We start from the raw sequence: 45,967 nt of genomic DNA on the forward strand, positions 1-45,967 counted from the left end.
TCCCCTCGCACGCTGGACAACGCATCCTATCCTCCCCGTCCCAAATCAAAGGAACACAGAAGAATCCAAAACGCGCCTCGTGTAAACAGTCCCGCCTACGCGGGGGTCTAGGGTTCCAAGCGCAAGCGGTTGTTCTGCTTGGCTCTGGACCCCCGCCTGCGCGGGGGTACGGCGCGTTTTTGGTGAAGCTTGCGACGTTCGCAACGGTCCCGATCACGTCCGGGGTAACGAGGACCGCCGGACGGGTGGCCCCAAAACGAAAAAGCCGGGCAGGATCTCTCCCGCCCGGCTTCGTCATTGTCCTGAGTCCCGGATCAGCCGAGCTTCGGGGCCAGCACGCCGTTCACGACATGGACGACGCCGTTCGACTGCTGCACGTCATATTGCGTGACATAGCTCTTGCCGCCGCCGACATCGGTCAGCACCAGCGCGCCGTTTTCCAGCGTCGCCTTGATCGGCTGGCCTTCGACGGTGGTCAGCGTGGCGGTGCCGCCGCCGGCCTCGATCTGCGACTTCAGGGCCGCCGCGTCGAGCTTGCCCGCCACGACGTGATAGGTCAGCACCTTGGTCAGCGATGCCTTCTGCTCGGGCTTGAGCAGCGTATCGAGCGTGCCGGGGGCGAGGCGACCAAATGCTTCGTTGGTCGGTGCGAAGACGGTGAACGGACCCGGACCCGACAGCGTCGCGACCAAGTCGGCGGCCTGCACGGCCTTGACCAGCGTCGACAGGTTGCTCGCCTTCGATGCGTTGGCGACGATCGTTGCGGTCGGCAGCATCGGCGCGCCGCCGACCATCACCGGTGCGGTGGCGTTGGTGTTCGCCTGTGCGCCGGTCTGGGCGGTGCCGACCGGGGTCGTCACTGTCGCGGTGGTGCCGGTCTGTGCGCCGGTCGTCGCGGGCGGGGCGGGTTGTGCCGGCGCGGTCTGGGCATGGGCTGCGCCGGCCAGCGACAGGGTGAGGGCGGCGGCGGAAATCGTAGCGCGAATCATCGGTTTTCTCCGGTGGTTGCGGTGAATTGATGCGCGGTGCGTCGCGCACCGACCCCGGAAATACGGTTCAACCGCAAAAACGGTTCCCCCCGGACTGATATGGATCAGCCGCGCTCGGCGGTCAGTACGTCGGCCAGCAGGCGGAAATCGCGTTCGCGCGGCGACGCGCGCCGCCAGACCAGCGCGATACGGCGCTGGGCGTTTTTCGACTCGATCGGCCGCGCGGTGACCCCGGTGTGTTCGAGGATGCCGGCGTCGATTGCCATCTGCGGCAACATGGTGGTGCCGAGGCCATTGTCGATCATCTGGACGATCGTGTGCAGCGACGTGCCCATCATCATCGCCTGCCCGCGCAATTCGGGTTGTTCGCAGGCGCGCAGGGCATGGTCCTTCAGGCAATGCCCGTCCTCGAGCAGCAGCAGCCGTTCGGGATCGATGTCGTCGGCGACCAGCGGCGCGGTGTCGCCGCTATCGTTGCCGGGCACGGCGAGCAGCAGCCGATCCTCGAACAGCGGCGCGACCTCGACCTCGCCACAACCATAGGGCAGCGCGAGCAGCACGCAGTCGGTGCGGCCATGGTGCAGCCCCTCGCACGCCGCCGCGCTCGGCTCCTCGCGCAGGAACAGCTTCAGGTCGGGATAGTCGCGGCGCAGGCGGGGGAGCAGGCGCGGCAACAGGAACGGGGCGATGGTCGGGATGACGCTCATCCGCATTTCCCCCGACAGCGGGCGGCCGGCGGCGCGGGCCATGTCGGTCAGTTCCTCCGCTTCGCGCAGCACCTTGCGCGCCTTCAGGACGATGCTCTCGCCCAGCGGCGTAAACCGAACGACCCGGCGGGTGCGCTCGACCAGCACCACGCCGATCAGCGTTTCGAGTTCGCGGATGCCGGCGGACAGGGTCGACTGGGTCACGAACGATGCCTCGGCGGCGCGGCCGAAATGGCCGGCGTCGTGCAGCGCGACCAGATACTGAAGTTGCTTGAGCGTGGGCAAGTACACCGACATGCGGCCCACTTATCGACTGCGCCGATCAATCCCAAGGGGAATTCCGATTGGAACGGTCCGTGCCGTACCCTATATCGCGATGCAGCAATTCACGGTGCGGCGACGCACCAAAAGAAAGGGCAATTCATGCTGACCGTTGGCGACACGCTTCCCGAATTCACCGTTCCCGTCCAGCAGGGCACCGCAGCGCTGCCTGCCGGCGAAACGCTGAGCCACGACGCATTCCCCGGCAAGTGGAAGGTGCTGTTCTACTGGCCGAAGGACTTCACCTTCGTCTGCCCGACCGAGATCGTCGGCTATAGCGAGCTGAAGGAAGATTTTGCCGATCGCGACGCCGTGCTGATCGGCGCGTCGACCGACACCGCGCATGTCCATCTGGCATGGCGCAAGTCGGACCCCGATCTGGCCGCCGCCGACTTCCCGTGGATCGCCGATAATGGCGCGGTGTTGGCCAGCAAGCTCGGCATCCTCGACAAGAACGAGCATGTCGCGTTCCGTGCGACCTTCATCATCGATCCGGACAACGTCATTCAGGCGGTGCAGGTCAACGGCCTGAACGTCGGTCGCAACCCGCAGGAAACGCTGCGCGTGCTCGACGCGCTGCAGACCGATGAACTTTGCCCGTGCAACTGGAACAAGGGCGACGACGTCCTCCAGGTCGCGGCCTGATCCTTTCGGGAGCGGGCGTTCGGTCCGCTCCCCCCTTTTTTCGGCACCCCAGCGCAGACCCGGCGACGCGCCCGGTCGGCTGGGGTGTCGTGTATCTGCTGTATGGAGACGCCCATGTCGCTCAAGGAATTTGCGGGCCAGCTGCCCGATTTCGCCAAGGATATCCGCCTGAACGTCGGCTCGCTGCTGAACGAGACCGTGCTCGACCCGCAGAAGAAGTTCGGGACGATGCTGGCTTGCGCGCACGCCACCGGCCACAAGCCGCTGGTCGAGGCGGCGGAGGCGGAAGTCGCCGACAAGCTTTCGCCCGAAGCGGCGAATGCGGCGCGCGCGGCGGCGGCGGTGATGGCGATGAACAATGTCTATTACCGCTTCGTCCACCTCGCCAAGAACAAGGAATATGGCAATCTGCCCGCCAAGCTGCGGATGAACGTCATCGCCGCGCCGGGGATCGACAAGGTCGATTTCGAACTGTTCAGCCTTGCCGTGTCGGCGATGAACGGCTGCGGCATGTGCATCGATGCGCATGAGGACGTGCTGAAGAAGCACGGGGTGAAGGCCGAGGTGATTCAGGGCGCGGTGCGGATCGGCGCGGTGCTGGCGGCGGTCGCTACCGTTCACGCGGCGGTGGCGTAAGAAGAAGTTGGTTCGCGCAGAGGCGCGGAGGCGCAGAGGGGTTGTGGCGCATGATCGTCCCGCGACAGCGGGACCGTCATCCCTGTCGCAGCGTACGAAGAGGCTGATCGCTACGCGATCGGTCTCCCCAAACGAGTCTCCTCTGCGCCTCCGCGCCTCTGCGCGAACCAATTTCTTCGTTTGACGTCCCTACGAAAGCGCCCGGTACACGCTGTAAAGGCTGGTGACCGTCAGCACGATGCCGACGAGGATCAGCAACGTGCGCGCCGGGATGTGCTTGGCGAACATCGCCCCGAACGGCGCGGCGACGATGCCGCCGATCAGCAGCCCGGCCACGGCAGTGGTGAATGCCTCCAGCCCGAGATGGATCAGGAACGTCGCCGAAATGCTGACCGTCAGAAAGAATTCGACGGTGTTAACGGTGCCGATCGTCGTGCGCGGCGTGGCACCCTGTACCAGCAGGTTGGAGGTCACCACCGGCCCCCATCCGCCACCGCCCGCCGCATCGAGGAACCCGCCGACCAGCCCCAGCGGGGCGATGACCTTCGGTTCCTTGGGCTTGGGCGGATGGCGCAGGCCCCGCCACAACAGATACAGGCCGATCGCCGCCAGATAGGTCATGACGAACGGCCGTGTTACCGATGCATCCAGCGTGGACAGCAGATACGCGCCGGTCACGCCGCCCGCGACGCCGGGCAGCAACAGCCGCCAGAACAGCTTCCAGTTCACATTCTTGTGCAGCACATGGCTGATCCCCGACACGCCGGTCGTGAAACATTCCACCACATGGACGCTGGCCGAGGCAGTGGCGGGCGGCACGCCCAGCACGCTGACCAGCAAGGTCGACGAAATCACCCCGAACGCCATGCCGAGCGCGCCATCGACGATCTGGGCGGCGAAACCGGCGGCAACGAACTCGGCCAGACGCGTCCAGTCGATATTCTCGAACATCCAAATTCCTTCGACATCGGCTCAAGCGGTCGTCAGTGATGACGGCAAACGACAATGCCTACAAGATACATAGGGTTTGTTACGCCTACAGCATGGCTTGGCGGCGGGCGGGCGGGTGCCTACATGCGATTGTCGTTCAAGGGGATTGCCGATGTTCGCGCGGCTGGTGCGCTATCTGGATTCGATCAAGGCGCGGGATCCCGCGCCACGGTCGCGCGCGGAAATCCTGACCTATCCGGGCGTATGGGCGGTGGCGCTGCACAAGGTCGCACACCGGCTGTTCAAGGCACGCTGGTATTTCGGCGCGCGGTGCGTGAACCATTTCGCCCGCTTCATGACCGCGATCGACATCCATCCGGGTGCTACGATCGGGCGGCATTTCTTCATCGACCACGGTTTCGTCGTGATCGGGGAGACGGCCGAGATCGGCGACGGCGTCACCATCTATCAGAACGTTACGCTGGGCGGGACCAGCCCCGATAACGGGATCGCCGGCAAGCGCCACCCGACGATCAGCGACGGCGCGATCATCGGGTCGGGGGCACAGGTGCTGGGGCCGATCATCATCGGCCGGCGCGCGCGGGTCGGTGCCAATGCGGTGGTGACCAAGGACGTACCCGAAGGGACGACCGTCGTCGGCATTCCGGCGCGCCCGACGGTGGTCGAGGGCGGGCAGGCGGGCGATCCGCGCTTTGTCCCTTATGGCACGCCGTGCCGCGACACCTTCGACCCGCAGACGCAGCGGATCGAACTGCTGCGCTGCGAACTGGAAACGCTTCGTCGGCGGCTGGACGAGGTGCTGGCCGAACAACAGGACCAGCGCGACCGCGCCTGATGGGAGTCGTCACGCCCTTTCCCGCCGCGCGCCAGCCGGGACAGATCGGGTTCGACCGCGCCGAACTGACGCGCATTCTCGACCTGTACGGCCGGATGGTCGCCGCCGGGCACTGGCGTGACTATGCGATCGATCTGGGGCGTGACGCGGCGGTATTCAGCGCCTTTCGCCGCGCGACCGAACGGCCCGAATTCCGGATCGAGAAGCGGCCGTCACTACGCAACAAACAGGGCATGTGGGCGCTGGTCGGCGAAGCGGGCGCGGTGGTGAAGCGCGGCCATGAACTGGGGCCGGTGCTGGCCCCGGTCGAACGACGGCTCATGAAGCTGGTCGAGGAATAGGACGCAAAAAAACGGCCCCGGTTGCCCGGGGCCGCTAAAGGTCGCTCACTAAGGAATGTTTCAGGCCATCGCCACGGGCGGCAGGCGTTCGCCCAGACCGCCGAGCACCCCAACTACCGTGCGGCGCATCGGTTGCCAGAATACCGACAGCGTCAGCAGCGCCGAGCCGATGACGAAGGCGGTGAACGCCGCCGACAGTTCGACCGCGCCGGCCTTTTCGAACAGGGCGTAGAGCGCGTAGAGGACATAGGCGAGGCTGGAGACCAGCAGTGCGCGGCGGTCGACGGCCAGCGCAACGACGCCGAACAGGATGTAGAGCGCGATTACGACCACCGCCATCGGCAGCGTCACGGTCGGCCCGAACACCCCCAGCAACTGGAACAGCGAGTGCGCGATCAGCGGCGCGGCGACGAGGTGGAGCCAGAAGGCGACGTCGCTGCGACGGGTGCGGCGGTCGCGGTCGCTCATGTCCCAGCGCATCGCCGCGACGAACACGCCGATACCGCCGAGCAGGGTGACCGGGTAAAAATTGTCCTTCAGCACCGGGAAGGCGGCGACCAGCAGCGCGGCGACGGTCGCGACCAGCGCCGCGGCCCCGGCGGCCACGGTGATCGGCACCATGAACCGCCGCCAGTGCAGCCATGCCGCGCCGGCGGCGACGATGCCGATCCCGGCGACGATCATCGCCGTGGTGCGGTCGGGCAGGTTCTGCGGATCGAGTTCGACCATGACCCCGACCAGCGTGGCGGCGACCCCGCCGACGAACGCGAGCAACAGCAGGATGCTGGGCAGTGCCATGCGGCGGCGCGCGGTGAAATATTCGGCAAGGAACCACGCGGCCCCCGCGACACCGAGGCCCCCCAACGGCGTCAGGATGGTGCCGCCGATCCAGGCGAGCGAGACCAGCAGCAGTGCCAGCGCGACCGAGACGAAGATGTCGTTGAACCCGGTCAGCAGCCGGAAATGTTCTTCGTCGACCACCGGCGTCGCGCGTTGCCGCGCGATATGGGCGCGAAGGGCTTCGGCGGTGTCGGGGGACAAGACCCCCGCCTTTACCGCGCCGTTCAGATCGCTCTCGCTGTACATGCTGCTACCTCCCTGTGTTGGTGGAGTATAGCAGTAGTGTATTGTTTGGGCAATACGGTTGTTCGGGGGGGTAACTTATCGTCGTCCGGACCTTGTCCCGGAATGCTACTTTTACTCGGCGGCTCGGCAGAAGAAGCGGGACCCCGGGTCAAGCCCGGGGTGACGGATGAGGAGATCGACCGACCCTTCGCTGCCACGATGCATAAAAAACGCCCCGCCGGTTGGGGCGGGGCGCTTGCTTGGCCGTCAGGCCGGTGCGCTTACTTGCCGCCGGGGTTGCGGCAGCTGTCCTTCACGGTGCGCGAACAGACCGGATAGCTCTGCGGCGCGGCCGGGGGCGGGGTCGTCTGCGCCGGGGCGAAGGTCACCTGCGGGGTGCCGGCCACCGGTGCGTTCGCCATCGGGGCGGGCGGTGCCATCGGCGGGCCGGCAGCATTCGGATCGCCTGCCATCGGTGCCGGCGGGGGCGGCGGCGCGTTGGGATCGGCCGGTGCGTTGGCATCGGGTGCCATCGGCGCGGGCGGCGGGGTCATGTTGTCGGCGGGCGGGGTCGGCGCGCCCGGCGTACCCGGCTGCATCGTCGAATCGGCGGGCGGCGTGGTCGGCGGGGTCGTCTGGGCGACGGCGGCACTACCGATCAGCAGAGCGGCCATGAAAGCTACAGTCTTCATGGGAAAATTCCTTTTCGACTTGTTTCGTTTAGGCTGCGGTCCAAACGAGCCAAGTCGAAAAGGTTTCCGCCCGAGTGTTCAGCCGGTCGCGTCCAGTGCGTAGCCGGCCGAACGCACGGTACGGATGATATCGGGACGATCGCCGATATTGATCGCCTTGCGCAGCCGCCGGATATGAACATCGACGGTGCGCGATTCGATATCGGAATCATGCCCCCACACCGCATCGAGCAACCGTTCGCGCGAAAATACCCAGCCGGGATGTTCGAGGAAGTGTTTGAGAAGGCGGAATTCGGTCGGGCCAAGCGGCACGACTTCGCCGCCGCGCCGCACGCGGTGGCCGACCGTGTCCATCTCGATATCGGCATAGGTCAGCGCCTCGCCCGCCAGCGCCGGCCGCACGCGGCGCAATACGGCGTTGACGCGCGCGACCAGTTCGCGCGGTGAGAACGGCTTGGTAACATAATCGTCGGCACCGGTTTCGAGACCGCGGACGCGATCCTCTTCCTCGCCGCGCGCGGTCAGCATGATGATCGGCACGTTCTGCGTTTCGGCCTGCCGGCGCAGCTGGCGGCAGACCTCGATCCCCGACAGTCCCTCGACCATCCAGTCGAGCAGGACGATGTCGGGCGTCGCCTCGCGCGCGAGCAGCAACGCTTCCTCGCCCTCATGCGTGCGGACGACCTCGAAATCCTCGCGCTGGAAATGAAAGGCGATCAGTTCGGCCAGCGCCGCATCGTCTTCCAGCAGCAACATCCGTGCCTTGGTCATGATTATCCTGCGAATTCCGAAGTTTCACGCTCGGCCAGGGTGCGGCCGGTCGCGGCGAAATAGACCATTTCGGCGACGTTCGTCGCATGGTCGCCGATGCGTTCGAGGTTCTTGGCAACGAACAGCAGGTGCGCGACCTGGCTGATCGTCTTGGGATTTTCGACCATATAGGTCACCAGCACCCGGAAGATGCTGTTGTAATAATCGTCGAGCGCATTGTCGCGCTTGCAGATTTCGACCGCCGCCTGCGCATCGCGCGCCGAAAAGGCGTCGAGCACGTCATGGACCATGTCGGCGGCGAGCTGCGCCATCGCCGGCAGGATGCTGAGCGGTTCGATACGCGGGTCGTGGGTCTCGCCATGGATCGACGACACGCGCTTGGCGATGTTCTTGGCATAGTCGCCGATGCGTTCGATCACCGCCGCGATCTTCAGCGCGGCGACGACCTCGCGCAGATCGTCGGCCATCGGCGCGCGCAGCGCGATGACGCGGACGACCAGCTTCTCGACCTCCGCCTCGATCGCATCGATCGCCTTGTCCTGCGCGCGGACCTGTTTGGCAAGCGCCGGATCGTTGCGGGCCAGCGCCAGCATCGCGTCGCTGATCGCCTGTTCGGCGAGGCCACCCATTTGCGAGATCAGCGCACGCAAATGCCCGATATCGCGGTCGAATGCCTTGACGGTGTGTTCGTGGCCGGTCGCCATCTCGTCTCCCTCAACCATAACGCCCCGTAATATAGTCTTTTGTGCGCTCTTGCCGGGGGTTGGTAAAGATGTCGGACGTGCGGCCATATTCGACCAGCGTGCCGAGATGGAAGAAGGCGGTGCGTTGCGACACGCGCGCTGCCTGCTGCATGTTGTGCGTCACGATGGCGATGGCGTAGCGGCCGCGCAGTTCGTGGATCAGTTCCTCGATCTTGGCCGTCGCGATCGGATCGAGCGCGCTGCACGGTTCGTCCATCAGGATGACTTCGGGATCGACGGCGATGGCGCGTGCGATGCACAGCCGCTGCTGCTGGCCCCCCGACAAGGCGGTGCCGCTGTCCGACAGCCGGTCCTTCACCTCGTTCCACAGACCGGCGCGGGTCAGCGAGCGTTCGACGATGCCGTCCATGTCGCCCTTCGACGCGGCGAGGCCGTGGATGCGCGGGCCGTAGGCGACGTTCTCGTAAATCGATTTGGGGAAGGGGTTCGGCTTCTGGAACACCATGCCGACGCGGGCGCGCAGCTGCACCACGTCCATCGCGGGGGAATAGATATCCTCGCCGTCCAGCCGGATGTCGCCGGTCACGCGCGCCGAGGCGACGGTGTCGTTCATCCGGTTCATGGTGCGCAGGAAGGTCGATTTGCCGCAGCCCGACGGGCCGATGAACGCGGTGACATGCTCCATGGCGATGTCGATCGACACGTCCTTGATCGCCTGTTTCTGGCCGTAAAAGACGTCGACGCCGCGCGCGGACAGCTTCGGCACGGCGTTGGAGAGAGTGGTGTCGGTCATTACCAGCGGGTCTCGAAGCGATTGCGGAGATAGATGGCGAGCGCGTTCATCGCGAGGAGGAACGCCAGCAGCACGAGGATCGCGGCGCTGGTCTTTTCGATGAAGCCGCGGCTGACCTGATCGGACCACAGGAAGATCTGTACCGGCAGCACGGTGGCGGGATCGGCGAATCCCTGTGGCGGCTGGCTGATGAACGCGCGCATACCGATCATCAGCAGCGGCGCGGTTTCGCCAAGGGCGCGGGCCATGCCGATGATCGTGCCGGTCAGGATGCCGGGCAGCGCCAGCGGCAGGACGTGGTGGAACACGACCTGCACTTTCGACGCGCCGATGCCGAGCGCGGCGTCACGGATCGACGGCGGCACCGCCTTGATCGCGTTGCGTCCGGCGATGACGATGACCGGCATGATCATCAGCGCCAGCGTCAGGCCACCGACGATCGGTGCCGAGCGCGGCAGGTTCAGCGTGCCGAGGAACACCGCCAAGCCAAGCAGGCCGAAGATGATCGAGGGGACCGCCGCGAGGTTGTTGATCGACACCTCGATCAGGTCGGTCCAGCGGTTCCGGGGGGCATATTCCTCAAGGTAGAGCGCCGACAGCGTGCCGACCGGGAACGCGATCAGCAGCGTCACCAGCATCGTCATCAGCGACCCCTTCAGCGCGCCCCAGATGCCGACCGCGGTCGGATCGGTCGAATCGGCCGATTTGAAGAAGTCGGCGTTGAACCCGGTCGAGATCGCGCCCGCCTTTTCCAGTCGCGCGACCAGCGCCTCCGCCTGCGCGTCGCCATCGGCCTTCGCCGCTTCCTCGACCGCCGGGGCGGCGGGGACGGGGATGGTGACCTTGCGCGACAGGATCGACGGGTCGGCCTTGATCGCGTCGCGGACGGTCAGCCACGCGCTGTCCGAGATGACGCGGTTATCCTCGCCGAACGCTGCTGCGGCCGCGCCGTTGACGGCGTTTTCGACCCCCGCGCCGGCCAGCGCCAGATCGGCACCGCGCCCCTGCAACTGCGATCGTTCGACCTCGATCCCCGCGGTCGGGAAATCGATCGGCAGCGCGACCAGCGTCCGCTGAAACCCGCCCGCGCCGCTGATGAGCATGGTGACCAGCAGGAAGGCGAGGAACCCGGCCGACAGGACGACTGCGGCCAGCCCGAAAAAGCGGAAGCGGCGTTCGGCGGCATAGCGGCGGCGGATGCGCTTCTGCATCGCCCCCGTCTTCCAGTCGGTCGGCACGCGTTCCGGGACACGGGCGGGCACGTCGCGGTCGATCGCGGGCGATCCGGCGACGTTCGCAGGATTATTCATACGCTTCCCGATACCGTTTGACGACGCGCAGCGCGACGACGTTGAGAAGGAAGGTGATCACGAACAGCGTGAGGCCGAGCGCGAAGGCGGCGAGCGTCTTGGGGCTGTCGAACTCGGCCTCGCCGGTCAGCAGGTCGACGATCTGCTTGGTGACGGTGGTCGCGCTTTCGAACGGGTTGAGCGTGATCGACGCCGCGCCCGATGCCGCCATGACGACGATCATCGTCTCGCCGATCGCGCGGCTGACGGCGAGCAGCACCCCCGCGACGACGCCGGGGAGTGCCGCGGGCAGCAGCACCTTGCCGATCGTCTCGCTGGTGGTGGCCCCCATCGCGAGGCTGCCGTCGCGCATCGACTGCGGCACCGCCGCGATCGAATCATCGGCCATCGACGAGACGAACGGGATGATCATCACCCCCATTACCAGGCCGGCGGCGAGCGCGCTTTCCGAACTGGCGAACGGCATGCCGAGCATGACCGCGAGGTCGCGGATCGCAGGACCCACGGTCAGCGCGGCGAAATAGCCATAGACCACGGTCGGCACGCCGGCGAGGATCTCAAGGATCGGCTTCATCCATTTGCGGACGGTCGGCCTGGCATATTGCGTCAGATAGACCGCGCTCATCAGCCCGAACGGGATGGCGACGATCATCGCGATCACCGCACCGATGAAGAAGGTGCCCCAGAACAGCGGCACCGCGCCCAGCGTCGCGCCCGGATCGTTCGAGCGGATGACCTGTGGGCTCCAGTTGGTGCCGAACAGGAAATCGGTGACCGGCACGATGCGGAAGAACCGCCAGCTTTCGATCAACAGCGACAGGAAGATGCCGAGCGTGGTCAGGATCGCGATCAGCGACGCGACCAGCAGCGCGAGCATCACCGCGCGTTCGACCTGCGTCCGCGCGCGATAATCGGGACGGATGCGGGTGAAGGCGAAGGCACCGCCGGCAAAGGCGAGCAGGATGGCGAGCGTGGTGCCGATCCAGTCGTAGCGGCTCTGTGCGTCGGCATAGGCCGGGGCCAGCACCTCGGCTTGGCGGTTGAACGCGCCATAGGCGTTGCCGAGCGCGAGCGAGCGCGCCTCGGCAAGGATCGCCGAGCGTTCGAAGCCAGGACCGGGCAGGCCCGTCGCGGCGGGCGTCGACAGCACCGAGTCGCGGACCAGCGCCGGCGACACCGCGCTCCAGATGCTGAGGAACAGCAGCGCCGGGGCGGCGATCCAGATCGCCATATGCCAGCCATGCTGACCCGGCAGCGAATTGGGGCGATCGGCAGCGGTCAGCGGCTTGGCGAACCGGGCGGCGCGGGCGCGGGCGACCATCCAGCCGATCCCGCCGAACCCCAGCACCAGCAGGATCAGCGTTACGCCGTGCATCAGTGCAGCTCCGCCGGGTTCATCGCGGTCTGGCTGGCGATCTCCGCCGCCGATTCGGCGCGGACCGCCGCCGGGGCGGCGATCATGCCACGCCGGGTCAGCGGGCCGCCCGGGTCCCACGACCTGGCATACATGGCGAGGAAGTCGTTCATGCCGGGCACGGGTTTGATGTGCGCCTTCTTCACATAGATGAACAGCGGGCGCGCCCCCGGATAGGTGCCGCCGGCGATGCTGTCGTAGCTGGGCGCGATGCCGTCGATCGGCACGCCGTGCAGCCGCGACTTGTTTTCCTCGAGATAGGAATAGCCGAAGATGCCGACCGCGTTGGGGTTGGTCGACAGGTTCTGGACGATCAGATTGTCATTCTCGCCCTTGTCGACATAGGCCGCGTCCTCGCGGATGCGGGTACAGATGTCCTCGTACCGGTCCTTGTCGCGCTCTTTCAGCGCCTTGACCCCCGGCACCGCGGCTTCGCAGGCAGGGACCATGATGAGTTCGACCAGCGCGTCGCGAGTGCCGCTGGTCGCGGGCGGGCCGAAGAACTGGATCGGAATGGTGGGCAGCGCGGGGTTGATCTGGTTCCACATCCGCGCGGTGTTGGGCTTGCCCAGCGGATTGGCCGACAGCGCCATATACACGTCGCGCTTGGTCAGTTGCAGCTTCGGGCCGTTGTTGGATTCGGCCAGCGCCACGCCGTCGACGCCGACCTGAATTTCCATGATGTCCTTCACGCCGTGCGCGAGGCAGGTCGCATATTCCGACTTCTTCAGCCGGCGCGACGCGTCGAGGATATCGGGATGCTGCGGACCGACGCCCGCGCAGAACAGCGACGCGCCCGCGCCGGTGCCGGTCGATTCGACCAGCGGCGCGCGCAGGTCGGGGTTCGCGTTGACCAGCATTTCGGCGACGGCGGTGGTGAAGGGATAGACGGTCGACGACCCGACGACGCGGATATGGTCGCGCGACGTCTGCGGCTCGCAAGCGACGAGCGCGAGGCCGAGGGTCAGGACGGACGCGATCCGAGCGGTCATGCGGTTCCGGATTCTAGGCGCGTCGACGGTCATTCGCGACGCTCCGGGGTGCTCTGTTACCATGGCGTTACGGCTTCATGACAGTGTGCAGGGGCAACAGGACGCTGACGGTCGTGCCGTCGCCCACCACGCTGCCGATATCGAGCCGCCCGCGATGCCGTTCCACGATGTGCTTGACGATGGCGAGGCCGAGGCCGGTGCCGCCCAGCGCCCGGCTACGTCCCGAATCGACACGATAAAATCGTTCGGTCAGGCGCGGAAGATGGTCGATCGCCACCCCCTCGCCATGATCGCGCACCACCAGTTCGGCCATGGTGTCGCGCGGGGCGAGCCTGATTTCGACCGGCGTGCCGGCGCGGCCATATTTCATCGCATTGCCGATGACGTTGTGCAGCAGTTGCGACAATTGCGCGCGGTCGCCGATCACGGTCACCGCCGGTTCGACCATCAGCGACAGGTCTCCGCCGCGCGCCGGGTTGGTCGCGCTCACTTCGTCGCGGACCGCGCGCAGCATCGCCGACAGGTCGACCGTCTGGTCGGGCGGACGGTATTTCTCCGCCTCGATCCGGCTGAGCGAGATCAGGTCGTCGATCAGCCGCTGCATCCGCCGCGCCTCGTCGTTCATGACCTTCAGGAAACGCTCGCGCACGCCGGCGTCCTCGCCCGCTTCGTCGCGCAACGTTTCGATGAACCCCAGCAGCGAGGCGAGCGGGGTGCGCAGTTCGTGGCTGGCATTGGCGACGAAATCGACGCGCATCCGTTCGGTCGCGCGGTTGCCGGTCCGGTCGGCAAGATGGACCAGCCGGCGCTCGCCGCCCAAGGCACGGACCCGCATCTCCCAACTCTGGTCGCGCGCGCCAAGGCCGACCAGCCCGACCGGTTCGGGATCGTCGCTGTTGCCGAACAGCCGTTCGGCGGCGGCGGGATGGCGGATGGCGAGGCGGACGTCGCCGCCGACGATATGCTGGCCGAGCAACGTGCGCGCGGCGGGGTTGGCGGCCTCGACATGGCCGGCGACGACGACGAGGATCGGTTCGTCGATGGCATCGATCGCCGCCTGCGTCGCGGCGGAGCCGTGCTGCCGCGCGGTATCGGACGATTCGGTCGTGCCGCGATCGGGGGCGTGCAGCCCGGCGACGAGGACCGCGGCGACCGCACCGACCAGCACCACCGCGCTGGCGTTGATGCCCGCACCCAGCAGAAACGCCAACAGGGCGACGCCGACCGCAAGCGCGATGGCGAGGGGCAGGCGGGGGCCGAATTCGTCCATCGCCCCCGATTAGGCGCAAGTGCCGCCTTAGGCCAGTGCGTCCGTCTTTACGATTGCGTAATCGCGCTGGTTCAGGAAGATGACCCGATGGCCGACGATCCGCATTCCCCCGCCACGCCCGGTGGCGCGACCACGCGGCGCACGCTGCTGATCGGTGCGGCGGGGGCGTCGGCGGTCGTTTCGATCCGGCCGGCGCTGGCACAGACGCAGGCGTCGGTAATGACCTGCGAAATCCCGGTGCCCGACAATGCCCGGCGCGGGCAGATGATCGATGCCGAGGGCAGCGTCGTCGCGCCGGGTACGCCGGGGGCCTTTCCGGGGGCCGATCGACCGTTCACCGGCGAGGATGTGAAGCGTGCGATGAACGGCGCGAACCTGCCCGGTGCCGATGGCGACACCACCCGCGCCTATATGAAATATGTCCAGCGGCTGCAGAACGGGACCAGCGGCTTCACCTGCTTCGCATCGTTGCAGATGCCGCGCGGCTGACGCGCATGGGCGCACGCTATCGCGCGCCGCCGCCGGGGCATGTCCTGTTCCTGTCGCTCGATCCGCTGACGGCGATCTATCACCGCGCGTCGGGGCAGACGCATGTCGTGGCACCGCCGGTGCCGGAGATGCTCGCGCTGCTGGTCGATCCGCTGACGCCCGAACAATTTCTGGCGGCGCTGGCGGAGCGGTACGACCTGCCCGACGGCGATCTGACGGCGCTGACCGCGCGGCTCGACGAACTGGCGGCGATCGGGCTGGTGACACGCGATGCGGCATAGCCGGACGCTGCGCATCGGCCCGGTCGGGTTCCGGGTCGGCAGCGACTGGCGCGCACCGATCGCGGCGCTCGACGACCTGTATCGCGACTATCCGCTGCCTGATGGCGGGATCGCCGATTTCAACGTCCGCCTGTTTGCCGCGCGGCCGTGGCGGCGCTTCGTCCGGCCGGCGGTGACGATCGGGGGCGACTATATGCTGCCCGACGCGCTGCCGCTGCCGCTGGCACAGGGGCTGCTGGCGGCGGAGATGGGGATGAATTTGCAGATGGCGCTGGCGCAGCGGCGCTATCTGTTGCTCCACGCTTCGGCGGTCGAGCGGGGCGGGCGGGTATTGTTGTTGAGCGGGGTGTCGGGGGCGGGGAAGTCGACGCTCGCCGCGCTGCTGATGACGCGCGGGTGGCGGTTGATGGGCGACGAGTTCGCGCTGGTCGATCCGGCGACCGGACTGGTCCATGCCTTCCCCCGGCTGGTCAGTCTGAAGAACGAGGCGATCGGGGTGGTGCAGGCTGCCGCCCCCGATGCGCGGTTCGGGCCGTTGCTGGCGGGCACGCCCAAGGGGGATATCCGGCATCTGGTCCCCGATGCGAGTGCCATCGCGGCGATGGATCGACCGGCGGTACCGTCGTTGCTGCTGTTCCCGACCTTCGGTCGACCGCAGGCCGTGCGGGCGGTCGGCGCGGCGGAGACGTTCGTGCGGCTGACGCAGGCATCGACCAATTATGTCGCGATGGGCGAGCGCGGATTCGGCGCGCTGGGGCGGCTGGTGCAGGATGTGCCGGTGCGGGCGATCGACTATGCCGATACGGATACCGGGCTTGCGCTGGTTGAGCGGCTGTGGGGCGCGCTGGCATGACCGATGCTCGCCTTGCCGGCGCGCTCGCCGATCCTGCCCTGTGGGACGGGTTGGATTCCCCCGACAGCTGGAACGCACTGATTGCGGCGGCGCGAGCGGAGCAGTTGATCGGCAGCCTCGCCACCCGGCTTGACGGCATCGCTATGCCGCCCGCCGCCGCGCGGATCATGGCCGATGCGCGGGCGTCGGCCGAACAGGGGCGGGTCGCGGCGCTGTGGGAGGCGGAGATGGCGCGCCGTGCGCTTGCGCCACTCGGGGTGCCGGTCGTGCTGTTGAAGGGGACTGCGTTCGTCGCCGCCGGGCTGGATGCGGGGCGGGGGCGGTCGATCGGCGATCTCGACATCCTCGTGCCGCGCGACAGCCTTGATGCGGTCGAGGCGGCGCTGCTGGCGGCGGGGTGGGAATGGGTGAAGCCCGACCCGTATGACGATGCCTATTACCGCCGCTGGATGCACGAGCTGCCGCCGCTGATCCACCGGACACGCGATCGGATGATCGACGTCCACCACACCATCCTGCCCCCGACCGCGCGGCCGACGCCGGATGCGGCGCTGCTGATCGCCGATGCGGTGCCGCTCGGCAACGGGCTGTCCGTGTTGTCGCCCGCCGACATGGTGATCCATGCCGCCGCCCATCTGTTCGCCGATGGCGATTTGCAGGGTGGCCTGCGCAACCTGTGGGATATCGACCGGCTGGTGCGGGAGTTCGACGATGGCGGGTTCGTCGATCGGTTGATGGCACGCGCCGGGCGGCATGATCTGGTCCCCGCGACGGCGCGGGCGTTGCGGCTGGCGAAGCGAATTTTCGGGACGCCTTTGGAAGGGTTCGCGCCGGTCGCTTCGGATGCGCTGTTCGTCCGGCGGCTGCTGGCGCGCGATGGCTGGGGGCGGTTGCGGCATCGGGGGACCGAGTTCGGCTTCTATGTCCGGTCGCACTGGTTGCGGATGCCGCCGGCGATGTTGGCACGGCATTTGTGGACGAAGTTTCGGAAGAAGTAGTTGGTTCACGCGGAGGCGCGGAGGCGCGGAGGCGCGGAGTAGAAGAAAGAGGTTGTTCGCGGAAAGGCGCAAAGGACGCTGAGGGGTTGTGGACCGGGCCATCTCAGCCTGTCTGGCGCAGCCTTTTCTCTTTCGGCGGCCCCACGAGAGAGGGCCGCTGTCGCGGCGAGCGCAACATCTTCGCGTCCTTTGCGCCTCTGCGCGAAAATCAAACCTTCTTCTACTCCGCGTCTCCGCGCCTCCACGTGAACCCCCCTAAACCTTCAGCGCCACATGCCCCGCGTATCGTACACCTGCTTGCCGACCCGAACCTCCGCCGGCACCCGCTTGAACACGCCATGGTCGACCAGCACGACCAGAATGTCGTTCGCCAGCCCGTCGTCGAGCGATACCAGCCGCCCCCCCGCCAGCGCACGCGGCAGGGTGTCGACGAACGGTTCGACCAGATCGATCCGGTCGCCGAACCGCTCGATCAGCGCGGCGGCGACCTTTACCGCCGGGCTTTCGCGCAAATCGTCGATATCGGCCTTGAACGCCAGGCCCAGCAGCGACGCGCGCGCATCGGGCGACGCATCGAGCAGTGCGGCGGTACGGGCGACGACATGGTCGACCTTGCCGTCATTCACCTCGCGCGCGGTGCGGATCAGCGGGGTCTGTTCGGGGGCGGCATCGACGATGAACCACGGGTCGACCGCGATACAGTGGCCGCCGACGCCGGGGCCGGGCTTCAGGATGTTGACGCGCGGGTGGCGGTTGGCCAGCTCGATCACGTCCCAGACGTTCAGGTCCATCCGATCGCACACGATCGACAGTTCGTTCGCAAAGGCGATGGCGACGTCGCGGCTGGTATTTTCGACCAGCTTGACCATTTCCGCCGTCCGCGCGGTAGTGACGGTGCACGCCCCCTCGACGAAGCGACGGTAGAAATCGCACGCCGCCTCGGCACAGGCCGGGGTGATCCCGCCGATCGAGCGTTCGTTCGATACGAGTTCGAGGATAATCCGCCCCGGCAGCACCCGTTCGGGGCAATAGGCGACGGCGATGTCGGGCGTGTCCGACACGCCGGGCAGCGACAGATCGGGGCGCAGTTCGGCCAGCAGGTCGCGAATCTGTTCGGTGGTGCCGACCGGCGAGGTTGATTCGAGGATGACAGTGTTGCCCGGCGTCAGCACCGGCGCGATCGCGCGGGTGGCGTTCAGGACATAGGACAGGTCCGGCGCATGGCCGGGGCCGAACGGCGTCGGCACCGCGATGACGAACACGTCGGACGGGGCGGGGGTTGTCGCCGTGGTCAGCCGGCCGAGCAGCACGACGTCGCGCACCAGCGTGTCGAGATCGGCTTCCTCGATATGGATGTCGCCGCGCGCGACGGTGTCGACCACGCGCTGGCTGACGTCGATGCCGATGACCCGCGCGCCCGACCGGGCGACGACGGCGGCGGTCGGCAGGCCAATATAGCCGAGCCCGACGACGCACACGTCATAGCTGGCCGCAGCCGTGATCCGCTGTTCAAGCATAGAGTGTCTCCACGATGCGTGCGGACGCATGGCCGTCTCCGAAGGGATTATGCGCCCGTGCCATCGCGGCATGGGCGGCCGGGTCGTCGAGCAGCCGCGTTACCTCTGCAACGATGCGGTCCTCGTCCGATCCGATCAGCCGGGCGGTGCCGGCGGCGACCCCTTCGGGACGTTCGGTCGTCTCGCGCAGGACCAGCACCGGCTTGCCGAGGCCCGGTGCCTCCTCCTGCACGCCGCCCGAATCGGTGAGCACGAGGTAGCACAGGTCGACCAGGCGGACGAAATGCGGATAGTCCTGCGGATCGAGCAGCGCGACGCGCGGGTGATCGCCGAGCATCGCCTCCATCACCCCGCGCACCTGCGGGTTGGGGTGTACCGGAAAGACGATGCCGATATCGTCGCGCTCGGCGATGCGGGCAATGGCGCGGGCGATGCTGTCCATGCCGTCGCCGAAATTCTCGCGGCGATGGGTGGTGATCAGCAGGATGCGCTTGCCCGCGAATCGCTCTGCCAGCACGTCCAGCGCCTGCGTCCGGGTCGGATCGGCAGCGATCCGCGTTCGCGCGAGGTGCAGCGCGTCGATCACCGTATTGCCGGTGACCTGCACCCGCGACGGCGGCACGTTTTCGGCGAGCAGCGCGTCGGCGGCGGTCCGGGTCGGGGCGAAATGCAGGTCGGCGATGCTGCCGACGATCTTGCGGTTCACCTCTTCGGGCCAGGGGTGATAGATATCGTGGCTGCGCAGGCCCGCCTCGACATGCGCGACCGGCACCTTGCGGTAATAAGCGGCGAGGGCGGCGACCATCGCGGTGGCGGTGTCGCCCTGCACGATCACCCGGTCGGGCCGCTCGGCATCGAACACCGGCCCCAGCGCATCCAGCAATCGCGCGGTCAACCCGTCGAGCGACTGGCCGGCGGTCATGATGTCTAGGTCGATGTCGGGCACGATCCCGGCAAAAGCCAGCACCTGATCGAGCATCTCGCGATGCTGGGCGGTGACAACGACGCGCGTGTCGAAGCCGGGATGCGCGCGCAGGGCATGGATCAGCGGGAACAGCTTGATCGCTTCGGGGCGCGTGCCGAATACGACCAACACCCGTTGCACCTGCTTGCGCATCGAAGACCCCCACGGCCTGAATTGGCCGCTCTCCCGGTCTGGCCTAGCGGCGCAGGTTTAACAATTGACCAAAATCCTCCCCGGCACGGGGAGGACCTGTCAGCCGTGATACCGGTCCGCCACCTTGTCGCGCGACGCGTTCGGCGCGATCTTCGCCTCGGCCGCCTCCAGCGCTTCCCAGTCGGCGGCATCGGGTAGCGACGGGATGCACACCGGTTCCCCCAGTTCCAGCCCGCGCAGCGACGCGACGACCAGATCGTCGGCCTCCATCACCCGTTCGGGCGGGAAATCGTCGACGCTGTGGCCGGCGACATGGTGGAAATCGGTCGCGGTGACGCCGGGGATCAGCAGCTGGACGCGGATGTTGCCGTCCTTCGCCTCGGCCTGCATCACCCGCGTGTAATAAGCGACATAGGCCTTGGTCGCGCCATATCCGGCATAGGTCGGCAGCTTGGTGAACAGGGTGCCCGACCCGACATTGATGATCGTGCCCTGGCCGGCCCGCTTCATCCCCGCCATCGCCGCATCGGCGAGCCGGCTGAACGCGACGACGTTCAGAAGCAGCATGTCGGTCAGGTCCTCGCGGTCGCCCTCGCCGACCTTGCCGAACGCGGCGAAGCCGGCATTGTTGACGAACAGCGCGACGGGCTCGCCCGCCTCCAGCCGTTCCTCGACCACGTCGAGATCGTCGGGGTCGGCAAGATCGGCGACGATCACCTCGATATCGATGCCGTGTTCGGCGCTCAGTTCCTCGGCGATCGAGCGCAATCGGTCTTCACGCCGCGCGACGAGGATCAGGTCGTGGCCGGTCCGCGCAAGGTGGTGCGCAAAGCTCAGCCCTATGCCGGACGATGCGCCGGTGATGAGGGCGGCGGGGCGGGTCATGGCAATTCTCCTATGGTCGCGTTCGCAGCGTTCGCAGCGTTCGCAGCGTTCGCAGCGTTCGCAGCGTTCGGGCGCGCGGTCGGTTCCGCTGTCCTGTCCGTCACCCCTGATCGAACCCGTGGTGACGGACAGGTGAGCGGATTTACAGCCTCGCCAGCGTCGGGATCAGTTCGTCGAAATGATCGATCACCGCATCGGCACCCAGTTCGGCGACCGGCTGCATCATGAAGCCGAACGAACAGGCGATCGACGCAATGCCGGCATTGCGCGCGGCATCGATATCGAAATGCGAATCGCCGACAAACGCCGCGCGCCCGCCGCCGAAGCGGTCGATCATCGCGTCGATCGGCGCCCGGTTCGGCTTCGACTTGCCCGGCCCCAGCGTGTCGCCGCCGAGGATGCAGCCGAATCGGTGGGTCAGGTCGAGTTCGTCGAGCAACCGCCGCGCCAGCGCCTCCAGCTTGTTGGTGACGATCGCGACCTTCGCCCCGCCCGCCTCCAGCGCGTCGAGCGCCGCCATCGCGCCGGGAAACGGTCGCGAATGCACCGCGATATGCGCTTCGTAATAGTCGAGGAGCAGCCGGTTCAGCCGGTTCAATTCGTCCTCGTCGCAGCCGCCGGTCGCCTCCATCCCCTTGCGCAGCATGTGTTTCGCGCCGCCGCCGATCATCGGGATCACCTGTTCGCGGGTCAGCGGCGGGCGTCCGGCATGGCCAAGCGCATGATTGACGGCGTCGGTCAGGTCGCCGCTGGTATCGACAAACGTCCCGTCGAGATCGAAGCCGACGATATCGAATGAAATCTTTGTCATCTGGTCCGCTTTGGCGCGCGTGATATGGAATTGGCAAGGGCCGTATGCCAAGGAGCGGCCCCATGAACGCGCAACCGATCGCCGCCGTCATCCTCGCCGCCGGGCAGGGGACGCGCATGAAATCGTCGAGGCACAAGGTGCTGCACCTGCTGGCCGGGCAACCGATGCTGTTCCACCTGCTCGACAGCCTGAACGCCGCCGGCATTTCGCGCCGGGTCGTGATCGTCGGCGCGGTCGGCGAACAGGTCGAGGCGGCAGTGGCGGGGCGCGGCGTCGAGATCGCGTGGCAGCGCGAACAGCTCGGCACCGCGCACGCCGCATTGCAGGCGCGCGAGACGCTGTCCGATCATGACGGCATCGTCCTCGTGTGTTTCGGCGATACGCCGCTCTTGTCCGCCGACACCGTCGCGCGGCTGGCCGCCCGGCTCGACGCCGAGGACCAGCCGGCGGTCGCGGTGCTCGGCTTCCGCCCTCCGCAGGCCGCCGCGTACGGCCGGATCATCGCGGACGATGCCGGCAACATCGCCAAGATGGTCGAGTATAAGGACGCATCGGCCGAGGAACGCGCGGTCGACCTGTGCAACAGCGGCGTGACGGCGGTCCATGCCCGCGACCTGTGGGCGTTGCTCGACCGGGTTGGCAATGCCAATGCTGCGGGTGAATATTACCTGCCCGATATCGTCATGCTGGCGATCGCCGACGGGCGCGGTGCGGTGGTGATCGAAACGGCTGCCGACGAAGTCGCCGGCATCAACAGCCGCGCCGAACTGGCGGCGGTCGAGGGCGCGTGGCAGGCGAAGCGCCGGCAACAGGCGATGGCCGATGGCGTCACGCTGGTCGCGCCCGACACCGTGTTCTTCGCGCACGACACGCAGATCGGCCGCGACGTGACGATCGAGCCGAACGTCGTGTTCGGCCCCGGCGTGACCATCGCCGACGATGTGACGATCCACGCCTTCAGCCATCTGGAGGGGGCGACGGTCGCATCGAAGGCCGATGTCGGCCCCTATGCCCGGCTGCGCCCCGGCGCGGTGCTGGGCGAGGGGAGCCGGGTCGGCAATTTCGTCGAGGTGAAGAACACGACGCTGGGCACGGGGGCCAAGGCTAACCACCTGACCTATCTGGGCGATGCGAGCGTCGGCGCGAACGTCAATATCGGCGCGGGCACCATCACCTGCAATTATGACGGTTATTTCAAATACCGGACCGAGATCGGCGAGGGTGTCTTTATCGGATCGAACAGCGCGCTGGTCGCGCCGGTGAAGATCGGCGACGGCGCGCTGGTCGCCGCCGGTTCGGTCGTGACCCGCGATGTCGAGGCCGATGCGCTGGCGCTGGTCCGGCCTGAGCGCACCGACCAGCCCGGCTGGGCCAAGCGCTTCCGCGCGCGGCAGGCGGCGGCAAAGGCCGCCAAGTCCAAGAAATAATCCCGCCGGAGAGAGCGATATGTGTGGAATTGTTGGCATCATCGGCACCGACAGCGTCGCCGACCGGCTGCTCGATGGGCTCAAGCGCCTCGAATATCGCGGCTATGACTCGGCGGGCATCGCCACCGTGGAGGGTGGCGCGATCGAGCGTCGCCGGGCGTCGGGCAAGCTCAAGAACCTCGCCACCGAGCTGGCCGCGCACCCGTTGCCGGGCGATGTCGGCATCGCCCACACTCGCTGGGCGACGCATGGCGGGCCGACCACCAACAACGCCCACCCCCATGCGACCGGCGAGGTCGCGGTCGTCCACAACGGCATCATCGAAAACTTCAAGCCGCTGCGCGAGGAACTGACCGCGCGCGGCAGGGTGTTCACCAGTGAGACCGATACCGAGGTCGTCGCCCATCTGGTCAGCGAACAGGTCGAGGCCGGATTGTCCCCCGCCGATGCGGTCAAGGCGATCCTGCCGCGCCTGCACGGTGCCTTCGCGCTCGCCATCCTGTTTCGCCAGCATCCCGACCTGCTGATCGGGGCGCGCCTCGGTTCACCGCTGGTCGTCGGCTATGGCGACGACGAGGTGTATCTCGGCTCCGACGCGCTGGCGCTGGCCCCGCTGACCCAGCGTATCGCGTATCTGGAAGAGGGCGACTGGGTCGTCTGCCGCCGTGACGGCACCGAGATCTTCGATCGCGACAACAACCCCGTCGATCGCCCGGTCACGCTGTCGGGCGTCACCGGCGCGCTGATCGACAAGGGCAATCACCGCCATTTCATGCAGAAGGAGATTTACGAGCAGCCGATCGTCGTCGCGCAGACGCTGCGCGGCTATCTCCAGCGGTTCGAAGGGCGCGTGTCGCTGCCCATTCCCGATTTCGACCTGTCGGGGATCAAGCGCGTCACCATCGTCGCCTGCGGCACCAGCTTCTATGCCGGCATGGTCGCCAAATACTGGTTCGAACAATTCGCCCGCGTGCCGGTCGATTTGGACGTCGCATCCGAGTTCCGCTACCGCGCGCCGGTGATGGAGGAGGGCGGCCTCGCCCTGTTCATCAGCCAGTCGGGCGAGACCGCCGACACGCTCGCCGCGCTGCGCCATGCCAAGGGCGAGGGGCAGACGATCGCCGTCGTCGTCAACGTGCCGACCAGCACCATGGCGCGCGAGGCCGACCTGTTACTGCCGACCCATGCCGGACCGGAAATCGGCGTCGCCTCGACCAAGGCGTTCACCTGTCAGCTCGCCGTGCTCGCCGCATTGGCCGCGAACCTCGCCAAGGCCAAGGGGCGGCTGAGCGAGGCCGAGGAACGCAGCATCGTCCGCCATCTGGCCGAGGCTCCCGCATCGATCAACGGCGCGCTCGCCTATGACGAAGCGATCGAGTCGATGGCCGGCGTCATCGCGGCGGCGCGCGACGTGCTGTATCTGGGGCGCGGCACCGATTATCCGCTGGCGCTGGAAGGGGCGCTGAAGCTGAAGGAAATCAGCTACATCCATGCCGAGGGCTATGCCGCCGGCGAGATGAAGCACGGGCCGATCGCGCTGATCGACGAACATGTGCCGGTGATCGTCATCGCGCCGTCGGGGCCGCTGTTCGACAAGACCGTCAGCAACATGCAGGAAGTGCAGGCGCGCGGGGGCAAGGTCGTGCTGATCTCCGACTATGACGGCATCCAGGCGGCGGGCGAAAACTGCATCGCCACCATCACCATGCCCAAGGTCCACCCGCTGATCGCGCCGATCGTCTATGCGGTCCCGGTGCAGTTGCTGGCATACCATGTCGCGGTCGCGAAGGGGACGGACGTCGATCAGCCGCGTAATCTGGCGAAGAGCGTTACGGTGGAGTGACCCCCAAATCCTCCCCATGCTGCGCATGGGGAGGGGAACCGCCGCGAAGCGGTGGTGGAGGGACAGGCCCCAAACGTAACGTTGGCGTGCGCCGCCTCACCCCTCCACCAGCCTGCGGCTGGTCCCCCTCCCCACGATGTGGGGAGGATTTACAGGGTCAGCCCTTGTGGCGGAAATACGCCGCGAAGCCGCGCACCTGATGCTTCAGCTTCAATAAATCGCGGTTCTTGATCAGGTCGTGCTGCGATTTGCCCAGCACGTCGCGCAGCGCGGCGCGGACGCTTTCGACCATCCAGCTGCGCACCCGCTTCTGCCCCAGATGCTTGGCGAACAGCGCGCCATTGCCGAAGCCGTAGCCGCGGTACATCTTGCGCGCCGCGTCCAGCCCGCGCCGGCCGTGATAATGATCCACGCGGAACGTCGGATCGTACAGGATCGGAATGCCCAGATCCTGCGCGCGCACCAGATAATCGGTGTCGTCGGACCCGACGAATGCCGCGCCCGCGCCGAAGCGTTCGTCGAACTTGCCGATCCGCTGCGCAACCGCGCGCTGCATCGTGAAGTTCGCGCCGATGATGAAGCCGCTCGGCATCGCCGTCGGTCCCAGTTCGGCAGGATTGACGGCGCGCTTGGTCGTGAACGGAATGTCGCGCGGATCGCCTAAGCCCACCATGCCGCCGCGGATCACCTCGCGCGGGTCCTTGGCATAGGCGGCGCGGACGTGTTCGAAATAATCGGGTTCCAGCGTGCAGTCGTCGTCGGTCATGACGATGATCCGCCCGCGCGCCGCGGCCAGCCCGGCGTTGCGTGCGCACGACAGCCCGCGCCGTTCCTCGACCACGATCCGCACCGGCACCGCCTGCTGCGCGGCCCAGCGTTCCATCACCTGCTGTGTATCGTCGGTCGACCCGTTGTTGACGAGCACGACCTCGACCGATTGCTGCGCGCGCCCGACCGCGATGCCGAGCGCGTCGAGCGCCAGCGGCAGCTGTGCGGCACGGTTCAGCGTGCAGATGATGACACTGAATTCCGGGTCGGTCATGGCGTCCTCAGTTTCCGACTTGTTTCAGCAGGTCGACGGCCTGCGGTGCCGAGGTCGCCTGACGCGCGATGCGCAAGCCCTTGGTCCAGGCATCGGCATAGCGGCCGATCTTGCCGTAGGAATTGTCGAGATAGACATGCGGAATGTCGAGCAGCGTGCACATGATATGACCGTGCAGCCGGTCGGTGATGACCTTGCGCCCGTCGCTCAAGACGCGCGCACCGCGATCGAACCGCTGGTTGGCGAGGTAGTTGTAGACCGAAACCTGCCGCTTGCTCTTGGTCAACGCCCCCGTCGCGATCGCGCGGGCGTTCGCGAACCGGCGCTGCCACGTCCGCGATTTGGGCGATTCCGCCCGCCAGTCGGCTTCGCGCGCATTCGGGATGCTCTGCAACAGGGTGGCGTCGAGGTTCACCTTTTCCTTGTCGGTGCGCAGCAGCATGACGACATCATGGGTCGGCGTCGCCGGGCGCGGCAACAGGCCGATCCCGAACGCCGCGTCGGGAACCAGCGTCGGGGACAGGCCGAGCCGTTCCTGCGCAAAGGTGACGCTGTGACGATCGCGGACCATCAGGTGGAAATCGGGGTGCGCACCGAAGGAATCGACGCACTGCTGGATGGCCGTATCGTCCTGAAACTGGATCGACTGCGGCGCCTGTACCAGTCGCCGATCGGTGAAGATGCGCGCCATCTTTTCGCGGAACTGCTGGTGCCGCGGCCACACGTCGCCGAAATTCCCGCCGCCATGCAGGAAGATCGGCCCGGTCGGTGCCGCGCGTCGCAACGCGGCGGCGTCGAACCGCGCGAGGCTGGCGACATAGCTGGGATCGCGACCGGTCAGTTCGCGCAGGACGGACAGCTCCCCGAGATAGATCGCGCTGTCGCCGACATTGCCGTGATCGGGGAAGTCGATGATGGCGTAGGAATCGCCCCGGCTGACATGCTTGCCGAACTCGGTCATCAGCAATGCGCGCTGTGCGGCAATGACGCTTTCCGTCGAGCGCGAGGTCTCGGTACCGTGTTCGCTCATACGTCCCCCATGATGATCAGGCGCGCATGATCGGGTTCGGCCGAAGAGTCAATTGAACAACCAACCATGTTTAATCCCCGAACGGGAAGTTGGCGTGGTGCGCAGGTAATTCCGCCTTGCGACCCGCGCGGTGATTTGGGGGCGGTGCAGGATGTTCATGCGCGACCGATCGCTGCTCTGCGCCCGTCACGTCCAATCTTCCCCGGCTCGCGAAGTGCGTCGACGGCACGCCGGCGACCGCTACGCCTCCCGCCGCGTAGCGGGGAGGAATGTCACCGTACCGAACGCGTATCTTTTCGTTGCTGACGGACCCCATGCGCCGGCGCTGCGGTTGTCGCGATGATGACAGTTTGGGGATTTGCGATGAAGTTCCGCAATATAGGCGCGGTGGCGCTGGCGTTGGTGTCGAATGCAGCGATGGCGCAGACGCCGCAAAAGGCCATTCCCGGGCTGAAGGAAACCGATCCGCCTTATGCGACCGAATCGGTGGTCCATCACCCGGTCACCATCGGTTGGCCCGATGGCCGCACCCCGACCGCGCCGCGCGGGTGGCAGGTGGTGAAGTTCGCCGGTGGCCTCGACTATCCGCGGCAGGCGTTGTTGCTGCCCAATGGCGACGTGCTGGTTTCCGAAGCGCGCACCAAGCCCAAGCTGGACGCCGACCCCGAAGTCGCGCGCGGACAGGCGCTGTCGAAGACCACGGGCTACAGCGCCAACCGCATCACCCTGCTGCGCGATGCGAATCGCGACGGCATCGCCGAACAACGTTTCGTGCTGCGCGAGGGGCTGAACCAGCCGTTCGGGATGCAATATGTCGGCGGGCGGCTCTATGTCGCCAATACCGATGCGGTGGTCAGCTTTCCCTATCAACTGGGCAGCACCAGCATCACCGCGCCCCCACGCACCCATGTCACGCTGCCGGCGGGCGGGTACAACAACCACTGGACCCGCAATCTGCTGGCCAGCCCCGACGGGCGCACGCTGTATGTCTCGGTCGGGTCGGCATCGAATGTCGGCGAATATGGCATGGACGAGGAAAAGCGCCGCGCCGCGATCCTCGCCATCGACCTGTCGACCGGGCGCGAGCGGCTCTATGCATCGGGCCTGCGCAATCCGGTCGGCATGGATTTCGTCCCCGGCACATCGACCCTGTGGACCGCCGTCAACGAGCGCGACGAGATCGGCGACGACATCTCGCCCGACTATCTGGTCGGGGTGCGTGAGGGCGGCTTCTATGGCTGGCCGTACAGCTATTACGGCAAGCAGGACCCGCGCCATGCCAACGAAAAGCGCGAATTGCTGGGCACCACCTTGCTGCCCGACGTCGCGGTCGGTGCCCATGCCGCCGCCCTCGGCATCGGGTTCGCGAAACAGGGCGCACCGACCGCCTATGTCGCGCGCCACGGGTCGTGGAACCGGTCGAGCTTCAACGGGTATGACGTGCTCGCGGTCCCCTTCGCCAATGGCCGCCCGGCCGGCGATCCGCAGCCGTTCCTGACCGGCTTCGTGGCGGACGCGAAGAAGGGCACCGTCCATGGCCGCCCGGTCAGCATCCAGACGCGGGCCGACGGCGCGATCTTCGTGGTCGACGATGCGGGGGATACGGTGTGGCTGGTGCGGCGGACGGGGTGAGGGCAGTCACCCTTTCAACGCAAACGTCGCCCCAGCGAAGGCTGGGGCATCTTGCGGCTCCTACCTCGCGCTATCACCGGGAGATCCCAGCCTGCGCCGGGATGACGTCCGATGAGAAGGCGCATGGACCAGGCGATGAATTTCACGCCACGATCCACTCCACGCCGGTCGTGGCCGCCGCATAGTCCGCGTCGCACGCCCGGTCGCTGACGATCCGGTCGACCTCGGCGAACGACGCCACCGCGACCACGCTCGCCCGGTCGAATTTCGACGCGTCGACCGCCATCGTCACCCGCCGCGACTGGCCGATCATCTGCCGGCACAATTCGCCCTCGCCGATATGATAGTCGGTGAACCCCGCGTCGCGGTCGACCGATTCGGTCGACACGATCGCCATGCCGGGCCGGAATTGCGCCAGATACGCCCGCGCCGTCGCGTCGAAGAACGCACGGTAGCGATCGTCGAGCTCGCCGCCCGCCAGATACAGCCGGTTGCCGTTGCGCCCGCCCAGTTCGGCGGCGACGCCCAGCGCGTTGGTGACGATGGTCAGGTCGCGCTTGCCCTTCAGCGCCTGCGCGATGTGGAACGCGGTCGAACTGGCGTCGAGGTAGAGCGATTCGCCGTCGGCCACCACCTGCGCCACCGCGGCGGCGATGCGTTGCTTAGGCACGGCATTGCGGTGCAGCCGCGCCTCGAACGGTCCTTCCTCGACCGACTTGGCCAGCCGCGCCCCGCCATGGATACGCTCGATCAGGCCATCGGCCTCCAGCAGCCGCAATTCGCGGCGCACGGTTTCGTCCGAGACCGCCAGCACATCGGCCAGCCCGTGGATGCCCATCGCCTCTCCCTGCGCCAGCAGGTCGAGGATTTCCTGGCGGCGGTCGCGGCGCTTCATCATGGGGTGCAGCATATCGCCCAAACCGCCGACCGCAACTGTCGATCGACCGATATCCACACAATATCATCATGATTGTTCGATTTTTTCCCAAACCGGTCGTCAGTCCGTCATGATCCTGACCATATGTAACAAATTATACGTAATCGTACGGTAGGCGCGGCGTCGAACGGGGAACAACCCCGCATCCGATCCAAAGGGGAATTCCATGTTGTCGTCTTCGACGCTGCCGGCTCGCCGGTGGCGCGCTTCCGCGCTCGCCCTGTCCAGCGCTGTCACCGCCCTCGTCATCGCCGCGCTGCTGCCCGCGACCGCGCAGGCACAGGACGTGCCCGCTGCCGAACCCGCCGATCAGCAGACCGCCAGCGAGTCGCTGACCGACGACATCGTCGTCAACGGCCGTCGGCAGCGCACCGCGCTGATCGAGGAACAGTCGGCGATTGCGACGATCGACATCGTCACGACCGGCGATGTCGCCATCCACTCGCAGACCAGCATCGCCGACCTTGCCAAGATGCTGCCCGGCGTCTCGGTCAGCCGCGATCAGGGCCGCAACCAGAGCGCAACCGGCGAAGCGCAGTTCGCGACGATCCGCGGCTTCGACACCGGTTACAACGCCTACACCCTCGATGGCCTGCGCCTGCCGCAGACCTCGGGCAGCAACCGTGCGATCTCGCTCAACCTCTTCTCGCCCTTCGCGATCGGTGGCATCGTCGTCGACAAGACGCCGGGTGCCGCGCGTGATGCCGACGCCATCGCCGGCATCATCGACCTGCGCACCCCGACCGCGTTCGACTTCGCGCAAGGCTTCACCCGCGCCCGCGTGCTGGGGCAGGTCGCCGGCCTCGCGCTCGACCGCGAGCAGGAGGCGTTCGGCGGCGCGATCGGGCTGGACACCGCGCGGCGTTTCGGCAGCGATCACCAGTTCGGTGTGTATCTCGCCGGCTATTACGAGGAACGCGGCAACGCGGCGGAATCGACCGCGGTGCAGAACGCGTACCAGCCGACCAATTTTCCGACCAGCCTCGCCACGCTGACGTCGCGCGCCAATGCCGACGCGTTGTCGGCGGATGGCGTGCAGTGGAACTTCTACAACAACAAGATCAAACGCTACGGCGCGACCGGATCACTCGACTTCCGGGGCGAGGCGATCGATCTGTTCGGGCGCGTGAACTACGCGACCTATCTGAACACCAACACGATGAACCAGACCGCGCTTCGCAACGAAGTGAACGGGACGCAGTCGCGCAGCAACCCGGTACGGACGTTGCCCGACGGCAGCACGACCCGCAACTACAACGCCACCGGCATCTACAATCCCGAGGGCGTGAACCCGGCAAGCTACTTCCGTACCGAAGACATCGAACAGGAACTGTTCTCGGCACAGGTCGGGGCGAAGGCGCACTGGAACGGCTTCGCCGCCGCATTGGAAGGGGCCTATGCCGATGGCCGCTTCGATCAGCCGACCCGCATCGAGGCGGCGTTCCGTGGACAGGCGTATAACGGAGCGGCGGGCAACACCGGGACGGCAGTCGAAGGCGTTCGCGTCGACCTGTCCAACCCCCGGTCGCCACGCCCGATCCTGTCGGACGGTGCGACCAGCTATGTGTCGTCGCTCGATCGTCCGACCCAGCTTTATGTCCAGCGCGGCTACGACTATCTGACCGAAACCAAAAAGACGCTGAAGGGCAGCATCGGCTGGACCGGCGACAGCGTGCTGTCCTCGGTCGAGGTCGGCGGGCTGTACGAGGATTCGGACCGCACCGGGCGCAGCCTGGCACCCGACAATACCCGCTACCGCTTCCGCACCGTGTTGCAGAGCGGCACCGTGCAGGGGCCGTCGATCAACCAGTATCTCGGCTACGTCCTCACGGACTTCCTCGATTATTATCCGGCCCGCCCGATCAAGGTGCTGTCGCGTGCGCAGCTCGATGCGCAGGTCCGTGATTATGTGCCGCTGATCACCGTGTCGCAGACGACGCTGAATCAGGGGCTGCTGGATGGCCATGAACAGCGCAAGGCGCTGTACGGCACCGCGACGCTGAAGCTCGGCAGTCTCGAAGTGATGCCGGGTATCCGATACGAGGATAACGGTTTTCGTGCCCGCTACTTCCTCAGCGACGTGGGCGGTGCCCGCTTCATCAATGCCGGGCGGGACTACGACCATCTCGACCCCAGCCTGTTGGCAGCGTGGAAGCCCAGCGACCGGATCACCGTGCGTGCCGCCGCGCGGTCGAGCTATGCGCGCCCGTCCTTCGACCTGATCGCCGGTCCGACCCGGATCAGCGAGGCGAACAGCCAGGGCGTGGTCACGATCACCCAGCCCAATCCGGACCTGAAGCCGATACAGGCATGGAGCTACGACGCGGGTATCGATTTCTATGCCGGGGTCGGCCGCTATTTCCAGCTTGCCGCCTATTATAAGGATCTGCGCAACTTCGTCGTCACCACCGCATCGCGCAGCGCGAGCGAAAGGACCGGCAACATCGAATACATCCGCCCGATCAACGGCGGCGGCGGCAAGGCGAAGGGGGTCGAGGCATCGGGCCGCTTCACCGTCGGCGACATGGTCGACAGCAGCTTCCTCGGCAATTTCGGCGTGGGCGGGAACATCACCTACCAGCAGACCGAGGCGAGCTATGTCATCCCGCTGAACGGCGTGCGCACCACCCGCACCAGCGCGCTGCCGCAGGCACCGGACCTGATCTACAATGCCGAGGTCTTCTATGCCGGCGGCGGGTTCCGCACGAACCTGTGGTACAATTACACCGGCCGCATCCTTGCGGCGGTGCAGGACAGCCAGCCCGACATCTATGTCCAGCCGGTCGGCGAACTGAACTTCGGTGCGGCCTATGAAGTCACCGACAATCTCGAAATCGGCGTGTCGGCGCGCAACCTGCTCGACCAGCACACCTATTGGGCGACGGTGGGCAAGGGCGAGACCTATATCTCGAACGACCGCAACGGCGGCTATCTGAAGACCGGCCGAGTGTTCCAGTTCAGCCTGACGATGAAGATGTGAGCGGACGGGCGGTGACTTCCGGGTCGCCGCCAACCATCAACCTCATCCGAGTGAAGGCTACCCTGCCGCCGGCGGCCCCAGCTGCCGGGGCGACGGGCAGGATACTTAGCGTACCCCCGCGCAGGCGTGGGTCCAGAGCCACGAGCGAAACCGCTTGCCGCCCTGGACCCCCGCCTGCGCGGGGGTACGGACCTATCGAACCATCAGGACCGACCATGCGCCTCCCACTGCTTCTCGCTGCTGCGTTCACCTTCGCGTCTCCGGCTGCGGCCCGAGACCAACTCGACCGCGTCGTCGTGCTGATGCGCCACGGCGTTCGCGCTCCGATCGTCGGCGAAGCGCCTGCCGATACCAAGGTCGACGGCGAATGGCCCGCATGGCCGGTCGCGCCGGAATTTCTCACCCCCCACGGCGCGGCGGCGATCGCGCAACTCGCCCGCTACGACCGCCGCTGGCTGTCCGCTAAAGCCTGCCCGGCCCCCGGCAGCGTCCGCATCCGGACCAACACCGCCGAACGCACCATCGCCACCGGTCGCGCCTATGCCGACGCGCTCGCTCCCGGCTGCGCGCTGCTGGTCGATCACAATCCGGCCGGACAGGTCGACCCGCTGTTCGAACCGCTCCGCGCCGGCGCGACCGCGTTCGACGCGGACAAGGCAGTGGCGGCGATCGCCGCCTATACCGGCGGCGTCGACGCGCTGACCGCCCGTCATGCCGGGGCGATCCGCACCCTCGATCGCGTGCTGGGTTGCGGCCTGCCCGCCGGCTGCTCGACCCCGGGACCGGCGACGCTGAGGCCGAGCCGTGACGGACGCGGCATCGAGTTTACCGGGCCGATCCGCGCGACGTCGGGCACCGCGCAGGTGATCCTGCTGCAATATGCCGAGGGGATGCCGATGGCTGAGGTCAGCTTCGGTCGTGCCGATGCCGCGACGATCCGCCGGATCGGCACGCTCCACGCCGCGCTGTTCGACGTGTTCACCCGCGCGCCGTACATGGCCGCGCACCAGGCGGGACCGGTCGGCGCACACATGCTCGCCACCCTGACCGCCGCCGAGGCACCGCGTCTCGAAATGCTGGTCGGCCACGACACCAACGTCACCGCGCTCGGCGCGGCGCTCGGCGTCGACCTCGACGCGCCGGGCTTTGCGCGGGGCGACGTCGCCCCCGGCGGCGCGCTGGTGCTGAAGCGGTGGCGTGGGCGCAAAGGCCCCTATGTCACCATTTCCTACCGCGCGCAGCCGCTGGAGGCGATCCGGTCGGGCGCGGCGACGGTGGTCGAAACCCCGCTTGCCCTTCCCGGCTGCGCGATGCGCTGCCCGCTCGACCGCTTCGACAAACTGCTGCGCGCAAGGCTCGCCCCGGTCGTGGCGGGGTGATAGCATCGGCGGCATGCCTTGCTATGCGCTCGCCGATGCCGTCCCCGATCTGAGCCCCGACAGCTGGGTCGCGCCGTCCGCCGATGTGATCGGCGCGGTCCGGCTGGGGGCGGGGGCCAGCATCTGGTTCGGCGCAGTGGTGCGCGCCGACAATGGCGACATCCTCATCGGGGAGCGTAGCAACGTACAGGACGGTGCGGTCCTGCACAGCGATCCGCACGCGCCGCTGACGCTGGGGCAGGACTGCACGATCGGCCACCGCGCGGTGCTGCACGGCTGCAGCATCGGCGACCGCGTCCTGATCGGCATGGGCGCGACCGTGCTCAACCATGCGGTGGTCGCCGACGACTGCGTCGTCGGGGCCGGTGCGCTGGTGACCGAGGGGAAGAGCTTTCCACCGAACAGCCTGATCGTCGGTGCGCCTGCGCGGGCGGTCCGGACGCTGACCGACGAACAGCTGGCCGGACTGAAAGCGTCGGCGGCGGTCTATGTCGAGAAGGCGCGGCGGTATCGTCACGATCTGCGTCCGACCGCATGAAGCCCGGCACGGTCCATATCGTCCCCGACGATCTCGCCGCCGCCCTGACCGCCGGCGCAGCGATCGAGCCGCTATGGGATGCACTGACCCCGCTCGGCCGCAACGAGTATCTGTGCTGGATCGAGGATGCGAAGCAACCGGCCACCCGACAGCGCCGCATCGCCCGCACGATCGCCGAACTGGTCGAGGGCAAGAAACGCCCCTGTTGCTGGCCCGGCTGCATCCACCGCACCGACAAGGCTCCCGGTCGCTGGCAACAGGCGGTGCTGATCGACGGGAAGGCGTGATCCGGCCATCACCTTACCCTTGGGCTTGATCGAACCGCAGGCGAACGCCGTGCGCTTGAACCCAAGGCCACCGTACCCCCCGCGCAGGTGGGGGTCTAAAGCCAAGCAAAACAACCGCTTGCGATTGAGGCCCCTGGACCCCCGCCTGTGCGGGGTACGGTGGACTTGCGGTCCGGATGCTCGCTCCGGTGACGACCGGCCCGGCATCGCGCGCTCCCTACAGCGTAACCCCCGACTTCCAGATCCCGATCGCGCGTTCCTCGTTCACCTCGTTTCGCGCCGGCTCGCCCGAAGCCACCGCGACGATCTGCGCCAGCAGCGCATCCGCCGCCGCATCCTGCCCCTCGTCCAGCACCGTGCTGGCATCGAAGTCGATCCAGCCCGCCTTGCGCGTCGCCAGATCGCGGTTGGTCGCGATCTTCATCGTCGGTACCGGGCTGCCGAGTGGCGTCCCCCGTCCGGTCGAAAACAGCGTGATCGTCGCCCCCGCCGCCGCCAGTGCGGTCGTCGACACCGCGTCGTTGCCCGGTCCGTCGACCACCGACAGTCCGGCACGCCGCACCGGCTCACCATAATCGAGCACGTCGCAGACCGGGGCCAGGCCACCCTTCTGCACCGCGCCCAGCGACTTTTCCTCCAGCGTGGTGATCCCGCCCGCGATGTTGCCGGGACTCGGATTCTCCGACACCGGCTCGCCATGGTCGAGGAAATAGCGTTTGAAGCGGTTGGTTACCTCGACCAGCCGGTCGAACACCGCCTCATCAGCACAGCGCGCCATCAGCATCCGTTCCGCGCCGAAAATCTCGGGGATTTCGGTCATCAGCACCGTGCCGCCCGCCGCCGCGACGCGGTCGGTCATCCGCCCGATCAGCGGATTGGCGGTCAGCCCCGACATCGAATCCGATCCGCCGCACTTCACCCCCAACCGCAGTGCCGACAGCGGCACCGCCTGCCGCTTCGCCGTCGCCGCCTCGGCCAGTTCGTCGACCGCCGCCATCGCTTCGGCGAATTCATCGGCGCTCGCCTGCGCCCGCACCGTCCGCACTCGCGCCAGCACGTCGGCGGGCAGCCGCGCCAGCATCGCATCGAGCTGGTTCGATTCGCAGCCGAGGCCCAGCAGCACCACGCCCCCGGCATTGGGATTGCACGCCAGCGCGGCGAGGATCGCCCCGGTCCGGTTCAGGTCGTCGCCGAGCTGCGAACAGCCGAACGGATGGTTGAACGCATGGACCCCGTCGATCCGCCCGGCATGGCGCGGTCCCGCCTGCGCAGCGATCCGCTCGCCCAGCCGCCCGACACAGCCGACCGTCGGCAGCACCCAGATTTCGTTGCGGGTGCCGACGCTGCCATCGGCGCGGACATAGCCGGCAAAGCCCGGTTCCGCGCGTGGCTCGGGGGCGGGCGGCAGGGCAGGGGCGTAGCGATACGCATCCTCGCCGACCAACGCCGTCGCGACATTATGGACATGGACATGCTCGCCCGCCGCGATGGCACAGCGGGCGATGCCGATCGGACTGCGATAGCGCCGCACCGGTGCGCCGGCCGCAACGGCGCGCACCGCGATCTTGTGCCCGACCGCTATGTCGACGCGTGCCACCACACGCTCGTCATCGACCGCCACCACGTCCCCCGCCGCGACGGGATCGAGCAACAGGGCGACATCGTCGTCGCGATCGACGCGCACGGCACGGGCGGGGGAAACATCGAGCATTACACGGAAATAGGCCATTGCCACCGCTGGCACAATCCACGAAGAGACCGGGCACAAGGAGAACCGCGCATGGCTGCCCTGCTGCTGAACCCCGATCGCCTGTTCCCGGCCGATCCAACGACGCGCGGCATCGCGCGCGAGCTGTACGCCGCCGTCCGCGACCTGCCGATCGTCAGCCCGCACGGCCATACCGACCCGGCATGGTTCGCGACCGACCGGCCATGGATCAACGCGACCGAGCTGTTGCTGTCGCCCGACCATTATATCTTCCGCATGCTCTACAGTCAGGGCGTCGCGCTCGACGACCTCGCCGTGCCGCGCCGTGATGGCACCATCGTCGCCGACCCGCGCAAGGCGTGGGGACTGTTCGCCGCCAACCAGCATCTGTTCCGCGGCACCCCGTCACGCCTCTGGCTCGACCATGTGTTCGGCGCGGTATTCGGGTTCGACGAGGCGCTGACCGCCGCCAACGCCGATAGCTATTACGACCGGATCGGCGAATTGCTGGCGACCGACGCCTATCGCCCGCGCGCGCTGTTCGACCGCTTCGGCATCGAACTGATCGCCACCACCGAAGGGGCCGACGACCCGCTCGACCATCACCGCGCGATCCGGGAGAGCGGCTGGAGCGGGCGCGTCGTCACCGCCTATCGCCCCGACGCGGTGATCGACTGCGAACACGAAGCCTTTCGCCCCGCGCTCGCCAAATTCGCCGAGCTCACGGGGGAGGACGTCCATGACTGGACCGGCTATCTCGCCGCGCACCGCAAGCGCCGGCAAGACTTCATCGCCGCCGGCGCGACGTCGAGCGACCATGGCCACCCGACCGCCCGCACCGCCAACCTTTCCCCCGCCGAGTCGCAAGCCTTGTTCGCCAAGGTCATCGCCGGCACCGCCGACGCCGCCGATGCCGAGTTATTCCGCGCGCAGATGCTGACCGAAATGGCGCGCATGTCGATCGAGGACGGGCTGGTGATGCAGATCCACCCCGGATCGTTCCGCAACCATAATCGCGGCCTGTTCGAAGCGTTCGGCCGCGACAAGGGTGCCGATATCCCGACCCGCACTGATTATGTCGCCGCGTTGAAGCCGATGCTCGACGTGGTCGGCACCTCGACCGAACTGACCATCATCCTCTTCACGCTCGACGAATCGACCTATGCCCGCGAACTCGCCCCGCTGGCGGGCCATTATCCGTGCCTGAAGCTCGGCCCCGCATGGTGGTTCCATGATTCGCCCGAGGGGATGCGCCGCTTCCGCGAGATGACGACCGAGACCGCCGGCTTCTACAACACGGTCGGCTTCAACGACGATACCCGCGCCTTCCTGTCGATCCCGGCGCGCCACGACGTCGCCCGCCGCGTCGATTGCGGCTTCCTCGCCCGGCTGGTCGCCGAACACCGGCTGGACGAAGCCGACGCGCATGAGGTCGCGCACGACCTGACCTATGGCCTCGTCAAGCAGGCGTACAAGCTGTGAACCTGTCCAACCCGACCCTGAACGACCTGCCCGCCACGGTCGCCCGCCCGGCCTATGACCGCACCGCGCTGACCGCGGGCATCGTCCATATCGGCCCCGGCGCGTTCCACCGCGCGCATCAGGCGGCCTATGTCGACAGCATCCTTGGCGCAGACCCGCGTTGGGCGATCAGTGCGGTCGCGCTCAATTCGACCGGGGTCGCCGATGCGCTCGGGCCGCAGGATGGCCTTTACACACTGGCGCTGCTCGACCGCGAGACCCGCTACCGGGTGATCGGATCGATCACCGAATTGCTGACCGCGCACCGCCGCGACGCGGTGCTGTCGCGCATCGCCGCGCCGACCACCCGGCTGGTCACGACCACCGTCACTGAAAAGGGCTATCACCTCGACGGCACCGGCGCGCTCGATCTCGACCATCCGGCGATCGTTCGTGAACTGACCGGCGCGGAGCCATCGACGCTGTCGGGCTGGCTGGTCGCCGGTCTCGCCGCGCGCCGGGCGGCGGGGGGCGGGGCGATCACGTTGATGTCGTGCGACAATCTGGCGGACAACGGCCACCGCTTCCGCCGGTCGATCCGTGACCTCGCCGCCGCGCGCGATCCCGATCTGGCGGCGTGGATCGACGATCACGTCCGCTTCCCCTCGACGATGGTCGATTCGATCACGCCCGCGACCGATGACGCGCTGCGCGCATCGGTCCGCGCCGCCACCGGCGTCGACGATGCGTGGCCGATCCAGCGCGAAGGCTTCGCGCAATGGGTGATCGAGGATGATTTCGCCGGCGACCGCCCGCCGCTCGACCTCGCCGGGGTGCAGTTCACCCGCGACGTGCGCGGCTTCGAAAACGCCAAGCTGCGGCTGTTGAACGGCGCGCATTCGACGCTCGCCTATGTCGGGCTGCTGATGGGCCTCGCCACCGTCCGCGACGCGATGGCAAACCGGCCGCTTGCCGCCTTCGCCGAACGGCTGATGCGGCAGGACATTGCCCCCTCGATCCAGCCGCCCGCCGAAATGGACCTGTCGTCTTATATCGACGCGGTGCTGGCGCGTTTCGCCAACCCGGCGATCGCGCACCAACTGGCGCAGATCGCATGGGACGGCTCGCAAAAGCTGCCCTATCGTCTGTGCGACACGATCCGCGATGCGCGCGCGGCGGGGCGTCCGGTCGACCGGCTGGCGGTGCCGATCGCCGCATGGTTCCGCTTCCTCGAACTGCGCAAGGCGAGCGGTGAAAAGCTGGTCGATCCCCGCGCCGATGCGTTGCTGGCGCGGGCCGGGGAGCCGGCGGCCTTGCTGGCGATGCGCGATGTGTTCGGCGATCTGGGCGAGGATGCGGTGTTCGTGGCGGCGGTGGAGCGGGCCTATGCCGCGCTGGCACCGGGTTCGGATTTGGCGGCGGCGTTGGTCTGATCGGGTAGATTGGTTCACGCGAAGGCGCGAAGGTCGCGAAGAGAAGAAGATAGATGTTCGCGCGGAGGCGCAGAGGCGCTGAGGGGTTTCGTTCCGGGCGATCGGCGCGCGACCGGGAGACCTATCGTCCTTGGCAGCTAATGTTGAAGCCGCTGATGCGGTGGACGCTGCATCGAGCGCAACCCCTCCGCGCCTCTGCGCCTCTGCGCGAAATCCTATCTTCTTCCCTTCACGACCTTCGCGCCATCGCGTGAACCAGAAATCCTAAACCAGCCCGACCCCCTCATGCGCCAGCAACCATCGCTTGCGCTCCAGCCCGCCGCCATACCCGGTAAGCGCCCCCGACCGTCCGATGATCCGGTGGCATGGCACGACGATCGCGATCGGGTTCGATCCATTGGCCAGCCCGACCGCGCGCACCGCGCTCGGCCGCCCGATCGCGGCGGCGATATCGACATAGGCGACCGTCCGCCCCGCGCCGACATCGCGCAACGCCTGCCACACCGAACGCTGAAAGTCGGTCCCGCCCGTCGCGGTCGGCAGCCCGTCGATCGCCGCCACGTCGCCCGCGAAATAGGCGGTCATCGCCCGCATCGCGTCGCTGGTCCGCACCGCCGGCACGACCCGCCACCCGCCCGGCCGATAGTGCAGCCGCAACAGCCGTTCCATCCGCGCACCGAAATCCTCGAACTCCAGCACCCGCAACACCCCGTCGCCATCGGTCAGGATAGTGATCGTGCCGACCGGGCTGGGCAGCAATTCCTCATACAGCGTCATCATGCCGGCAATCTGGCCCGGCGTTCGACCGACTGCCAGCGGAAACCGGACACGACGCTACGCCCATGTCCGTTTTCCGCTAGTCGCGCTGCGCAGCGGCGATAAGGTCGCCGCCATGCTCGACCCCGACCATTGCTATGCCGCGATCGAACGCCGCGATCCGACGCAGGACGGGCTGTTCTTCACTGCCGTCCACACGACGCGCATCTATTGCCGCCCGGTCTGCCCGGCGCGCACGCCGATCCGCGACAACGTCACCTTCTACGCCAGCGCGGCGGCGGCGCAGGCGGCGGGCTATCGACCGTGTCTGCGCTGCCGGCCCGAAACCGCGCCCGACAGTCCGGCATGGGCCGGTACGCTCGCCTCGATCCACCGTGCGCTCCGCCTGATCGACGACGGCGCGCTGGCGGAAGGGAGCGTCGCCGCGCTGGCCGATCGGCTGGGGATGAGCGACCGCCATCTGCGCCGGCTGTTCGTCGAACATCTGGGGCTGACCCCCCTCGCGATCGAGGCGACCCGCCGCCTCCACCTCGCCAAGCATCTGGTCCACGACACCCGCCTGCCGCTGACCGACATCGCCTTCGCCGCCGGCTATGGCAGCGTCCGCCGCTTCAACGAGGCTTTCCAGTCCGCCTTCGCCCGCGCTCCCTCGGCGCTTCGCCGCGAAGGTACGCTTCCCGATCCAGCCGCGCCGATCACGGTCACCATCGCCCACCGCCCCGATTTCGTGCCCGACGCTCCGATCGCGGTCGACCTGCCCGAAGGCCAAGCCGAAGTGACGCCGGGCAGGGGGCGGACCCTGCGCATCACCCTGACCGACGTCCCGATCCCGGAGCTGGGCCGCGCCATCGCCGCCGCCAAACGCGCGGTGTTCGCTGAGAATTGAAAACACTGTCCTACAGGCGCGCGGGCAGGCAGGATCGCTGCCGTTCTTTCTCATTCCTGTTTTTCACGCGAAGGCGCGAAGGCGCGAAGGTAGAAAATTAGGGGTTCGCGCGGAGCCGCGGAGACGCGGAGGAGGTGCGCTTGCTGCAACCTCCCCCGCGCCAGCGGCCTCATCCCACGGTATCAGCGAGCGCGACGTCTCCCGATTGCGAACGATTTGCAACAATCGCAACCCTCCGCGTCTCCGCGCCTCCGCGTGAAAACGACCTTCTTCTTCGTGCCTTAGCGCCTTCGCGCGAACCAAAACCGACCAGCACCAAAACGCGGGCGAGTGTGACTTTTGTGACCTTTGACCCGGTCAAACCAACCCATGCCGCGCCAGCATGGCCGCCGGATCGGGATCGCGCCCGCGAAACGCCCGGAACAGTTCGATCGCGGGCCGCACCGCGCCCTGGCTCAACACCGTCTCGCGCAATCGGTCGCCGGTCGCCCGGTCGACCGTCCCCGCCTCGACGAACGCGGCAAAGCCGTCCGCCGCCAGCAGCTCCGCCCAAAGATAGCTGTAATATCCCGCCGCATAGCCCCCGGCGAAGATATGCGAAAAGGCATGGGGGAAGCGATGCCATGCCGGCGGCCGCACCACCGACACTTCGTCGCGCACCGCCTCGATCACCGCGATCGGGTCGTCGCCTTGCGTGCCGAGGTGCAGCAACAGGTCGAACATCGCGAACTCGATCTGCCGCAACAGGAACATGCCCGACCCGAAGCGCCGCGCCGCCAGCATCCGCTCGAACAGGTCGCCCGGCAGCGGCTCGCCGGTTTCGACATGGCCCGACATCGCCGACAGCACCGACGGCTCCCATGCGAAATCCTCCAGCAACTGGCTCGGCAACTCGACCGCGTCCCATTCGAACCCGGTCGTGCCCGCAATGTCCGGTCGCGGCACGCGGGTGAACAAATGGTGCAGGCAATGCCCCGTCTCATGCAGCAGCGTGACGACGTCGTCATGGCTGAGCAGCGGCGTCGCCCCCCCGGTCGGCGCGAAGTTGCAGACCATATAGGCGACCGGGATGCCGTCCGCCGGATCGGCGCGATAGGGCCGGGCAGGGGCCATCCACGCGCCGCCCTTCTTTCCCGCCCGCGCATGCAGGTCGAGATAGAGGCCGGCGAACACCCCGTTGCCGTCGGCGACATCGTAATAATACGCATCGGGATGATAGGTCGCGACGTCGCTCCGCTTGGTCAGCGTCAGCCCGAACAACTGGTCCAGCAGCTCGCGCCACCCGCCAAGCACCCGGTCGACCGGGAAATATTGCTTCACCACCGACTGGTCGATGGCATGGGCATGCCGCTTCAGCCGGTCGCTTACGAAGCCGATGTCCCACGGTTGCAGGTCGGCGATGCCCAGATGCTCGGCGGCAAAGCCGCGCAGTTCCGCCATCTCCGCCTCGGCATGCGGCCGCGCCCGCTTGGCGAGGTCGCGCAGGAACGCCAGCACTTCCGCCACATCCGGTGCCATCTTGGTGCTCAGCGACCGCGCGACCGGATCGGTGAAGCCCAGCAGCGTCGCCGCCTCGTGCCGCAGCGACAGGATGCGGCGGATGCGGTCGCCATTGTCGAACTTGCCCGCGTCCGGCCCCTGATCCGACGCGCGTGTGCCAAAGGCGCGATAGACCTCTGCCCGCAGGTCGCGATCCTCGGCAAAGGTCAGGACGGCGACGACGCTCGGCTGTTGCAGCGTCACGACCCAGCCTTCCAGCTCGCGTGCCGTTGCCGCCGCCGCCATCATCGCTTGATCCGCGTCCGACAATCCGGTCAGCCGCGCTGGATCGGTGACGTGCAGCGTCCACGCATCGGTCGCGTCGAGCACCGCGCTGGCGAATGCGGTCTGGAGCGCCGACAATTCGGTCGCGACCTCCTTGAACCGCGCGCGATCGGCATCGTCCAGCGCGACGCCGGCCAGCGTGCGGTCGCGGATCGACCGTTCGACCGCCATCCGGTCGGCATCGTCCAGCTCGGCGAATTCGGGCGCGACCGCCAGCGTCCGCAGCGTGTCGAACATCGCCCGGTCTTGCTGCGCCGCGATCCCGCGCGCGGTCAGCACCGCCTGTCCCGCCGCATGTGCCTCGCGCAATTCGGGCGTGTCGGCGACAGCATGCAGGTGCCAGACGGTCGACCAGAAATCGTCGATCGCGACGTCCGCCGACTCGACCGGCAACCACGTCTCGGCAAAGCCGGGGCGCGCCGCCTTGGCCTGTTCGGCAACGGCATCGCGCTCGGCCAGCAGCGTGTCGAGCGTGGGTGCGATCACGGTCGGGGTGATCGCGGCGAAATCGGGAAGCTGGGACAAGTGTAAATCCTTCAACATTCGACGACATTGACCGCCAGGCCGCCCTGGCTGGTCTCCTTGTACTGGCTCTTCATATCCTCGCCGGTCTGGCGCATCGTCTCGATCACCTGATCGAGGCTGACGATGTGGCGACCATCGCCGTGCAGCGCCAGATAGGCGGCGTTGATCGCCTTGATCGCGCCCATCGTATTGCGCTCGATACACGGGATCTGCACCAGCCCACCGATCGGATCGCAGGTCAGGCCCAGATTATGCTCCATGCCGATCTCGGCGGCATTCTCGACCTGTGCCGGCGTCGCGCCAAGGGCCGCGGCAAGCCCAGCGGCGGCCATCGAACAGGCGACGCCGACCTCGCCCTGACATCCCATCTCGGCCGCAGAGATCGACGCGTTCTGCTTGTAGAGAAACCCGATCGCCGCCGCCGTCATCAACAGCGCCTGCGCCCCGGCACGGGTCGATCCATGGACGAACGTCTCGTAATATTTGAGCACCGCCGGGATCACCCCCGCCGCGCCGTTGGTCGGCGCGGTGACCACGCGGCCGCCCGCCGCATTCTCTTCGTTGACGGCCAATGCCCATAGGCTGACCCATTCAAACACGACGCTGGGATCGGTGCGCGGCCCGCGTTCGAGCAGTTTCTCGCGAATCGCCCGCGCCCGCCGCTGCACCCGCAGGCCCCCGGGCAGTTCGCCGCGCCTGGTACAGCCGCGATCGATCGAGGCGAGCATCGCCGATCGCACCGCATTGAGGAAGCCGAGTGTCTCCGCCTCCGCCCGCCATGCGCTTTCGTTGGCAGCGACGATCTCGGCGATCGACTGGCGGGTGTCGGTGCAGAGCGTCAGCAGTTCCGCGCCGCTGGCAAAGGGATGGGGAAGCGTCAGGTTCAGCCGGGGCGGCGTCTCGCCCTCGGCCCGGATCGCGCCGCCGCCGATCGAATGATAGCGCCGCACGATCCGGCTGCCGTCGGCAAGGACGGCCATGAACGCCATCGTATTGGGATGGCCGGGCAGGAAGCCGGGATGGAAGACGATGTCGCGCGCCGGATCGAATGCGATCGGCCGTTTCCCCATAAGGTCGATCGAGCAGTCGGCGTAGATCGCGGCGACCATCGCCGTCACCGCATCGGGATCGACCCCTTCGGGCGTCGCACCCGCCAACCCCAGAAGGATCGCGACGTCGGTGGCATGGCCGCGACCGGTCAGCGACAGCGATCCATAGAGGTCGCACAGGACCCGTTCGGGCGCGATGCCGTCTTCCTCCAGCATCGTCGCAAAGGCGTGGGCGGCGCGCATCGGTCCGACGGTGTGCGAGCTCGATGGCCCGATTCCGATCGTGAACAGATCGGTGATGCTGAGCGGGGTCATGCCGGATGGCCGAGCAACGCCGCGAACCGCGTCGCCGCCGGCCGCCAGTCGATGGCACGCGCCGCCAGCCAGTCGTTGTCATAATAGGTATCGCCGTAGCGCAGCCCCGAATCGCACAGGATCGTCACGACCGATCCCCGCTGCCCCGCCGCCGCCATTTCCGCGATCAGCGTGGCGCAGGCGACGATATTGGTCCCGGTCGATCCGCCGACCGGCCGCCCGAGCCGCGCGCTGATCGCCCGCATCGCGCCGATACTGTCGGCATCGTCGACGGCGATCATCCGGTCGATGACGGCGGGCACGAAACTCGCCTCGACCCGCGGCCGTCCGATGCCTTCGATGCACGAACATTCGCCTTCGACCGTATGGATCGTCGGGTCGGCATAATGGCGGTGAAAGACCGATGCCGCCGGATCGGCCACGCACAGCCGCGTCGCATGCCGACCATAGCGGATGAAGCGGCCCAACGTCGCCGACGTGCCGCCGGTCCCGGCCCCGCACACGATCCAGCTCGGCTCGGGCGAATCCTCCTTCGCCATCTGGGCAAAAATCGATTCGGCGATGTTGTTGTTGCCCCGCCAGTCGGTGGCACGCTCGGCATAGGTGAACTGGTCCAGATAATGGCCGCCGCTGGCGTCGGCCAATGCCTGTGCCGCCGCATATACGTCGCGCGGATCATCGACGAAATGCACTTCGCCGCCCTGGAACCGGATCGCATCGATCTTCGCACTTGCGATGGTCCGCGGGACGACGGCAATGAACCGCAACCCGATCAACCGCGCGAAATAGGCTTCCGACACCGCGGTCGACCCGCTGGTCGCCTCGACCAATACCGTGTCCGGGCCGATCCATCCGTTGCACAGCCCGTACAGGATCAGCGAACGGGCGAGCCGATGCTTCAGGCTGCCGGACGGATGGACCGATTCGTCCTTCAGATAGAGGGTGATGCCCGGTGTGGCCGGCAGCTCGACACGGATCAGATGCGTATCCGCCGACCGGCAGAAATCGGCTTCCAACCGCCGGATCGCATCCAGCGTCCAGATGCGATCATGAGAAGGCGGCAAGGGAGCGGCGGTCAACGGGTTGATCCTCTCAAAAGATACTATCATCCGCCTTATGACGCTGTCGGTGGAGAGGGGGAAGGGCGCGCCGATATCGCCACAATCGCCCGGAAACGGCACGCTGGATCGCAAAATCACATGGAACCGGAAAAAATGCGAAAACGTTGTTGACGCCTTCTGAAGCCGCCCATATAAGCAGTTTCACCGGACGACGAGACGCTCTTCGCTTCTCCCGCCGGTCGCCTCGCTGATCTTCGGATCGTGCCGCTGACGCGGATAGCGAGTTGCTCTTTTTATCCGGGACCTGGTGCTGACCATATGGTTGGTGCCATGTGTTCCGGTCTCTCTATCGCCGGCTTGCTGGCGCTTCGACCTTAGGGGTTTGGAGCAGGGAGTGCTATTTGACATTGTTGATGTAGATGAAGGGACATGTGGGCGGCGGCTTG

General features: G+C 67.2%; 42 protein-coding genes. 18 read left to right on the forward strand and 24 right to left on the reverse strand.

Going from position 1 to position 45,967, the window contains the following annotated elements:
• Nucleotides 1–314 precede the first annotated feature (314 nt).
• Nucleotides 315–989 (reverse strand): fasciclin domain-containing protein, encoded by a 675-nt coding sequence (locus tag ASE50_RS10860; RefSeq protein ID WP_056399944.1) that lies wholly within the window; start codon nt 987–989, stop codon nt 315–317.
• A 104-nt stretch (nt 990–1,093) separates the two neighbouring features.
• Nucleotides 1,094–1,993, reverse strand: a complete 900-nt coding sequence (locus tag ASE50_RS10865; RefSeq protein WP_056399950.1) for a hydrogen peroxide-inducible genes activator — start codon at nt 1,991–1,993, stop codon at nt 1,094–1,096.
• A gap of 126 nt (nt 1,994–2,119) precedes the next feature.
• Between ASE50_RS10865 and ASE50_RS10870 the strand changes: the two genes are divergently transcribed.
• Both ASE50_RS10870 and ASE50_RS10875 read left to right on the forward strand, forming a co-directional pair.
• Complete coding sequence (locus ASE50_RS10870; protein ID WP_056002912.1) at nt 2,120–2,662, forward strand: peroxiredoxin; 543 nt, start codon at nt 2,120–2,122, stop codon at nt 2,660–2,662.
• A gap of 114 nt (nt 2,663–2,776) precedes the next feature.
• Nucleotides 2,777–3,298: a carboxymuconolactone decarboxylase family protein gene (locus ASE50_RS10875; protein ID WP_055822545.1), complete on the forward strand. Its 522-nt coding sequence runs from the start codon at nt 2,777–2,779 to the stop codon at nt 3,296–3,298.
• Nucleotides 3,299–3,487: 189 nt separating this feature from the next.
• Here the strand turns inward: ASE50_RS10875 and ASE50_RS10880 are convergent, their stop codons facing one another.
• Complete coding sequence (locus ASE50_RS10880; RefSeq protein ID WP_056399953.1) at nt 3,488–4,249, reverse strand: sulfite exporter TauE/SafE family protein; 762 nt, start codon at nt 4,247–4,249, stop codon at nt 3,488–3,490.
• Nucleotides 4,250–4,400: 151 nt separating this feature from the next.
• On the opposite strand from ASE50_RS10880, the gene epsC reads away from it, so the two are divergent.
• Nucleotides 4,401–5,084, forward strand: a complete 684-nt coding sequence (epsC, locus tag ASE50_RS10885) for a serine O-acetyltransferase EpsC (RefSeq protein WP_056399957.1) — start codon at nt 4,401–4,403, stop codon at nt 5,082–5,084.
• Nucleotides 5,084–5,425: a DUF2794 domain-containing protein gene (locus ASE50_RS10890; protein WP_056399960.1), complete on the forward strand. Its 342-nt coding sequence runs from the start codon at nt 5,084–5,086 to the stop codon at nt 5,423–5,425. Before epsC ends, ASE50_RS10890 begins: the two co-directional genes overlap by 1 nt.
• A gap of 60 nt (nt 5,426–5,485) precedes the next feature.
• On the opposite strand, the gene ASE50_RS10895 is transcribed toward ASE50_RS10890, so the two are convergent.
• From ASE50_RS10895 to ASE50_RS10935, 9 genes are all read right to left on the reverse strand, one after another.
• Complete coding sequence (locus ASE50_RS10895; protein ID WP_056399963.1) at nt 5,486–6,511, reverse strand: hypothetical protein; 1,026 nt, start codon at nt 6,509–6,511, stop codon at nt 5,486–5,488.
• Between the two features lie 260 nt (nt 6,512–6,771).
• Nucleotides 6,772–7,182, reverse strand: a complete 411-nt coding sequence (locus ASE50_RS10900) for a hypothetical protein (RefSeq protein ID WP_082438973.1) — start codon at nt 7,180–7,182, stop codon at nt 6,772–6,774.
• A 78-nt stretch (nt 7,183–7,260) separates the two neighbouring features.
• The gene (gene phoB, locus ASE50_RS10905) at nt 7,261–7,953 is read right to left on the reverse strand and encodes a phosphate regulon transcriptional regulator PhoB (protein ID WP_056399967.1); all 693 of its coding nucleotides are present in this window, start codon (nt 7,951–7,953) and stop codon (nt 7,261–7,263) included.
• A 2-nt stretch (nt 7,954–7,955) separates the two neighbouring features.
• Nucleotides 7,956–8,657, reverse strand: a complete 702-nt coding sequence (gene phoU / locus ASE50_RS10910; RefSeq protein ID WP_056399969.1) for a phosphate signaling complex protein PhoU — start codon at nt 8,655–8,657, stop codon at nt 7,956–7,958.
• A gap of 10 nt (nt 8,658–8,667) precedes the next feature.
• Nucleotides 8,668–9,450, reverse strand: a complete 783-nt coding sequence (gene pstB, locus ASE50_RS10915) for a phosphate ABC transporter ATP-binding protein PstB (protein WP_056002936.1) — start codon at nt 9,448–9,450, stop codon at nt 8,668–8,670.
• Nucleotides 9,450–10,661: a phosphate ABC transporter permease PstA gene (gene pstA / locus ASE50_RS10920; RefSeq protein WP_082438976.1), complete on the reverse strand. Its 1,212-nt coding sequence runs from the start codon at nt 10,659–10,661 to the stop codon at nt 9,450–9,452. Before pstA ends, pstB begins: the two co-directional genes overlap by 1 nt.
• Nucleotides 10,662–10,752: 91 nt before the next feature.
• Nucleotides 10,753–12,135 (reverse strand): phosphate ABC transporter permease subunit PstC, encoded by a 1,383-nt coding sequence (gene pstC, locus ASE50_RS10925; protein ID WP_056399971.1) that lies wholly within the window; start codon nt 12,133–12,135, stop codon nt 10,753–10,755.
• Nucleotides 12,135–13,166 carry a substrate-binding domain-containing protein gene (locus ASE50_RS10930; RefSeq protein WP_056399975.1) on the reverse strand — a complete coding sequence of 344 codons (1,032 nt, stop codon included), beginning with the start codon at nt 13,164–13,166 and terminating at the stop codon, nt 12,135–12,137. The genes pstC and ASE50_RS10930 overlap by 1 nt, the downstream gene beginning before the upstream one ends.
• Nucleotides 13,167–13,233: 67 nt before the next feature.
• On the reverse strand, nt 13,234–14,436 hold the full coding sequence (locus ASE50_RS10935) for an ATP-binding protein (RefSeq protein ID WP_056399977.1): 1,203 nt from the start codon (nt 14,434–14,436) through the stop codon (nt 13,234–13,236).
• Between the two features lie 87 nt (nt 14,437–14,523).
• On the opposite strand from ASE50_RS10935, the gene ASE50_RS10940 reads away from it, so the two are divergent.
• From ASE50_RS10940 to ASE50_RS10955, 4 genes are read left to right on the forward strand one after another with little or no spacing between them, the layout of a single operon-like run.
• A complete protein-coding gene (locus tag ASE50_RS10940) occupies nt 14,524–14,925 on the forward strand; it encodes a hypothetical protein (protein ID WP_056399980.1) in 402 nt (133 codons plus the stop codon).
• 5 nt (nt 14,926–14,930) lie between these two features.
• Entirely contained in the window at nt 14,931–15,206 is a 276-nt protein-coding gene (locus tag ASE50_RS10945; RefSeq protein ID WP_056399983.1) for an HPr-rel-A system PqqD family peptide chaperone, read from the forward strand.
• Nucleotides 15,196–16,059 carry an HprK-related kinase A gene (locus ASE50_RS10950; RefSeq protein WP_056399985.1) on the forward strand — a complete coding sequence of 288 codons (864 nt, stop codon included), beginning with the start codon at nt 15,196–15,198 and terminating at the stop codon, nt 16,057–16,059. The genes ASE50_RS10945 and ASE50_RS10950 overlap by 11 nt, the downstream gene beginning before the upstream one ends.
• Nucleotides 16,056–17,057, forward strand: coding sequence for a nucleotidyltransferase family protein (locus ASE50_RS10955; protein WP_056400072.1), 1,002 nt, complete (start codon nt 16,056–16,058; stop codon nt 17,055–17,057). Before ASE50_RS10950 ends, ASE50_RS10955 begins: the two co-directional genes overlap by 4 nt.
• Before the next feature lie 263 nt (nt 17,058–17,320).
• Here the strand turns inward: ASE50_RS10955 and wecC are convergent, their stop codons facing one another.
• The 4 genes from wecC to ASE50_RS10975 form a co-directional block, all read right to left on the reverse strand.
• Nucleotides 17,321–18,574, reverse strand: a complete 1,254-nt coding sequence (gene wecC / locus ASE50_RS10960) for a UDP-N-acetyl-D-mannosamine dehydrogenase (protein ID WP_056399988.1) — start codon at nt 18,572–18,574, stop codon at nt 17,321–17,323.
• Nucleotides 18,567–19,691: a non-hydrolyzing UDP-N-acetylglucosamine 2-epimerase gene (wecB, locus tag ASE50_RS10965; RefSeq protein WP_056399991.1), complete on the reverse strand. Its 1,125-nt coding sequence runs from the start codon at nt 19,689–19,691 to the stop codon at nt 18,567–18,569. Before wecB ends, wecC begins: the two co-directional genes overlap by 8 nt.
• Before the next feature lie 99 nt (nt 19,692–19,790).
• Nucleotides 19,791–20,576: an SDR family NAD(P)-dependent oxidoreductase gene (locus ASE50_RS10970; RefSeq protein WP_056399995.1), complete on the reverse strand. Its 786-nt coding sequence runs from the start codon at nt 20,574–20,576 to the stop codon at nt 19,791–19,793.
• 142 nt (nt 20,577–20,718) lie between these two features.
• A complete protein-coding gene (locus ASE50_RS10975) occupies nt 20,719–21,387 on the reverse strand; it encodes an HAD-IA family hydrolase (protein WP_056399998.1) in 669 nt (222 codons plus the stop codon).
• A gap of 62 nt (nt 21,388–21,449) precedes the next feature.
• On the opposite strand from ASE50_RS10975, the gene glmU reads away from it, so the two are divergent.
• A complete protein-coding gene (gene glmU, locus ASE50_RS10980; protein ID WP_056400002.1) occupies nt 21,450–22,814 on the forward strand; it encodes a bifunctional UDP-N-acetylglucosamine diphosphorylase/glucosamine-1-phosphate N-acetyltransferase GlmU in 1,365 nt (454 codons plus the stop codon).
• A gap of 19 nt (nt 22,815–22,833) precedes the next feature.
• Nucleotides 22,834–24,657: a glutamine--fructose-6-phosphate transaminase (isomerizing) gene (gene glmS / locus ASE50_RS10985; protein WP_056400005.1), complete on the forward strand. Its 1,824-nt coding sequence runs from the start codon at nt 22,834–22,836 to the stop codon at nt 24,655–24,657.
• Nucleotides 24,658–24,814: 157 nt separating this feature from the next.
• On the opposite strand, the gene ASE50_RS10990 is transcribed toward glmS, so the two are convergent.
• Both ASE50_RS10990 and ASE50_RS10995 read right to left on the reverse strand, forming a co-directional pair.
• Nucleotides 24,815–25,699, reverse strand: a complete 885-nt coding sequence (locus tag ASE50_RS10990) for a glycosyltransferase family 2 protein (protein ID WP_056400008.1) — start codon at nt 25,697–25,699, stop codon at nt 24,815–24,817.
• A gap of 7 nt (nt 25,700–25,706) precedes the next feature.
• Nucleotides 25,707–26,729, reverse strand: coding sequence for a polysaccharide pyruvyl transferase family protein (locus ASE50_RS10995; RefSeq protein WP_056400015.1), 1,023 nt, complete (start codon nt 26,727–26,729; stop codon nt 25,707–25,709).
• Nucleotides 26,730–27,092: 363 nt separating this feature from the next.
• Between ASE50_RS10995 and ASE50_RS11000 the strand changes: the two genes are divergently transcribed.
• Complete coding sequence (locus ASE50_RS11000; RefSeq protein WP_156347399.1) at nt 27,093–28,361, forward strand: PQQ-dependent sugar dehydrogenase; 1,269 nt, start codon at nt 27,093–27,095, stop codon at nt 28,359–28,361.
• A gap of 142 nt (nt 28,362–28,503) precedes the next feature.
• Here the strand turns inward: ASE50_RS11000 and ASE50_RS11005 are convergent, their stop codons facing one another.
• The gene (locus tag ASE50_RS11005; RefSeq protein WP_056400077.1) at nt 28,504–29,259 is read right to left on the reverse strand and encodes a DeoR/GlpR family DNA-binding transcription regulator; all 756 of its coding nucleotides are present in this window, start codon (nt 29,257–29,259) and stop codon (nt 28,504–28,506) included.
• A gap of 205 nt (nt 29,260–29,464) precedes the next feature.
• Between ASE50_RS11005 and ASE50_RS11010 the strand changes: the two genes are divergently transcribed.
• The 4 genes from ASE50_RS11010 to ASE50_RS11025 all read left to right on the forward strand — a co-directional run bounded on the left by ASE50_RS11010 (nt 29,465) and on the right by ASE50_RS11025 (nt 34,482).
• Nucleotides 29,465–32,278 carry a TonB-dependent receptor gene (locus tag ASE50_RS11010; RefSeq protein WP_056400027.1) on the forward strand — a complete coding sequence of 938 codons (2,814 nt, stop codon included), beginning with the start codon at nt 29,465–29,467 and terminating at the stop codon, nt 32,276–32,278.
• 215 nt (nt 32,279–32,493) lie between these two features.
• Nucleotides 32,494–33,657, forward strand: coding sequence for a histidine-type phosphatase (locus ASE50_RS11015; RefSeq protein ID WP_056400030.1), 1,164 nt, complete (start codon nt 32,494–32,496; stop codon nt 33,655–33,657).
• A gap of 13 nt (nt 33,658–33,670) precedes the next feature.
• Nucleotides 33,671–34,195 carry a gamma carbonic anhydrase family protein gene (locus ASE50_RS11020; protein WP_056400035.1) on the forward strand — a complete coding sequence of 175 codons (525 nt, stop codon included), beginning with the start codon at nt 33,671–33,673 and terminating at the stop codon, nt 34,193–34,195.
• On the forward strand, nt 34,192–34,482 hold the full coding sequence (locus ASE50_RS11025) for a YdeI/OmpD-associated family protein (protein ID WP_056400041.1): 291 nt from the start codon (nt 34,192–34,194) through the stop codon (nt 34,480–34,482). The genes ASE50_RS11020 and ASE50_RS11025 overlap by 4 nt, the downstream gene beginning before the upstream one ends.
• 217 nt (nt 34,483–34,699) lie before the next feature.
• Here ASE50_RS11025 and ASE50_RS11030 read toward each other — a convergent pair whose 3' ends face one another.
• Nucleotides 34,700–36,193, reverse strand: a complete 1,494-nt coding sequence (locus ASE50_RS11030) for a UxaA family hydrolase (protein ID WP_056400078.1) — start codon at nt 36,191–36,193, stop codon at nt 34,700–34,702.
• A gap of 69 nt (nt 36,194–36,262) precedes the next feature.
• Between ASE50_RS11030 and uxaC the strand changes: the two genes are divergently transcribed.
• The gene (gene uxaC, locus ASE50_RS11035) at nt 36,263–37,672 is read left to right on the forward strand and encodes a glucuronate isomerase (RefSeq protein WP_056400045.1); all 1,410 of its coding nucleotides are present in this window, start codon (nt 36,263–36,265) and stop codon (nt 37,670–37,672) included.
• The gene (locus ASE50_RS11040; RefSeq protein WP_056400051.1) at nt 37,669–39,084 is read left to right on the forward strand and encodes a mannitol dehydrogenase family protein; all 1,416 of its coding nucleotides are present in this window, start codon (nt 37,669–37,671) and stop codon (nt 39,082–39,084) included. Before uxaC ends, ASE50_RS11040 begins: the two co-directional genes overlap by 4 nt.
• Before the next feature lie 264 nt (nt 39,085–39,348).
• On the opposite strand, the gene ogt is transcribed toward ASE50_RS11040, so the two are convergent.
• On the reverse strand, nt 39,349–39,864 hold the full coding sequence (ogt, locus tag ASE50_RS11045; protein ID WP_056400056.1) for a methylated-DNA--[protein]-cysteine S-methyltransferase: 516 nt from the start codon (nt 39,862–39,864) through the stop codon (nt 39,349–39,351).
• On the opposite strand from ogt, the gene ASE50_RS18285 reads away from it, so the two are divergent.
• Nucleotides 39,863–40,747: a bifunctional transcriptional activator/DNA repair enzyme AdaA gene (locus ASE50_RS18285; protein ID WP_082438975.1), complete on the forward strand. Its 885-nt coding sequence runs from the start codon at nt 39,863–39,865 to the stop codon at nt 40,745–40,747. The genes ogt and ASE50_RS18285 overlap by 2 nt on opposite strands.
• Before the next feature lie 357 nt (nt 40,748–41,104).
• On the opposite strand, the gene ASE50_RS11055 is transcribed toward ASE50_RS18285, so the two are convergent.
• From ASE50_RS11055 to ASE50_RS11065, 3 genes are read right to left on the reverse strand one after another with little or no spacing between them, the layout of a single operon-like run.
• Nucleotides 41,105–43,114 carry a M3 family metallopeptidase gene (locus ASE50_RS11055; RefSeq protein ID WP_056400059.1) on the reverse strand — a complete coding sequence of 670 codons (2,010 nt, stop codon included), beginning with the start codon at nt 43,112–43,114 and terminating at the stop codon, nt 41,105–41,107.
• Complete coding sequence (locus tag ASE50_RS11060) at nt 43,108–44,460, reverse strand: L-serine ammonia-lyase (protein WP_156347400.1); 1,353 nt, start codon at nt 44,458–44,460, stop codon at nt 43,108–43,110. Before ASE50_RS11060 ends, ASE50_RS11055 begins: the two co-directional genes overlap by 7 nt.
• Nucleotides 44,457–45,539: a PLP-dependent cysteine synthase family protein gene (locus tag ASE50_RS11065; protein WP_235512299.1), complete on the reverse strand. Its 1,083-nt coding sequence runs from the start codon at nt 45,537–45,539 to the stop codon at nt 44,457–44,459. The genes ASE50_RS11060 and ASE50_RS11065 overlap by 4 nt, the downstream gene beginning before the upstream one ends.
• Between the last annotated feature and the right edge of the window lie 428 nt (nt 45,540–45,967).

It is taken from the genome of Sphingomonas sp. Leaf5 (assembly GCF_001421155.1).
GTDB lineage: Bacteria > Pseudomonadota > Alphaproteobacteria > Sphingomonadales > Sphingomonadaceae > Sphingomonas.

What these genes read in the sequence shown, in the direction of transcription:
- ASE50_RS11015 (WP_056400030.1), top strand. Translation starts at nt 32,494, where the DNA reads ATGCGCCTCCCACTGCTTCTCGCTGCTGCGTTCACCTTCGCGTCTCCG.
- ASE50_RS10930 (WP_056399975.1), bottom strand. Translation starts at nt 13,166, where the DNA reads ATGACCGCTCGGATCGCGTCCGTCCTGACCCTCGGCCTCGCGCTCGTC.
- ASE50_RS11060 (WP_156347400.1), bottom strand. Translation starts at nt 44,460, where the DNA reads ATGACCCCGCTCAGCATCACCGATCTGTTCACGATCGGAATCGGGCCA.
- ASE50_RS11005 (WP_056400077.1), bottom strand. Translation starts at nt 29,259, where the DNA reads ATGATGAAGCGCCGCGACCGCCGCCAGGAAATCCTCGACCTGCTGGCG.
- ASE50_RS10955 (WP_056400072.1), top strand. Translation starts at nt 16,056, where the DNA reads ATGACCGATGCTCGCCTTGCCGGCGCGCTCGCCGATCCTGCCCTGTGG.
- ogt (WP_056400056.1), bottom strand. Translation starts at nt 39,864, where the DNA reads ATGATGACGCTGTATGAGGAATTGCTGCCCAGCCCGGTCGGCACGATC.
- ASE50_RS10940 (WP_056399980.1), top strand. Translation starts at nt 14,524, where the DNA reads ATGGCCGACGATCCGCATTCCCCCGCCACGCCCGGTGGCGCGACCACG.
- ASE50_RS10895 (WP_056399963.1), bottom strand. Translation starts at nt 6,511, where the DNA reads ATGTACAGCGAGAGCGATCTGAACGGCGCGGTAAAGGCGGGGGTCTTG.
- ASE50_RS10945 (WP_056399983.1), top strand. Translation starts at nt 14,931, where the DNA reads ATGGGCGCACGCTATCGCGCGCCGCCGCCGGGGCATGTCCTGTTCCTG.
- ASE50_RS18285 (WP_082438975.1), top strand. Translation starts at nt 39,863, where the DNA reads ATGCCGGCAATCTGGCCCGGCGTTCGACCGACTGCCAGCGGAAACCGG.
- ASE50_RS10990 (WP_056400008.1), bottom strand. Translation starts at nt 25,699, where the DNA reads ATGACCGACCCGGAATTCAGTGTCATCATCTGCACGCTGAACCGTGCC.
- glmU (WP_056400002.1), top strand. Translation starts at nt 21,450, where the DNA reads ATGAACGCGCAACCGATCGCCGCCGTCATCCTCGCCGCCGGGCAGGGG.
- wecB (WP_056399991.1), bottom strand. Translation starts at nt 19,691, where the DNA reads ATGCGCAAGCAGGTGCAACGGGTGTTGGTCGTATTCGGCACGCGCCCC.
- ASE50_RS11055 (WP_056400059.1), bottom strand. Translation starts at nt 43,114, where the DNA reads ATGTTGAAGGATTTACACTTGTCCCAGCTTCCCGATTTCGCCGCGATC.
- ASE50_RS11010 (WP_056400027.1), top strand. Translation starts at nt 29,465, where the DNA reads ATGTTGTCGTCTTCGACGCTGCCGGCTCGCCGGTGGCGCGCTTCCGCG.
- ASE50_RS10860 (WP_056399944.1), bottom strand. Translation starts at nt 989, where the DNA reads ATGATTCGCGCTACGATTTCCGCCGCCGCCCTCACCCTGTCGCTGGCC.
- ASE50_RS10900 (WP_082438973.1), bottom strand. Translation starts at nt 7,182, where the DNA reads ATGAAGACTGTAGCTTTCATGGCCGCTCTGCTGATCGGTAGTGCCGCC.
- pstC (WP_056399971.1), bottom strand. Translation starts at nt 12,135, where the DNA reads ATGCACGGCGTAACGCTGATCCTGCTGGTGCTGGGGTTCGGCGGGATC.
- wecC (WP_056399988.1), bottom strand. Translation starts at nt 18,574, where the DNA reads ATGCTTGAACAGCGGATCACGGCTGCGGCCAGCTATGACGTGTGCGTC.
- phoB (WP_056399967.1), bottom strand. Translation starts at nt 7,953, where the DNA reads ATGACCAAGGCACGGATGTTGCTGCTGGAAGACGATGCGGCGCTGGCC.
- ASE50_RS10970 (WP_056399995.1), bottom strand. Translation starts at nt 20,576, where the DNA reads ATGACCCGCCCCGCCGCCCTCATCACCGGCGCATCGTCCGGCATAGGG.
- ASE50_RS10890 (WP_056399960.1), top strand. Translation starts at nt 5,084, where the DNA reads ATGGGAGTCGTCACGCCCTTTCCCGCCGCGCGCCAGCCGGGACAGATC.
- glmS (WP_056400005.1), top strand. Translation starts at nt 22,834, where the DNA reads ATGTGTGGAATTGTTGGCATCATCGGCACCGACAGCGTCGCCGACCGG.
- ASE50_RS10935 (WP_056399977.1), bottom strand. Translation starts at nt 14,436, where the DNA reads ATGGACGAATTCGGCCCCCGCCTGCCCCTCGCCATCGCGCTTGCGGTC.
- phoU (WP_056399969.1), bottom strand. Translation starts at nt 8,657, where the DNA reads ATGGCGACCGGCCACGAACACACCGTCAAGGCATTCGACCGCGATATC.
- ASE50_RS10880 (WP_056399953.1), bottom strand. Translation starts at nt 4,249, where the DNA reads ATGTTCGAGAATATCGACTGGACGCGTCTGGCCGAGTTCGTTGCCGCC.
- epsC (WP_056399957.1), top strand. Translation starts at nt 4,401, where the DNA reads ATGTTCGCGCGGCTGGTGCGCTATCTGGATTCGATCAAGGCGCGGGAT.
- ASE50_RS10870 (WP_056002912.1), top strand. Translation starts at nt 2,120, where the DNA reads ATGCTGACCGTTGGCGACACGCTTCCCGAATTCACCGTTCCCGTCCAG.
- pstA (WP_082438976.1), bottom strand. Translation starts at nt 10,661, where the DNA reads ATGCAGAAGCGCATCCGCCGCCGCTATGCCGCCGAACGCCGCTTCCGC.
- ASE50_RS10995 (WP_056400015.1), bottom strand. Translation starts at nt 26,729, where the DNA reads ATGAGCGAACACGGTACCGAGACCTCGCGCTCGACGGAAAGCGTCATT.
- uxaC (WP_056400045.1), top strand. Translation starts at nt 36,263, where the DNA reads ATGGCTGCCCTGCTGCTGAACCCCGATCGCCTGTTCCCGGCCGATCCA.
- ASE50_RS11020 (WP_056400035.1), top strand. Translation starts at nt 33,671, where the DNA reads ATGCCTTGCTATGCGCTCGCCGATGCCGTCCCCGATCTGAGCCCCGAC.
- ASE50_RS10865 (WP_056399950.1), bottom strand. Translation starts at nt 1,993, where the DNA reads ATGTCGGTGTACTTGCCCACGCTCAAGCAACTTCAGTATCTGGTCGCG.
- ASE50_RS11000 (WP_156347399.1), top strand. Translation starts at nt 27,093, where the DNA reads ATGAAGTTCCGCAATATAGGCGCGGTGGCGCTGGCGTTGGTGTCGAAT.
- ASE50_RS11025 (WP_056400041.1), top strand. Translation starts at nt 34,192, where the DNA reads ATGAAGCCCGGCACGGTCCATATCGTCCCCGACGATCTCGCCGCCGCC.
- pstB (WP_056002936.1), bottom strand. Translation starts at nt 9,450, where the DNA reads ATGACCGACACCACTCTCTCCAACGCCGTGCCGAAGCTGTCCGCGCGC.
- ASE50_RS10975 (WP_056399998.1), bottom strand. Translation starts at nt 21,387, where the DNA reads ATGACAAAGATTTCATTCGATATCGTCGGCTTCGATCTCGACGGGACG.
- ASE50_RS11030 (WP_056400078.1), bottom strand. Translation starts at nt 36,193, where the DNA reads ATGCTCGATGTTTCCCCCGCCCGTGCCGTGCGCGTCGATCGCGACGAC.
- ASE50_RS10875 (WP_055822545.1), top strand. Translation starts at nt 2,777, where the DNA reads ATGTCGCTCAAGGAATTTGCGGGCCAGCTGCCCGATTTCGCCAAGGAT.
- ASE50_RS10950 (WP_056399985.1), top strand. Translation starts at nt 15,196, where the DNA reads ATGCGGCATAGCCGGACGCTGCGCATCGGCCCGGTCGGGTTCCGGGTC.